Consider the following 57671-nt stretch of genomic DNA (forward strand, 5'->3'; position numbering starts at 1 on the left):
ACGACAAAGACCAGCACAGCGGCAGACTTATCCGCGATTTGCCGCGCATCCTCGACGATGGCCTCAGACTGCACGTACCACAGATGCACAGCCAGCGTCTCGCCCGGTGAAAAGAGGTTGAAGTCCCACATCTCGCCGGAGGTGCTGAGCCCGGCGGTCAGGATAATGACCGCCGACTCCCCGAAGGCGCGGCCGGCCACCAGGCAGACGCCTGTGACGATGGCCGGAAGGGCTACAGGCACAACGACCTTGCGGATGACATGGAATTTCGTCATGCCGAGGGCATAGCCGGCTTCACGGATCTCGCCGGGGACCGCGCGCACCGCTTCCTCCGTGACGCGGGCCAGCATCGGCAGATTCAGCAGCGCCAGGCTGACACCCCCGCCGAGGATCGTTAAGCCAACACCGAAGTATTCGGCGAAGATCGCCAGGCCCAGGAGGCCGAACACGATGGACGGCACCGAGGACAGGGATTCCACGCAGATGCGCAGCGCACCCGTGAAGGCATTATCGGGCGCGTACTCCGCCATATAGATCCCTGCCCCGATCCCGATCGGAACGGAGATCAGGAGGGAGATGAACAGGATATAGAAGGAGTTGAACAGGACGGGACCAATCCCGCCGCCGGGATCGATCTCCTCCGGCTGCTTGAGCAGGAAGTCCAGTCTGAGCGAAGGTAAACCTTTGCTTAGAATGGTGAACAGCAGCCAGAAGATCAGCAGCATGACCAGCACGCCCAGCGTATAGAAGCCGATGGTCGCCAGTTTATTGCGCCGCTGGGCTCTGGCTGTATGGCGTGTGCGCGTGAATCCGTTCATCAGGCATCCCTCCGTTTGCGGCCCAGGAGCCGGATAATCAGAATCAGTACAAACGAGATCAGCAGCAGCAGGAAGGCCATCATATGCAGGGAATAGTTCCAGGTGGAGTCGAACTCCACGTTGGAGATCTGCATCACGATATTACTGGTCAGCACCGAGGTGGGTGCGAACAGGCTTTTCGCCAGCTGCGGCGTATTGCCGATGACCATCACCACCGCCATGGTCTCTCCCACTGCACGGGTCATGCCAAGAATGACCGCCGAGATAATGCCCCGGCTGGCCGCGGGCAGAACGACGCGCATAATGACCTGAAGCCGGGTCGATCCGAGCGCATAGGCAGCGTCACGGTATTTGCGCGGAACAGAGACAATCGCATCATCGCTGATCCGGCAGATGGTGGGCAGCACCATCAATGCCAGCACGAGTGCGGCGGCAAGCAGTCCGTCCCCGAGACCTTCTCCACTGACTCTGCGCAGGAAGGGCAGCAGCACGGTCAAGCCCAGATAGCCGTATACAATAGAAGGAATACCGACCAGCAGATCAAGCACCGGACGGATGAAGCTCTTCAGCCAATTCGGGGCAATCTCCGCACAGAGCACAGCCATCCCGACCGAGATGGGCACGGCAATGACCAGGGTCAGCGCGGTAAGCGACAATGTATTTACGATGAAGGCGGCGGCGCCGAAGGCCTCCTCTTCCGGCGTCCAGTTGAACGAGAAGAAGAAGTCCTGCGGGGAGATGCGGGTGAAGAGCAGCAGCGCCGTTTTGCCAATGAATACAATAACTAGTCCCAGCACAAGACAGAGCGCAAGGATGCTGAATAAAAAATAATAACGGGAGATGCTGTTGCCCAGCAGATGTCTGCGGTGCCGCTTGGTGTTACGTTTAACTTCCTCTAGGCTTGTCTGTGTCTTTGCTGTCAGGCCATGAACCGGTGCCCCCATACTTTCCCTCCTGTAAGAGGCCAACCCCGTATATCCCGGAGCTGGCCGCTGTTACCTATCCATCTATTATGCTTGCTTGTCTTGAGCGTTCTTAGGATTGCATCGCAGAGATTGGAATGAACTTAAGCTTCTTAAGCGAGCCCTGCTGGAACTTCTTGCTCTGTACATATTCGATGAATTCTTTGGTCGCGCCGGTCGGCTGGCCCTTCGTCATGTAGTAGCCGTAAGCCCAGATCTTGTACGAGCCGTTAATTACGTTATCCGTGTTAGCTTCCACACCGTTGAACTTCACAGCCTTGATATCGCCGCCCGTTACATAGACAAGGTCGATGTAGCCGATAGCGTTAGGCGTTGTACCTACAGCTGTTTTCATGTCGCCGCTGGAGCCGGTTTCCTTGTAGTTCTTCTCTTTCTTCACGATATCTCCGCCGCCCAGCGCCTTGGCCTGATAGTTAACGCGGGTCCCGGAGCCGAAGGCACGGGTGATCACTACGATATTCGCATCCGATCCGCCGACCTCTTTCCAGTTGGTGATTTTACCGGCGTAGATGCCTTTGAGCTGCTCTGTAGTCAGGTTGTCTACTCCGACATTCTTATTAACGATGGTTGCAAAAGGAATCACCGCGACCTTATTCGCTACCTGTCCGTCAAAAGCCTTGAAGCCCGGAACATCAATGCTGGCATCCCAGTCGCAGGCTCCGATATCGGCAATCCCCTTCTTCACGGCCTGCGGGCCGGTCACGGAGCCCTTGCCGGAAGCGGCGATCTTCACTTTAGGGTGAAGCTTCTGGAATTCCTTAGCGGCCTGCAGCGTCAGCGGAAGCAGGGCCGTAGAACCGTTAACGGTGATTTTACCCTTGAGGCTGTCCGCTGCTGCGGCTGCCCCTGCAAAGGATGCGGTAACCGCGATCACCGCGGTAAGTGCTGTAACTGTGAATTTTTTGAACATCTTCATGTCTGAATTCTCCTCCCGGCGGTGTGCGCCGATAAATGTTGTAATTAATTAGCAGCTTCCGGTGAGACTGACAATTTCAGCGCTTTGCCGTTCTGAATGACCAGTACCTTGCCGTCGCTGATAATAGCCAGCTTGCTGCCGTCTGCCGATACCGCCACTTCCGATACATCTTCAGCTGTCCGGTACAGTTCAACCGGAGCTGCACTGCCTGCAATAGAGTAAATTACCGTGTTGCCGTCCGCTGTAGTCCCGGAGACAACGAGGCCCGTGCTAACCCCTATGGACCAGTTCGCTTCTGCACCGAGGGCGACATCTGTGCTTTTACCGTCTGCTGCAATCAGCTTCAGCGTGTTAGCAGCATTGCCGTCTGCATCCGCACTCAGGTAGCTCACGCTGCCGCCAGCCAGAAGCTCAGGATACAGCTTGTTGTCAGGCGTAGTAGTCAAGGCTGCCGGCTTAGCACCTTTGGTCGTAAGATCCAGCTTATAGAGCTGTTCTCCAGCCTTGCTGAAGTCTACGGTAAGTGAATCTTCTGTGCTGTCGGCATCATTCTTCGCGGTACCGGTGATGTTGACGATGTATACTGCACTTTTGCCGTCTGCCGATATGCGAAGCTCCGATTTGTTCTCCACTTTATCTTCAAGCAGAGCCTTGATCTCTCCGGTCTCTACTGAAATCTGTGCCAGCTTCTCCTGCTTGTCGCCCTGGACGAAATAGAGCGTCTTGCCGTCACTGGACCACACGATATCTGTCTTCACGCTGGTGTCCTTGCCGAGCGGACTGATTAAGCCGGTGGACAGGTTGATCAGCTTCAGCTGGCCGGTCTCATCGCTGAATGCGCCCCACTGCTGGTCGGCGGAGACTGCGAAATCCACCGCGCCTTCGCTGGAAGAGAACAGATCATAGTTGCCTGGAGTCTGGGTGAATTTATAGAGCAGGGTGGATTCCGCGTCGCTTCTATTCGCAATCAGGCTGCCGTCAGCGCTCCAGTGAAGAGTATCAAATGAACCGGCGGGCCGGGCGAAGCTCAGAATCGTATGGGCATCGGCCTCAAGCTCACCGCCAAGCGCCGTAACCAGCTTCGTCAGCTCCACATACGTTTTGCTGTTACGTACAACCGGGGCCACTGTGAATTCCAGGGTTTCGCCATCCACCTGATAGCTTTTCACGCCAGGCTGGAGCTGCACACTATGTAGACCTTTGCTGTCATTCAGCTGGATTCCGCTGCTGCCGTGCACAAGTCCTGCTCCCAGCTCTGCGGCTAACTGGCTCAATGAATAGAGCTTGTATCCGCCGCTGTTAATTGTGCTGAGTGTAACCGGCGTACCGTTGATGCTCCAGGACATGCTGCCCTCTACGGCTGCTGTGTTCACAGCTGCGGCACTTACTTGGCTGCTTGTGGCCAGAACACTAACAGCTCCCCCTGTTACGAGAAGTGCAGAAGCCAGAGCCGCGCCGATCCATTTACTATTCTTCAATTAGATTCACCCTTTTCCTATAGGTAACTGCTAATGTTATTTTCGTCTACGAGTGTCAATTCTGTTGCGCAGGAATGTTATGGAAATATTAACTGTAAAAATAATTACAAGCCCAAACCAAAGAAGACCCGCCCGGGAACCCTCCCGGACCGGCCTATTGTAAATCCTGTGTTAATTCACAATCCACGTCACGATAATCTCGTTCCCGCCGCGCTCTGATTCCGAGGGACTGCCAATAATAGAATACGAATAAGAGCCGTTCACTTTGCCGTTAATCAGCAGGTTATGGCTGTCGACAATCTCTGTCCCGAGTTCCAGCTCCTTCTCTCTTACATACTTCTGATATGTAGTTCCAAGAGCGGCCATACTCTCCTTCGTCTGATAGACCAGCATGGAGGATTTCTTCCCCTCTGACTGTTCACCTTGGGTAAAAGTAATGCCTGCCCCTTCGGGAATCGGCAGATCCTCCGGCAAATATTGCCTTGCCTCCGTCTTCTCGTCTGCCAAAGTATGAAACCGTCCGCCACTGCCGGACTTGTCCGCATCGCCGCAGCCGCTAAGTCCAGCCGCAGCCAGCAGAGCTGCCAGAGGAAGGAGCAGCTTATGTCCTGCCATAATTCCACCGCCTTTAGTGAATTGGGTTTCAGGATGCCGGTAACCATAGGATGTCCCTTTTATTACCCGGATCAAGAGCAGGAGTAACGGATAATCCTTACAATTTTATTTACTTTTAAGCAGGGAATCATTAGTATAATGAGTGAGCGCTCACTCATTATTATGGCGAATGGAGGAGATTGGTATGGATGAGGGGAAGCCTGTCATTGCGGTTACTCATGTGAACCGGGCTTTTGGTGATAAAACAGTGTTGAAGGATATTACGCTTCAGGTGAATCAGGCAGAGACCTTCGGGATTCTGGGGCCATCCGGCTCCGGCAAAACCACGCTGGTCAAGCTGCTTACGGGCATAGACGAGGTAAGCTCCGGTGAGGTCACCGTGCTGGGGGTGCGGATGCCGAAGCTTGCCATGCTCCAGCAGATCGGATATATGGCCCAGTCGGATGCCTTGTATACGGAGCTTAGCGCCAAGGAGAATCTGGAGTTCTTCGCCGCGCTCTATGGACTGAAGGGCGGCAACCGCACGCGGCGGATCGGGGATGTGATGGAGCTGGTGAATCTGCAGGAGCATCTGCGGAAGCGGGTGGACCAATATTCCGGCGGCATGAAGCGCCGGCTGTCCCTGGCGATTGCCCTGCTGCACGAGCCGCCGCTGCTGCTGCTGGATGAACCGACGGTCGGCATCGATCCGGTGCTGCGCCAGTCTATCTGGAAGGAGCTGAAGGCGCTGAACCGTAAGGGAACGACGATTGTGCTGACCACACATGTGATGGATGAGGCGGAGAAATGTGACCGGCTGGCGATGATCCGGGACGGCGTGCTGCTGGCGGCTGATACTCCGGCCGGACTGCTTCAGGCTACCGGCACCGCCAGCATTGAAGAAGCCTTCCTCTGCTATGGAGGTGTACGCCGATGAGAATCCGGGCCATTACCCTGAGAATTCTGCAGCAATTCATCCATGACCGGAGAACCATGGCGCTGATGTTCATCGCTCCCCTGCTGGTGCTTAGCCTGATGAGCCTGGTGTTCGGCAGCGATGCCTATGAGCCTAGGATCGGTGTCTCCGGCGGCGCGGCAGTGTTCAGTTCAGCGCTGGAAGCCGAGCAGGCTGAGGTTACCAGCTATGCCGATGAAGCATCCGGGCAGGCCGCCCTGAAGGCGGGAGCCATCGATGCTCTCCTTACAATGAAGGGAGACGCTCCTGCTGTTGTCCTTGAAGGCAGCAATCCGGCGGCTAACCGCGCTGTGATCATGGCATTGCAGGAAGCTGCGCAGAGCCTCCGGCAGCAAGCTCCGGGCGGCGGGCAGCTCCAGCCGCAGATCAGCTACCTCTACGGCGCGGAGGATATGAAGACGATCGACCGCTTCGGCCCGATTATGATCGGGGTGTTCGTGTTCTTCTTTGTCTTCCTGATTGCCGGTGTCTCCTTCCTGCGCGAACGGACCACGGGCACACTGGAGCGTCTGCTCTCCACCCCGCTGAAGCGCTGGGAGATCGTCACCGGATATGTGTGCGGCTTCGGCATCTTCACCGTCTTCCAGGCCCTGCTGATCTCCTGGTTCTCCATCCAGGTGCTGGGGATTATGATGACTGGCAGCTTCGGCTACGTGCTGCTGATGACGCTGCTGCTGTCGATGTCGGCGCTGACGCTCGGCACCCTGCTCTCAGCATTCGCCGCCAATGAGCTGCAGATGATCCAGTTCATCCCCCTGGTCATTGTGCCTCAGATCTTCCTGAGCGGATTATTTCCGCTGGATACCCTGCCGCTCTGGCTCCAGCGCATTGGACTTGCCACTCCCATGTACTACGGTTCACAGGCGCTGATGGATATCATGGTGCGCGGCAGAGGCTGGAGTGATATCGCCGGGGATGTGTTCATGCTGATCGGCTTCTCCCTGCTGTTCATGCTGCTGAATGTACTGGCTCTGCGCAAGCACCGCAGAATGTAAAGGGTGAACAGGCTATGGTACACTAGGAGGAACTGCAAGAGTCTGGAGGTTCTATTGATGGAGAATAACCCTGCTGCCGATCAGGGGCAGCTGGAGCAAGACCAGTGGGTCCAGGAGCTGCTGGACCTCAGCGAGAAGGAGCAGGTCACGCCCAAGCAGCTGTCCATTCTGCGGGCGGCGATTGATGTTTTTGCAGAGAAGGGATTCTCGGCGGCCGCCACTAGTGAGATTGCCCAGAAGGCCGGCGTGGCCGAAGGCACGATCTTCCGTTATTACCGGACCAAAAAAGATCTGCTGCTCGCCATCGTTGTGCCCACCATGAGCCGGATGATCGCCCCGTTCGTGCTGCGCAACTTCAGCGGTGTGCTGGATGTGCCGTTCGAGAGCTACGAAGCCTTCCTTAAGGCCTTCATGGTGAACCGGCTGGAGTTCGTCCGCAGAAATCTCAAGATCGTCAAAATTCTCATTCAGGAGATCCCCTTCCAGCCTGCGCTGAAGGAACAGCTGACCGAGAATATCTTCGAGCAGGTTCTGGCGCGTGTCACTGCAATTACCGAGCACTTCAAGGCGGAAGGTGAAGTGATTGATGCGCCCACTCCTGCGATTATCCGCTTTACCATCTCCGCAATTGCCGGATACCTGCTGACCCGGCTGGTGCTAATGCCGGAGCAGGACTGGAATGATGAGGCTGAGATTGAACAGACGATAAGCTTCATTCTGCACGGGATCGGCGGGAATGGATAATCTTTAAGTACGATATCCCCCGTGGGGGTGGCTTAGATAGAAGCAATAAAAGGAAGTGAGTATACGTGGGTTATCAGGTGCCGGAACGGGTAATCAAGCTGCTGTGCGGCAATGCCGCTTTTGACCAGGGAGCGGCTTATTATCATGCCCATAAGGTGGATCTTGTCTATACGGAGCATAACGAGGAAGACGAATATTCCAAATACCGCGCTGAGGTCCATGGGCTGGAGAGCCATGAGATCGCGCTGATTATCGACAGTGACGGGGATGTGCAGGGGGAATGCACCTGCCCGGCTTACTATCACGGCGGCCCCTTCTGCAAGCATATTGCGGCGGCGCTGGTGGCGGTCCTCTACCGCAGCCGGGCGGCCGGAGCTGACCAGGCGGCGGATATTCAGGCGGAGGCGGAGGAGACTTATCCCGCAAGGGACGGCAGTCTGCCGCTCGTGCAAGGCAGCTCTCCCCTCTCCGGGGCGGAGCACAAGGAGCGAAGCGCAGACCGGCTGCTGGTGAACAGCATGCTCGGAATATTCACCGGAGGGCGGCAGCTGCCAAGCGGTGCCGGCACGTATATCGACCTGCGGACTCCGCTCCAGGTCGAGTTCATCTGCCGGCCCTTCAACATCGGCTACAGCAGCACGATGCTTGGAATCGAAGTGAAGCTGGGCCCCAAGCGCCTCTATATCGCGCAGAAGATCAGACCTTTTCTGGAGCAGGTTCGCCGGGGCGAGCCTTTTGAGTTCACAGCGCACTTCAGCTATGATCCCGCCCTGCACAGCTTCTCCAAGGAAGATAATGAGGTCCTGCTGAAGCTGATTGAGATCATGCAGAATGAGAAGGTCTACAACAGCCTCAACAATCCGTATGCTGCCGGCTCCAGCCATCCGGGAAATGACCGGCTGCTGCCGGTGGCCCCTTTTTTCTGGAAGAGTCTGTACCCCCTGCTAGAAGCCGCGCCTGCCGTACGCCTTCAGCATGGACAGCTTCAACTTGACCGCTTGTCGGTCTCGGAGGAGCCGCTGCCGCTCAGCTTCCAGTTCGACCAGGCACAGGAGGAGGGCTACCGGCTGGATGTCCGGGGGCTTGAGCAGCTTACGATTCTGGAGAGCTATGGACTGGTCTTGACCGAAGACAGGCTGCTGAAGCTCCCGGCGCAGGAATGCGGGCGTCTCGCAGAGCTGAAGCGGATGCTCAGCAGCAGCCGGCGGGATAGCCTGGCGATTGCGCCTGAGCAGATGGAGCCCTTCATGGACAGGGTCATACCCGGCCTGAAGAAGCTGGGCAGAGTAAGCATTGCCGACGCCATCGCGGACCGGATCGTCCAGACCCGGCTACACGCCAGACTCTACCTGGACCGGGTAAGGGACCGGCTGCTGGCCGGGCTGGAATTCCAGTACGGCGGAATTGTCATCAATCCGCTGGAGGAGAAGGCGCATGAGCGGAGCAGCGAGGTCATACTGATGCGGGACGGGGAAGCGGAGCGGCGGATTCTGGACCTGATGGCCCATGAGTCCTTCTCGCGGACGGAGAGCGGGTATATCATGCGTGACGAGGACGGGGAATTCGACTTCCTGCACCATACCATCCCGCTCTTGGAACCGCTGCTTCAGGTCTATGCGACCACTGCGGTCAAGGAGCGGGTGCTTACGGAGCATGCAGCGCCCAAGGTCAGCCTGAGCTGGAACGAGAAGACCGACTGGCTGGACTTCAAGTTCGCCATGGAGGGCATCACGGAGAATGACATTACCGCGGTCCTGAAATCTCTCCAGGAAAAACGTAAATATCACCGGCTCAAGGACGGAGCTCTGCTCCCGCTGGATACCGCTGAGTTCCAAGAGATTATCGCGCTGATGAACGAGCTTGGCGTCCGCAGCGTGGATATCCGGAGTACGGAGTTCTCCTTGCCGCTGGTCCGTGCCCTCCATCTCCATGCAGGCACCTTCCAGGGGCAGACCATCGAGACCGGACGCTCCTTCCGGCGGCTGCTTGCTAATATGGCGAGTCCCGAAAATCTGGACTTCCCAGTGCCGGAGAGTCTGGCTCCCGTGCTGCGGGATTACCAGCAGTACGGCTTCCAGTGGATGAGGACGCTGGCCCATTACCGCTTCGGCGGGATTCTGGCGGACGATATGGGCCTTGGCAAAACATTGCAGAGCATCACCTTCCTGCTCTCTGAGCTGGAGGACATCCGGAAGAGCGGCGTACCTGCGCTGGTGGTTGCCCCTGCTTCCCTGGTCTATAACTGGCTCAATGAGCTGAAGCGCTTCGCCCCTGAGATTAAGGCAGTCATTGCTGACGGCAACTCTGGTGAGCGCAGCCGGACCGTGCGGAACACGGCCGGGCATGATGTCATCATCACCTCGTATCCGCTGCTGCGCAGAGATGTGGATGAGTATGCCAAGCAGTCGTTCCATACGCTCATTCTGGATGAAGCGCAGATGATTAAGAATCATGAGACCCAGACTTCGCAGGCGGTCAGATTGCTTCAGGCCCGCTACCGCTTTGCGCTGACCGGTACGCCGGTGGAGAATGCACTGGAGGACCTGTGGTCGATCTTCAGTGTCGTTTTCCCTGGACTGTTCCCCGGAAAGAAGGCGTTCCATGACCTTCCCCGGGAGACGGTCGCCAGACGCGCCCGCCCCTTCCTGCTGCGCCGCCTGAAGAGCGATGTGCTGAAGGAGCTACCGGACAAAATCGAGTCCCTCCAGGCCTCCGAGCTGCTGCCGGAGCAGAAACGGCTCTATGTCGCCTACCTGGCCAGATTGCGCAAAGAAGCGCTTAAGCATCTGGACAGCGACAGCTTCGGGAACGGCCGGCTCAAGGTGCTGGCCGGACTGACCCGGCTGCGCCAGCTGTGCTGCCATCCCGCCCTGTTCGTGGACGGGTACACAGGAGGCTCCGGCAAATTCGAGCAGCTACTGGAGATTATCGACGAATGCCGGAGCTCCGGCAAACGGATGCTGATCTTCTCGCAGTTCACGCAAATGCTCGGCATGATAAGTCGTGAACTGGCGCTGCTGGGGATTACGCATTTCTATCTCGACGGACAGACCCCGGCCTCCCAGCGGGTTGAGCTGTGCAGCCGCTTCAATGAAGGCGAGCGCGACCTGTTCCTGATCTCGCTGAAGGCGGGCGGTACCGGCCTCAACCTGACCGGCGCCGATACGGTCATTCTCTATGACCTGTGGTGGAACCCTGCGGTCGAACAGCAGGCCGCCGACCGCGCCCACCGGATCGGGCAGAAAAAGATCGTACAGGTCATCCGCCTGGTAGCCCAGGGTACGGTGGAGGATAAAATGTACGAGCTGCAGCAGAAAAAGAAAAACCTGATTGACGAGGTGATCCAGCCGGGGCAGGAGGCGTTGTCGAGCCTGAGCGAGCATGATATACGTGAAATCCTCTCGATCTGAGTTGAACAACCTGTTGTAGCCCGTTCTGCTTTATTCGCAATATAAACAGGGACCTTCTGAGCGAGTAGCTCTGAAAGGTCCCTGTTTCATTTTACAACTGGCAAGTCCAGAATAATACCCTAACCCTCTATACGTCTGAGCTTAATTTCTCATGCGTCACTACACGGTGTGCATTCACCAGCTGGCCGGTTGATGTCTTGCCCCACACGGATATTCCAATCTCATCTTCGTCTACTTCTCCAGTGATGAACACAAATTCATAGGCATTCAGATCGGCAAAATAATCCCGGGTTACCACTTGATTCGGAGCAACATCAATCACCTCACTGACATACAGCGTTCTGGTAGCGCCCAGCACATATCCCTGAATACTAATAGAGGCGCTGCCTGGGGCATTCCGCTTCACTATTCTTACCGTCACCGTCTGCGTAGGTCTGACTCCCGAAACGGCATTGTTCTCTATCGGTCCTGTTGACAAAATCGCCATCCTGTCTCGTCCTCCCTTGAAGTTCTAGTGTCAAAGTACGATATATTCATATTCGGACTTTCCTGTAACGGTGTGGACACAGGCCTGAGCCTATTCACCAATGACCGCAGGCACGCATATTCTTGAATAAGGAAAGACCGCCCATGGGCCGCGCTTTCTCCATACGAACGCCGAACGGAAGAAGGGAGTCCCATGCCCCCTCCAGGAAAAGGAAAGAAGCCCGCCGCCAAAAAAACACCGTCCAGCTCCAAAACCCAGACACCTAAGGGGCTTGAATTTGCTGTAGCTGCACTTCTGTTGACCGGCAAGCTGAAAGTAGACTCCATCCAGATGTACACGGACGCATCCATGTTCGTCAGTCTGGTGGGCAAATATAAAACCTTAAGTGATTTGAGCAATGACAATGTCAATAAGCTGGTCAGCTTCCTCGATAACAACAGCAGCCTTACGCTGAACGAGATCATGACCGCTTTGAAAAAGAAAGCCGAAAACACCTGAACACATTCGCAAGTGAAAGTGAGGGACGGGGCTATGGACAGTTTTGACGGAGAAGGATTTGCCAGCGGACTCCTGCTGGTCATTGTAATCATGCTGCTGATTTATGGATCAACGGACATCAAGAATCTGACAGGGGCGCCCAATGACGAGTGATTCTTAACCGGAGGACCCCTGCTGCACAGCAATCTGCTCTTGCTTTCTTTCAGAATTTCGCTATACTGATACAAATCCATATTTAATCGATGACCGGGAGAGTAATGGTCTTATATCTAGTCCCCAGCGAGCCGGGTTAGTGGAAGCCGGTACAGATTAGAACCATGAAGCGCACCCGTGAGATGGACTTCTGAACCCTGAGAGTAGGAAGCCCCGGCTGAGGACCGTTAACCTGTAAGGTGGCTGAACTGTGAGGTTTAGCAACGAGAGTGGTACCGCGAGCGCACAAGCCTCGTCTCTTAGGAGATGAAGGCTTTTTTTGTCGTTATTTTATTCAGGAGGTTGTTATTCATGCCAATGCTAAGTGAGCTAATCCAAGAAAGCCTGAAGCAGTCTGTTCACAAAATCGCGCTAACTCTGAGCGTGCCCGCCATCGCTGAAATGAATGTTGCCCTGGAGCAGCCGGCGAGTGCCGACCACGGGGATTATTCCAGCAATATCGCCATGCAGCTCGCCCGCCCCCTGCGCAAAGCTCCCCTGGCTATCGCCGGGCTGATCGTTGCCGAGCTCGAAGCTTCGGGCTCTGTTCACGGACTGGTGCTGAGAACCGAGGTCGCCGGTCCGGGGTTTATTAATATGTATCTGGATTGGCAGGCCTGGGCACGGTCGAAGGGGAGTTTCACGCTGCCCCAGCATGCAGGAGGGTCGAAAGTGATTGTAGAGCATACCTCGGTCAACCCGAATAAAAGTATGCATATAGGCCACCTGAGAAACTCTTGTATCGGGGACGCACTGGTGAGAGTACTGCGGGCGACCGGCCATACCGTTGAGGTGCACAACTACGTGGATGATCTCGGCAATCAGCTGGCAGACACCGTAGCCGGTCTGCTGAATGTTCCGCTGGCGGGAGCCCATGTCCGGTTCGGGGACTATTGCTGGGACATCTATGCCGAGATTAACAAAACGTACGCGCAGCAGCCCGAGATGGTGCAGAAGCGGACCGAAATTCTTCATGCGCTGGAGGAAGGCCACGGCAACACCGCCTGGATTGGCAACCTCGTCGCCGGGCAGATCGTGAAAGAGCATGTGGAGGAGATGCGGGGGTTCGGTATTGACTACGATCTGCTGGTGTGGGAGAGCAGCATTCTGAAGGAGGGCTTCTGGTCCTCGGCATTCGAGCTGCTGTCGCAGACGGAGATCTTCGTGCAGGAGACGGAAGGCAAGCTGGCAGGCTGCTGGATTCTGAAGCAACCCGCTGAAGACGCTACACCAGACACGCTGGAGGAGCATCAGAAGGATAAGGTGCTGGTGCGCTCGAACGGAATTCTGACCTATACCGCCAAGGACATCGCCTATCATCTGTGGAAGTTCGGACTGCTGGAGAAGGACTTTAGCTACAGCGAATTTCAGAGCGGACTGTGGACGACCGGCTTGAGCGGACAGGCTCTGCCTTTTGGACGGGCGGATCAGGTCGTGAACGTCATCGATTACCGGCAGGAATATCCGCAGCAGATGGTCAAGCAGGCGCTCAAGGCACTGGGATTCGGTGCGCAGGCAGACGCGCTGCATCATGTCAGCTATGGGGTGGTCTCGCTGAGTCCCGCTTCTGCGGCCGGGCTGGGCATTGATACCTCCAGCGGCAAAAGCTCCTACGCCATGTCCGGGCGCCAGGGAATCGGCATTAAGGTAACCGAGCTGGTCCGGCTCATGGAAGACATGATTGAATCCACCCGTTCGGACAAAAACGGCCTGTCCAGCCGGCTCATCGCCACCGCTGCCATCCGTTACTACCTGCTGCGCTTCAATCTGGGCACCGAGATTGTGTTCGACTTCAAGCAGGCAATGGAAATATCCGGCAACACCGGCGTCTACCTGATGTACGCCTATGCCCGGGCGCAGCGCGTGCTTAGTAAGGCCGCTGCGGCGGGTAGCGGGAGCGGTGTTAGCGAGTCCGGCGTTAGCGAGTCCGGTGTGGGCGAGTTCGGTGTGGGCGAGTCTGGCGTTGGCGAGTACGGCGTGGGCGAGTCTGGCGTTGACGAGTCCGGCGTTGACGAGTCTGGCGTTGGCGAGTACGGCGTTGGCGAGTACGGTGTGGGCGAGTCTGGCGTTGGCGAGTCTGGCGTTGGCGAGTCTGGCGTTGGCGAGTACGGTGTGGGCGAGTCTGGCGTTGGCGGGGTACCGCTGTTCCCGGCGCAGCTCGAAGCGGCTGAGCTTGCCCTGCTGAGACAGCTCAGCTTGTGGCAAGACACACTCTATACAGCAAGCCGGGAGCTTACGCCGAATACGATCTGTAACTATGCCTATTCCCTGGCCTCATTGTTCAGTAACTTCTACTCGGCTTGCCCGATTCTTAAGGGCGGGGAAGCCAGCATTGCCTTCCGCCTGTGGCTGACCCGGAGCTTCACCGATACGCTGGGGGAAGCGCTCGACGTACTCGGTCTGCCTAAGCCGGAGCGGATGTAGACACATTGAGTCTTCATCCTCTTAAGAACCAATTACTCTAGCGGATGAATGAGCAGAACCTATGCGGGTCCGTGCAGCTTGCACAGCAACTCTCCCTTCTCCATCCGCCCACTCCTGGAGGCATCCTCTGAATTCAAGAGAATTCAAGTGTACTTATACACTAGGGGCATTAATGCCCCTCATTTCCGCTCGACGCCGACTTCCGGCACATTCTGGGGCACTTGTGCCCCTCATTTCCGCTCGACGCCGACTTCCGGCACATTCTGGGGCACTAATGCCCCTCATTTCCGCTCGACGCTGACTTCCGGCACATTCTGGGGCACTAATGCCCCTCATTTGCTCATTTTCCTCACTATTGGTGAATTCAGGAGCACTTATGTACCTCATTCGCTCATTTGGGCCGCATTCAGTAAATTTAGAGTCAATTGGTCCGTTCTAAATTGAGCGTATTAAGATCGCTCCTTGGGAATGGATGGTTTTTGAGCTTTTTTGGATTGTTATGTATTTTGCACCCCGCTTAAACAGTGGAGCGGACGGAACGATTGTGTAAAAGCGATAGCGGTCGCCTTTGTGTCCGGATTTTCACCGCTAAGGGGAATACATAAAATCTGGACACAACAGCGATTGGAACAACGGTCCGTTTGCGGAGCGTCCACCCAAGTGCCCACGTTGATCCTACTCAAAATAAAAAGGGGGTTCTCATCCTCCGGACGTCAAAACAGCCCTCCCGAAGGAAGGCTGCTGTTTTGACGTCCCGGAAGGGATACAGCCCATTCGGGCTGATTGCGAAGTATTCCTCCCGAAGCTTAGGCTCCAACGTCCCCGGCTGGCGCCAAGGGTTCTCATCCCCGGACGTCAAAACAGCCCTCCCGAAGGAAGGCTGCTGTTTTGACGTCCCGGAAGGGATACAGCCCATTCGGGCTGATTGCGAAGTAATCCTAACGAAGCTTATGCTCCAACGTCCCCGGCTGGCGCCAAGGGTTCTCATCCTCCGGACGTCAAAACAGCCCTCCCGAAGGAAGGCTGCTGTTTTGACGTCCCGGAAGGGATTCGAACCCCCGACCGTGCGCTTAGAAGGCGCATGCTCTATCCAACTGAGCTACCGGGACATGTAGGATAACGTTGTATCACTTGAAGCTTTTGAAGAGATATGTATTAACGCAACGTTATTCATTATACCTGATTCAGCAGAATTAGCAAGACCAAACTCTTCCAGTTAAGAAGCTTCCCGCAACCGCCGTCACGGAAAGCCTCCTGCTCTATGGTCAATCAGGGAAGCTGCCGGAAGTGCTCGCCCAGTTGCCGCTTCAGATCGCCGAAGATCAGCAGCTCGCGCTGGAACTTGGAGCGTTCATCCTCCGGAGTCATCACCGTACTGCCGGTGAAGCCGCTAACCGTAACGTCCTTGAAGGCATCATGCAGATTATTGTCGAACCAGTCGGTGGCCGTATCCGCATCATTCGTCAGAATCCGGACAATTTCATAGCCCTCCTCGCGCTGATCCTCAACAATATACACCAGCAGTGCGGAATCGCCCACAGCTCCAGGCAATACGCCAACCTCTGCGCAAGGCGCGCCGTCATAGTCAGTCATTCTGCGGATTTTGGCGTCTTTAATGTAATACACTTGTCATCATCCCTCCTGGCAAATTTCCCTCTCCCCTAGTGTTCGGATAAGGACATACATTTTATCCCTTCAATCGGCATATATCTGTATTACTTGGCAAAAAAGAAAGGACAGACAACAATCGCACAAAAGAGAGGATGAATCAGACATGTGCGGAATAACCGGATTTGTCCAGTGGCGCGGTGATCTTACCGGGCACTCGCAACTGCTCGTCAGAATGACCGAAACGTTAGCCAACCGCGGACCGGATGCAGCCGGAACCTGGATTTCAGGGCCTATTGCCTTCGGACACCGCCGACTCAGCGTCATCGATCCCGAGAACGGTGCACAGCCGATGATTGCCCGCCATGAGGATAAGTTATACGCTATAGTATATAACGGCGAGCTATATAATGCCCCTGAGCTGAAAAAAGAGTTGAAGCAGCGCGGGCATCATTTTCTCACGGAATGCGATACCGAGGTTCTGCTGCATGCCTACATCGAATGGGGGCCGGATTGCACGGAGAAGCTCAATGGCATCTTCGCCTTCGCCGTCTGGGACAGCTTGCGCGATCAGGTATTCCTGGCCCGCGACCGTCTGGGCGTGAAGCCGCTATTCTACAGCCAAGTCGATGATGTCTTCGTCTTCGGGTCCGAGCCCAAAGCGCTGCTGCAGCATCCCCTCGTCCAGCCGAAGGTCGGGCCGGAGGGTCTGGCCGAGATTTTCATTATTGGTCCGGCACGGACTCCGGGACAAGGGGTATACAAAGATATATTCGAGCTTCGCCCTGGGTCTGCCATGATTTACAGCCGCAGCGGAATCCGCAGCTATGCTTACTGGAAGCTGGAGAGCGTCCAGCATACCGATAACGTGGATGAGACGGCAGCACGGGTGCGCGAATTGCTTCAGGATACGCTGGAGCGCCAGCTGGTCTCCGATGTTCCGGTCTGCTCACTGCTCTCCGGCGGACTCGATTCCAGCGCCCTGACTGCGCTTGCCGTGGATTATTATAAGCGGACCGGCCAGGGCCGGGTCGATACCTTCTCCGTCGATTATGTAGACAACGATAAGCATTTCAAAAGCCATAGCTTCCAGCCCGGAGCCGACGGTCCCTGGATTCAGCGGATGGTCGACGAGCTGGACACGAATCATCACTTTATCGCTTTTGACACCCCGGAGTTGGTAGCCGCACTCGATAACGCTCTGTACTCCCGCGATTTGCCGGGGATGACCGACGTGGATTCCTCACTCTATTTGTTCTGCCAGGAGATCAAAAAGAAGGCTACAGTAGCCATCTCAGGCGAAGCAGCAGACGAAATTTTCGGCGGCTATCCCTGGTTCCACCGCGAGGAGATGTTATCTTCCGGTACCTTCCCCTGGTCAGTGGCCCCCAATATGCGTGCCGGATTATTATCGCCGGAAATCCGGGAGTGGATACGTCCGCTGGAATATTTAGGAGACCGGTACAGCGATGCGGTGGCTGAGGTACCGAAGCTTGACGGCGAGACCAGCAAAGAGGCACAGATGCGCGTGATGTCCTATCTCAACATAACCCGCTTCATGCCGACCCTGCTGGACCGTAAGGACCGGATGAGCATGGGCGTGGGACTGGAGGTACGCGTTCCGTATTGTGACCACCGGCTGGTGCAATATGTTTTTAACATTCCATGGGAGATTAAGATGGTAGGCAACCGGGAAAAAGGCATCCTGCGCAAGGCGCTGGAGGGTGTACTGCCGGACGATGTGCTCTACCGCAAAAAAAGCCCGTACCCCAAAACGCATAACCCTGCCTATCTGAACAAGGTGCGCTCACAGGTACTAAGCATTCTGGACGATCCTTCCTCCCCCATTCTCCCGCTCATTGATCCGGCCAAAATCAGAGAAATCGCCGCCTCGCCAGAGTCCTCCACCAATCTGCCGTGGTTCGGCCAGCTGATGTCCGGCCCGCAATTATTCGCTTATCTGGCCCAGGTCAACCTGTGGCTGAAGACATACAATGTGTCGATCGGCTGATGCCGCTTCAAACCAAAAACAGCGGCTCTCATCAAAGAGAGTCGCTGTTTTTATTTTACATTTTAGCAAGCCGGTCCGCCTTATTTTTCAGCGCAAATCATGAACACCGGCGTTGACCGGTACAAGACTTGCTGTTGCTCATCCAACACCTGGCCGTTCAGATTCTCTTCCGTATAGACAGCGGAGAAGCCAGCCTCTGTGAGTGCGCGCACATCCCACTCCGGCCGCCACTCTCTTGTCAGCGGTAAGGCCAGGCTCAGACGGTCAGTCTCTTCGATGTTCGTATGATGCGGAAGCTCACCATAGCCCTTATCGATATAGGCCTGCTGATCCTCTGCGTGCTTCCGCGCCATCTCTTCATCCCATAGATGACGGTTCCAGTTGGCATCGAAGACCAGCAGCCGTCCCCCGGGCTTGAGTACTCTTGCCCACTCCTTGTAGGCTGACTGCGGATCGGCAAGACTCCAAGTGACATTGCGGCACACGATGAGATCAAAGCTCTCCGCAGCAAAATCCAGCTTATGCGAGTCCATCTTGCGGAACGTTACATCGACTCCTTCCCGGCTGGAGTGCAGACGCGCCTCTTCCAGCATATTGTCTGTACAATCTATGGCCGTAACCAAATGTCCGGCGCTTGAGAGAATGACGGAGAAGAAGCCGGGACCACAGCCAATATCCAGAACATGCAGGCTGTCCTTCTGTGGAGCATGATCAAGGATAAGCTTCAGCCAGGCCTCCCGCTGGAAACCGTTCAGCTCCTTCTGGATTCCTTCACTATACAGCTCTGCTTCGCCTTCCCAATACTGTTCTACCTCTTGTTGTATACTCATTATCATTCACTCCTTCTTGGCAAGTACTGTATCTTATCATTTACTATCCACATCCAGCTGGTTCCAAAAGACAGGTGTAAACGTGGTGTACCCCGGCTTGAATCCGGTCACTCTGTGATTAGCGGCCAATATGTCATCAGGGAAATAAATCGCTGCAAACATCGCCTCCTGATACATTCTGAGGAATATGGAATCATAGGCACTCTGACGTTCCTGAAGATCCATGGCTCCGACTGCGTTATCAATCTGTGCTTCCAGCTCCGCATCAGACCATACCACAGCAGGTGCTTCAGTGGTCCGGTGGAACAGGGACAACAGGAACGAATGCGGATTATAAGCATCATCATAGGTCCGGTACAGGATGAGATCGTAAGCTTTGTTTGTCCATAAGGCATCATAATAAGCATTCGGCTCAAGCACCTGAAGCTTGACGTCAATGCCAATCTCCTTGAGTTCGGATTGAATCAGCTCACTAATGGTCTTCCATTCCGGATATTCCGCCTGCTGCAGCACGAAATTGAACTCAAGCGGGTTTCCGTCCTTCTCGGCAATTCCATCTCCATCCGAATCCTTATAGCCGGCAGTGGCCAGCAGTTGCTTCGCTTCCTCGGGATCGAAGCCGTACCATGTGTTATTGGACTCTGTGACATAGGGAACGGTCAGCGGGAACAAGCCCTTGGCCTCCTGTCCAATACCATTCATAAGATCGTTCACAATGCTTTTTTTGTTCATCGCCAAATTAATCGCTTTGCGGACATTCAGGTCTTGCAGAGCAGATGTATTATAGTTAAAAATCATGAAATGCGAGCTTGTTCCTGGTGATTTTTGCAGAGTTAGTGAGGAATCCGCTTCGATCACGGGTACACTTTCGACTGGAAGCTTTCCCATTTGTCCCCCGGCAATATCTACATCCCCGCTTTGCAGCGCCAGTACTCTGGACTGTGGATCAGGAATGACCTTCATAATAATTTTGGACAGCTTCGGCAGGTCTCCCCAATAATTAGGATTGCTGACCAGTACGGCTTCCTGATCCGTCTTATAGCTCTCTGCCATCCAAGGACCGGTTCCAATCGCCCGGACGAATGTACCGTTAATATCACCTGCTGGCTCCACTGCGGTAGGGCTGATAATCCGTACCGGTCTTGCAAAGGATAGCTCGGTCAGGAAAGGATAATACGCTTTGTTGAATGTCATAGTAATCGTATGCTTGTCTGCGACCTCAAGAGATTCCATGGCGGTAGCTACATTCAGCGAATTGGCCGGATCTTTAACCCACCGTTCGAAGGAGAACTTGACTGCATCCGCATTAAATTCCGTACCGTCCGAGAATTTGACACCCTGACGAAGATGGAAGGTATAGACCTTCCCATCCTCAGAGATGTCCCATGACTCCGCAAGCGAAGGCAGGATTTCGCCCTTCTCGCCGTACTCAACTAATCCGTCGTATATCATCGCATGTACATTCATCGAACCCTCATAGGCCCCGGCATCTAGCCGGTCAAGACCGGTATCAGCCGCTATGGCAACAGTAATCACCTTGTCAGGGGAGTCAGAGGTTTGGGCTGCTCTATCAGAATGACTACAACCTGATACCCCCATTATTATTACAAGAAGCAGGATGAATAGTGATGTTGTTAATACAGTTTTTGACTTTGAGCTGGCTCTCATTCTCTGTACTCCTTTTCTCTATCTTTTCTCCTTAAGCGGGGGTCTTGCACAGGTATCGAGGAGAGCAATTTTCTGGTATACGGATGGTCTGCCTGCTGCATGAGCCCCTCACCTGATTGCTTCTCCACAATTTCCCCTTGAACCATCACAGCCACACTGTCGCAAAAACGGTTCACGACCGACAAGTCATGTGTAATGAACACGTAGGATAATTCCAGCTCACGCTTCAATGCCTGCAACAGATCCATCATCTGCTTACGCAAGGTGACATCGAGACTGGAGAACGGTTCATCACAGATGATCAGCTCCGGACGCAGTGCAATAGCTCTGGCAATTCCGACCCGTTGCTGCTGTCCGCCGCTGAGTTCATGCGGATAACTGTGAATGTGCTTCCGCTCAAGTCCAACAAGCTCAAGCGTGTCAGCTATCAGAACTCTGCGCGCGCCTGCCTTCCTCTCCCCGTAGTTCCGCAGAGGCTCTCCAATAATTTGCTCTACTGTGAACAGTGGATTAAAGGAAGCCAGACTGTTCTGGAACACCATCTGCATCCTGCTGCGGATCTGACGCATCTCGCTGAAGCTCCAGTCTGTATAATCCATACTCCGGTACAGCGTTCTTCCAGAGGACGGTTTCTCCAGTCCCAGCAAGAGTCTGGCTAAGGTACTCTTCCCGCAGCCGCTTTCACCCACCAGTCCCAGGGTTTCTCCGCTCTCCAGACTGAAGGACACATCATTCACAGCTTGTACACTCCTGGCTTCAGATGTGAACCACCCCCTTTTCATTCCATACTTCTTATTCAGGCTTACCGCCTCCAGCAGCTTCATGGATCACCACCTCCCCAGTAGAACATGTAATTCCATAGTTGTTATCTGCAATCCATTAAGTATTTAGTGTAGGGATGCACTGGACGCGAAAAGATGTCAAAGACATTTCCTGATTCCACAATCCTTCCGGATTTCATTACATATACATAATCTGCAAGCTCGGCGACAACACCGAGATCATGCGTAATGAGCAGGATGCCCATATGATTCGCCCGTCTAATCCGGTCCAGCTCCGTAAGTATCTGTGCCTGGATGGTTACATCCAGCGCCGTTGTAGGTTCATCTGCAATAAGTAAGCTTGCCCCGGAAGCCAGCGCGATAGCGATCATCACCCGTTGGCACATCCCGCCGCTAATTTGAAAAGGATATTTATTAAATAGCTGCGCCGGATCGTTAAGGCCCGCTTGCTGCATCTGCTTCATAGCCAGTTGCTTTGCTTCTTGCCCAGTGACTTGCCGGTGCAGGGCGATCGTCTCCATGATCTGCCTTCCAACCGGAAGCACCGGATTCAGCGCGTTCATGGGATCTTGAAAAATAACCGCCATTTCTGTTCCCCGGAGCTTCCTTAGCTGGCGGGCAGAGCACTCCCTGAGGTTGTGGCCGCGAAGCCATATCTCTCCGCTATCAATGACGCCTGGAGGATCTAGCAGTCCCAGAATAGACATCGCCGTAACACTTTTCCCGCTGCCGCTCTCGCCGACCAAAGCAACAATCTGCCCGGACCTCACTTCGAGACTGACATCCTCTACAGCCCTGACTTGCTGACTTCCGGTATGGAAGCTGGTCGATAAGTGACTAACCTTCAGCAGGGTGGATTCATTGTTCATTTACCGGACACTCACCTCCCGGGTATCGTAATCACGCGCTGAGCGGCGCAAGCCTTCCCCCAACAGATTGAAGCCCAGAACTGCCAGCAGGATGGCCATTCCTGGGAAGAGCATGAGCCGCGGCTCAGTCTGAATGTAGGCACGGCTGTCGTTCAGCATCATCCCCCATTCCGGTGTAGGCGGCTGGGCTCCCAGACCAAGGAAGGACAAGCCCGCAATCGAGAGCATAATTGTACCCGTCTCCATAGAAGCCAGAACCAGAATGGGGCGCGCCGCAACCGGCAGGATATGCCTGAGCACAATTTGCAGATGCGAAGTGCCCGATGCTTTGGCTGCGGCGATATATCCGCCTTCCTTAATCTGAAGCACCAGGCTGCGGATCACTCTGGCATATCCCGTCCACCAGACGGCTGCAAAGGCGATTAACAGATTCTTCATACTGGCGCCCAACATGGCTGTAATTGCGAGCGATAGAATTAAGCTGGGAAAAGCAAGTAAGATGTCGATGATCCGCATAATCAATTGATCAATTTTGCCGCCAGCGTAACCAGCCAGTAGACCAACGGGAATGCTAATGGCAAAAACTACAGTCAAAACGGCAAATGAATAGTAAAGCGTAGTTCTTGTCCCATAGATTAAACGGGATAGCACACAGCGCCCCAGATGATCCGTACCCAGCGGATAATCCCAGGAAGGCATACTCAGCTTATGCTCCATGTGAATCTGCAGCGGGTCAGAAGGAGAGAGCCAGGGGGCAAAGAGTCCGGCGCCGATGAACAAAAGGATAATTCCTGTCCCCAGCTTCGCTCCATTATTCTTAAATAAGCTACTTCGAAACATAATACCGTACTCCTTTTACAGCGTCACCGCAGCCTGATTCGCGGGTCCAGCATCAGATGCAGTGAATCTACTGCCAGGTTAATCAGAACAACGACGACAGCCATCCATAATACATAACCCTGAATGACAATATAGTCTTTTGCAAAAATCGCCTCAATCACATACTTTCCAATCCCCGGCCAGGAAAATATAGTCTCTACGACCACAGAGCCGCCGAGAAGCCCTGCTATGTTAACCCCAAGTAAGGTAAGACTCGGAAGAAGTGCATTACGAAGCGCATGTCTGGTGATGACTCTCCATTCCTGCACCCCCTTGGCCCTCGCCGCCTTGATGTAGAGCGTAGCCAGAACGTCCAGCAGACTGGAACGAATCAAACGGATATACACCCCTGCCATGCCAAACCCAAGTGTAAAAGCAGGCAGAATGACACTGGAGACCCCATCCATTCCTGTTACAGGTAATAGCTTCAGCTTCACTGAACCATAATAAATCAGGAGCAGACCCAGCCAGTAGCCTGGCATTGATACGCTAAACAGAGCACATACTCTTCCCAGCCGGTCAAACCATTTTCCCGGATACAGTGCAGAGCCTACCCCCATGGACAGAGCTATAAGAATAGCAGCCAATAAGGAACAGCCGCTCAACAGCGCAGTAGCCGGGAAACGATTCATCAGCTCTGTGAATACCGGACGATTGCTGCTGTAGGATATGCCCAGATCGAGGTGGAGCACACGGTACAACCAATGAACATATTGCATATATACAGGTCCATCCAGACCCAGTGCAATTCTTGCCGCCTCAATGGCTTCATATGTAGGCTTAATACCATCAGCACGCAGCATAATCTCTGCAGGATCACCTGAGGTTAGGTGCATCAGCGCAAAGGTTATGACTGAGATGCCTAGCAGCACAGGAATGAGCTGCAATAAGCGTTGCAATAAAGTTCGTATAATGGCATTCAACTCCATGTCTTTAATCGTAATAATTACGATTATAACATAAAAATTTTAAATGAATAGTCCTAAAAAAAATGCTACACTGCCGCCAAATACAAAAAGCAGCCCCCCTTGAGGAGGCCGCTCTGTGCATCTACAGCTTATAATGCTCTATCTGTCAGCTTAGAAATTGAAATTATCCGGGTCCGGGCCGAAGCGGTGGTTCTGATTCAGCTCCTCGATGGCTTTAACATCCTCATCGCTGAGTGTGAAGTCGAAGAATCCGGCGTTCTCGATGATCCGCTCCTGATGGACCGACTTCGGAATGGTGATGACACCCTGCTGCAGATCCCAGCGCAGAACAATCTGTGCTACCGTCTTGCCGTAACGCTCTGCCAATTCCTTCAGCAGCGGCAGGTCCAGATTCCCCTGCATGAGCGGACTCCAGGCTTCCAGCTGGATATCATGCTCCCGTGCATACTTCAGCAATTCACGCTGGGTCAGCAGCGGATGGAATTCCACCTGGTCCACCACCGGCACCACGCCGCTGTCCTCGATGATATCCTCCAGATGATGCGGCTGGAAGTTGCTCACCCCGATGGATTTGACCAGTCCTTCCTTTTGCAGATGGATCAGCGCTTTCCAGGTTTCTTTATATTTACCGGCCACCGGCCAATGGATCAGATACAAATCTACCTGCTCCAGGCCCAGCTTCTTGCGGCTAACTTCAAAGGCCTTCAGTGTCGATTCATACCCCTGATCCGGGTTGCGGACCTTGGTGGTAATAAACAGCTCTTCCCGGGGGACTCCGCATTCACGGATTGCCTGCCCTACACCCTCTTCATTGTTATAGCCGGCAGCCGTATCAATACTGCGGTACCCCGTCTCCACCGCAGACTTCACCGCACGGATAACCTCCTCACCATCCTTGGTCTGCCATACGCCAAGACCCAGCCACGGCATAGTTACTCCATCGTTCAAGGTAGGCCCGCCTGTAAATGGTGCGTTCTTCTCACTCATATCGATACCCTCCAAGCCTAATTTGAATTCAACAAGCTTCCTTAACCGTATTACCGCTCTCATAATCATCCAATTGCGAAATCTGTTCCCGTTATAGCGAATAGGTTGCCAAATCGTGAAGATTGTATGCCTCTTATGTACAAAAATGGAGCACAGCCCCTTCCCGGCCGTACTCCATTACATAACCCGCTTATTTCTTGTCAATCAGCTTGAAATCGTCAAAATGGAACTCCGGCGATACGATGCAGGAGACGAGCGCCGGCTCTTCGCCGAGCGGGCGGGCGGCCTGCCATACGCCTGGAGGAATCACTACCTGCGGCTGCTGGCCCGCAGCGATATCCAGACCCAGGATAACCTCCGTTACGTTCTCCGGCTCTGCGCCATTGCCTCCCAGACTAAGCACGATCGGGCTGCCGGAATGATACAGCCAGATTTCGGAGGACAATACAGTATGCCAATCCGAACTCTCGTCAGCATGAAGCAGGAAATAGATCGATGAAGCTGATGCGCGCGGGCCCGAATAAGCCTCGCCCAACGTGTCCTGAGGAATCTCAAACGGAGAATTCCACAGTCTCTTGTACCATCCGCCTTCCACGTGGGGCTGTAGCCCCAAGGTTTCTACGAGCGGGGAAATTTCTTTTTGCGTCATGGGTTCTTCTCCTTCAAGTTTTGCACAGCGGCAAAACAGTCTTCATAAGCAAAGGCTTAAGAGGTACAAGCGTACCTGCTAAGCCTCGGCCTGATTGTGCTATTAACTGTAACGGATCCTGCAGCAATTGTAAATTATCTTCCGCTTATTTGCCTTCTTTGCTAGCCTTAAATACTTCGGCAATCGCTCCCAGGCTGCCCAGCGTCTCCACCGCACTGGTCGGCAGGAATATTTTGTTCGCTGGTCCCTTAGACATGTCAGTCAGAGCTTCAAAGGATTGATAGGCCAGTACTTTTTCATCCAGTCCTGCGCTGGCAATCATGGCAATCCGGGCCTTCTCGGCCATCGCCACTGCTTCGATCGCCTTGGCCTGACCGAGAGCTTCCAGCTCCTGCGCCTGACCGAGACCTTCCGCCTGACGGATGCGGGCTTCCTTATCCCCTTCCGCCTTCAGGATCTTACTCTGCTTATCCCCTTCAGCACGAAGGATCATATCCTGCTTGGCGGCTTCCGCCTCCAGGACAATCGCACGCTTGCTGCGTTCTGCCTTCATCTGTTTGTCCATGGCTTCCTGGATATCGAGCGGCGGCTTGATGTCGATAACTTCGACACGCTCAATGCGCACGCCCCACTTCTCTGTCGCTTCATCCAGCGCGAGACGGATGTCGGAGGAGATTTTTTCACGGCCGGACAAGGTTTCATCCAGCTCCAGCTTACCGATAATCTGACGCATGGTGGCTGTGGAGATATTCCGTACCCCATACACATAATCGGAGATTCCGTACGTTGCTTCTTCCGGACCCACTACCTGATAGAAGATAATCGTATCGATCTGCACCTGTACGTTATCCTTCGTGATTACCGTCTGCGGCGGTACATTCGCCTGTTGAATCCGCAAGTCATGATAGACCCGCACCTGATCAATAACCGGAATCAGAATGTTCAGACCTGGTGTGAGCAGGCGATGGAATTTACCCAGACGCTCTACAACTCCAACTCTTTGCTGCGGGACAATCTTGATCGTCATTGCGATAAATACTACGACGACAACAATAATAATTCCGATAATCACCAATTCCATTAGTACATATCCCCCCATCGTTCTACTTCAATAATGGTAGTGCTTCTTCTTACTACAATTACCTGCTGACCCTTGCCCAGTGCTACTGTAGAGGTCGCACTCCATGTATCGCCGCCAATCTTGACCTGCCCGTAACGGCCAGGCTCAATCGGTTCGGTCACCAGACCCTGTCTGCCGATAATCTCGGTCCCGGTATCCTTGAAGCCCCGCGCATTGCGCAGCCGCTCAGACAATGGCTTGGTGAAGAACGTCAGGGCCAGGGCTACCAGCGAACCCACTACAACCTGCAGCAGCCATGCATCCGGCAGCACAAGCGCAACCAGTCCGGCAGCCAAGGCTCCCAGGCTAAGCCATAACAAATAGAATGTAAACGTAAACATCTCTACAACAAACAAGACGCCAGCGGCAATCAACCATAATACCCACATACTCATTGGTGAACACACCACCTTCCGCTATATACTACTATAACGAAATAATCGGCATCACGTTTCACAAATTTTTGGAGGCCGGTACAGCCGCCTGTCTGTTCATTATATTTCAGCCTGTGGAAGCTTATGAACCTTAAGCGGGGTACAGGTCGGCTAAATTGTATTTAAACATAAATATATCCAATCGAAGCGCAAAAAACTCATTACCCACATTTCCGTACCCCGGAATCCTGCTTCCAAAACCTCCAAGGAACGGAATTAGTTATAAATACGGTGCCAGCCACCACGCCTGAACTGGAATGGAGAGGGGCGGATCAAGCAAGTGGATTTAATACATCTAAATAAGAAATATTATGGCACCTACAGAAATTAGTTGGAGAAACAACACTTAATCGGCCCAGATTCCCTTGAATGGGGAGCGTTCGGCAGATTAACTGTACTTTTTCCAACTGTTCGCTCTAAGTAGCGCATTTCGGCACAATTAAGTGCCTCTTTTCCAACTCTGTCAGCTCGCACTCCCCATCTATAAGCAGGATCGCTCGTAGCAACGTATCATTCTAAAAAGCACTTAAAAAAACGGTGCCAGCTTAAAAGCCAGCACCGTTCCTTGTTCTATACTTAGGCATACTCATGCCCTATGGCTGGATTTCCGTGCTGTCCGCTCCGCCTTTAGTTCAGCTTCCAGAGCGCAGGAGTGACATTCGGCTCCCAGCCGGCCAGAGAGGTATGCGCCTGCAGGCAGGTGTAGGATTGCCCGCTGTAAGTTACGATATTGCCGACACTATAAGCGGTGCCCGCTTTCCAGGCAGCAGCGCCTGGGGTAGCCGAAGGGACTGGCGTCACTACAGGAGTAGAGGTTGGCGCTACTGTCGGCGTAGCCGAAGGGCTTACTGTCGGGAGTGGCGTAGCTGTCGGATGCGGAGTAGCGTTACCGCAGGTTCCGGTCACCCGCCACACCCCGAAGGCTCCGCTAAGATCCGGCCGGTCCCCTTGCGTCCACCACTGGGCCTGATAGATCAGCCCTCCATAGGAGACCTGCTGACCCTGCGTGTAGACCGCGGTGGAACTCCAGGCTGCCGTAGAGCATTGCCCCGGCGTGGCCGTCGGTGTTACTGTTGCGGTCGGCGTGGCCGATGGCTTCACCGTTGCGGTTGGTGTCACTGTTGCCGTAGGTGTTGCTGACGGCTTCACTGTCGCGGTCGGCGTGGCCGATGGCTTCACCGTTGCGGTCGGCACCGGCGTAGCCGTTGGTGTCACTACTCCGCCGCCCAGTTCAGCGCTGAGCTTGGTCTGCAGCGTCTTATTGCGGTCCCCGCTGGTCTCCCAGAACATGGCTCCGGCCAGACCCTTGGTTTTCAGGTAGCTGGCTTTGAAGCCGATGGATTCGGCATCATCATAGCTGATGAAGGTTTGATTGGACGGGTTATAGAGATAAGGGACCTTGGAGGTGTTGTTCCAGTAACGGGTGTAGCCGTTCTTATTGATATAATTGGCTTCCAGATCACTGAAATCGTAGTTGCCCTTCTCCCAGGTTCCGGTCTGGGAGATCCCGGCAGATACCTGATACTGCCCGTTCCCCGCAGCAGGGGCCCCGCCCCAGCCCCGGCCGTAGAACGGCATGCCGAGCACCAGCTTATTAGCCGGTACGCCTGCACTCAGATAGCTGGTCACCGCCTTGTCGATATTATAGTTCGCCGGCTCGGTCAGCCCTGACGATGCGGCTGCCGGGTCATAATACAGCGGCGCATTGTGGCCGGTAGTAGGGTTCCAGCTGCCGTTGAAGTCGTAGGTCATAATGTTGATCCAGTCCACCACAGAGGCGATTCCGCTAAGATTGTTATTCTGGATGTAGGTCGGTCCGGCACCGGAAGCGATGGTCAGCAGATACGTTTTGCCGTCGGCAGCTCCTGCGGCATTCAGCTTCTCCCGGATCTTTTGGAGCAGCAGGATGTAGTTCTGCTTATCCTCGGGGCGGTAGCTGTTGCCCGCAAGTCCCCCGCTGACCGGGTATTCCCAGTCCAGATCGACACCGTCCATCTTGTATTTGCGGATGAAATCGACGGAAGAATTGGCGAACACCTCACGGCTTGCCGCCGTGGCAGCCACATCCGAGAAGCGGTTGGACCAGGTCCAGCCCCCGACGGAGATCATCGTTTTCAGATTCGGATTCTTCTCCTTCAGCTTCCAGAGCTGCTTCAGATTCCCCTTGATCGGGTCATCCCATTTATCATCACCGAAGCTTTTCTGGGCATCGATCCAGGGATCGCCCAGCACTACGGTGCCATTGGGAACGCTGATCGCCTGCCCCTGCTCGTTCTGGCAGGACCAGGTGACCGGATTCGGCCCGGTCGGGTCGGGATTGCCGTGTATTCCGTTCCAGCAAATGTCGGCAAAGGCATAGTTGATGACATTCATTTTGCCAGGATCGATATCCGTTACATTATAAGCCCGCCCGTAGGCGGCCCATGAAGCATAGTAGCCGACAATCTTGTAGTCTCCGGCTGCCTGAACAGTTCTGCTGTTTGCACCAAAAGCCGAAAAAAGAGTAAGGAAAAGGACTGCCGCCAAGCCAAGCACAAAGGATTTGCTTTTGATAAAGGCCATTTCGTGATTACCTCCCCGGTTCAATGCGTAACCTGTAAGCCTGCTTCATGGACATCCATGCGTCTTTGCCATCAAGGATATTAAGTGACCGTTCTTCCCTTGCCGCGAATGAGAAAGCTCAGCGTTCACCTCCCGGACCCGATTGGCCTTGACCTTCACCCTGTGAAACTATTAAACTCCTGGCAATCTGACTGGTAGAATAGTGAAATACAGCTCAAAAAAAGCGCAGTTCAGCAGCATACGGATCACTCGCTCCGCTACGGCCTACGTTGTTGTTTGGTACAGGGCAGGGTGGGTGGATTGCGACGATTTGCGGAAGGATGCAGGATCTGCGAAGGGGTGAAGTCAACTCTTATTCTCATACAAAGCCGGAGGATATGCTAGGGATAAATTTCCATAATCAGGGGGGATTATTATCTAAAAAAAACAGAAGCAGCCCCGAGCATATTCTGCTTACGGGCTGCTTCCAAGATTCCAACTCTTCTATTTACCGCCGCTCTGCGCAGCAGCAAGCTTCTCGGTCAGACGCCGCAGCGCCGTCCCGCGGTGGCTGATCGACTGCTTCTCTTCAAGCGTCAGCTCAGCCATCGTCTTCTCGTATTCCGGGAGATAGAACAGCGGGTCATAACCGAAACCGCCGGCACCCGCAGGCTCCGAGGTAATCCAGCCTTCGACCGTACCCTCAGCCGTCCATTCCCGGCCGTCCGCCGGATTATAGAGCGACAGGGCACAGACGAACCGGGCAGGACTCAGCAGCGGCTGTCCGGTATCCTCACCCTGCTTCAGCCGCTCCAGCTCGCTCATCAGCTTCAGATTGTTCGCCTCATCATCCGCCGCCTCGCCGGCATAACGGGCCGAGTATACGCCGGGGCTTCCGTCCAGCGCCTCTACACAGAGACCGGAATCGTCTGCCAGCACCGGCAGTCCAAGAGCGTCCCCTACAGCGCGGGATTTCTTGAAGGCATTCTCGGCAAAAGTGGCCCCGTCCTCGACCACATCCGGCAGATCCGGGTAGTCATACATGCTTTTGACCGTAAGTCCCAAGGGAGCAAAGGCATGCTGGAACTCCCGCACCTTGCCTTTGTTCTTCGTCGCGACAATCAGAATTCCGCTGCCGGACTTCATCCTACACCTCTTGACCGGGCTGGCCGGCAGGGATTTTGAGCGCGATGGCGCCAAGGACTTCTTTTTGCACAGCGATCAGCTCGTAGATCCCCTTCTCTCCGAGACCCAGCAGCTGGTCCAGCTCCTGGCGGGTGAACGGGCGCTCTTCGCCCGTGCCCTGAACCTCAACGAAAGCGCCGCTGCCCGTCATGACCACATTCATATCCACCTTCGCCTTGGAATCCTCTTCATAATTCAGATCGAGCAGCGTCTTGTCGCCAACGACACCCACACTGATGGCTGCCAGGTAGTCTGTAATCGGGAAGACCGTCAGCTTATTCTGGAGGGCAAGCTTGTTCATGGCGAAGGCCATCGCTACAAAAGCACCCGTGATCGAAGCCGTCCGCGTTCCCCCGTCTGCCTGAATTACATCGCAGTCCAGCGTAATACTGCGTTCGCCGAGCGCCTGCAAATTCACCACCGAACGCAGGGCCCGTCCGATCAGGCGCTGGATTTCCATGGTCCGTCCGGTCAGCTTGCCGCGCGCGGCTTCACGCTGGTTGCGGGTCTGGGTCGCGCGGGGAAGCATCGAATATTCGGCGGTTACCCAGCCCTTGCCTTGTCCCTTCAGAAACGGCGGGACCTTCTCATCCACGGTTGCCGTACAGATGACCTTGGTATCTCCCATCTCAATGATGACGGAGCCTTCTGCATATTTGTTGGTCTGGGTCGTTATCGTCAGTGGCCGGAGCTGGTCTTCGTTGCGTCCGTTTGATCTCATCTTTTCTGCCTCCTACATCGTATAGCGCAAAGTTTGTGTATACATTCATCCGTATCTTATACGCAGAAACGGGTGCCGCCCCCTATGGAAGAGAACGGCACCGCTGCTCCTGACCCGTTATTCGGATGAACAATACTTTATTCTATCAAAGAGTAGGCACAAAAGCATCTTTTTAGGCCAGTGGATTCGCTCTAAAGCGGCAGCTCGTTCACATATTCCGGCGCGGAGACCGGCTGGCCGTAATCGACGTTGTTGGTACCCGTAACCGTATCCTTGCCGTTCAGACGGATCTGTACCAGCGAATCATCTGTATTCTGGGCCACCGTCAGCACGACCGACTCCAGCATCTCCTCGGGAATGCTTGTGCTGCCTTCGAACATATCATCGGTCAGCGATACGGTGACTACCCCGTTCTGCCCTGCTTTTACAGAATCAACTACCGTTCCCTGCGTCATGACCATCTCCAGGCCGTTCTCGGACTGCGGTCCGGCAATCAGCTCGCTCAGAGCTGCCTTCACCGTATCCCCGCCAGCGGGTACAAAACGGGTAACCGGAACATAATACTGGTGGCCGCCATCCGGTGAAGCTGCTGCGAAATAGACTGTAACTGCGCTGGAGTTCATCATCAGTGCGTTATGCTTCGGCAGATTAATGCCCATGGTACGGGACAGCGGGCGATCCAGCGGTGTGCCTTGCAGCGGCATTTCAGTCAGCTTTTTGCCATCGACCCAGAGCTGTACTCCCTTGATGTCATCCTGCCCGGTCAGTGTCCAGGTCAGCGCTTCAAGGATTTTGCGTTCATCCGCAGGATCGTAGTCGTTAAACGCCGAGTTGAATTCAACAATTGCGACATGGTCCTGGCCGACAGATACATTGTTCACTTTCGTCCCTGCAGGAAGTACGCCTTGGAAGCCCTTAGGCAGTGCAGACGCGTAATCCCCCTTGCTGACGAGTGCCGTGAGGGAATTTTTCAGCATGACCGTGTCCTCGCTTTTTGGAAAAGACAGAGCCACCGGAGCCAGCAGACCGTTCTGATCCTCCAGATACACAGTAGTCCGCTCCCCGGCTACAGCAGGCGCACCGGTATCCTTCACCCCGGCAGACAGATCAGTCTCATCCATGGAGGCCGGTCCGAATACACCGGTATCCAGCGTATCTTCCCCGCTCACTTGCAGCATTTGCGCTTCTACGGCGGCGGGAGGCGGGTCCACAGCGGCGGATTCTGAACCGAACAGACTGCAGCCGGAGAGCACAAGCGGAACGGCCAGCAGGCAAGCCGCAGACGCCCCGCGGAGGTGTTTCACTGGTTTCATCAATCTTCATTACCCCTTTCTAGCGTTAAGATCAGTTTGTACTGCTATGTATACGAGCCCTGTGTCCAAAAAATAACAACAGCTTATCCTAAATTACAGAAGTTCTGCCGGAACCCCTGCTTGGCTGCGGACACTGCTGTGTTCATCCAAGTTCAGCCTGCTTGCGGGATACAATTCCGGACGTTTCTGGACATCGGTCTGCCGCTTGCGTACAATTTAGTACATACCCAAATCACACCCGACTCACGAATGGAGGACTTCCTATGACTGATGCCAAAATTCCTTACAGCCTCAACAGCAAAGCCGTTGCCGAAGCGACCCGGTACTGGCTGCACAAGCGCGGGGTCACTCTGGAGGAGATTGCCGAGCTTGTCATGATGCTGCAAAAGAAATACTATCCGGGCCTGACCATGGAAGAATGTATTCATAACGTTGAGATGGTCCTCAGCAAGCGTGAGGTGCAGAATGCAGTCTTGACCGGCATCCAGCTGGATGTGCTGGCGGAGGAGGGCAAGCTGTTCTCGCCGCTGCAGGATATGATTGAGAACGATGAAGGATTGTACGGGGTAGACGAGATTCTCGCCTTCTCGATTGTTAATGTATATGGCAGTATCGGGTTCACCAACTATGGTTACGTGGACAAGCTCAAGCCCGGCGTACTGGAGAGGCTGAATGACAAAACCACCGGCCAGATTCATACCTATCTGGATGATATCGTCGGTGCTGTAGCCGCAGCGGCCAGCAGCCGGATCGCCCACCGCAAGCAGGCGGAACGCGAGGAGGAGCTGGGCCTGCCCCATGCCCCGGAGGACGCGGAAGAGGCTGCACGGCGCAGCCGGCTGGAGGAGACGTTGCCGGAATAAAGCGGGACTTAATATGGATCATTGGAAAGGTGCGAGATGTGCATGACCTATTCGTTCGTAGTGGAGCCGCTGGCCGTCCAGGATTTCGAGAGTGAGGATGAGCGGATTGAGCGGTGTAAGGAATGGAATCTTCTGCCCGGTTCAGCCACCCGGGTCAAGACTTATCTGTACAAGCGGCAGGGCCTGACCCTGCCTTGTGAAATTATAGGGTTTGTGGATAATCAGACGGTGGTGGTCCAGTTCGAGAATAAGCAGCAGCATTGTATCCACCCGGCGTACCTCAAAGAAATGCAGACCGCCAGCTTCGGCCAGCGCACGCAAGCGGCGGCGGATGCACGGTCCGAGGACCCGGCAGAAGCTGCCGGAGAAGCCGAGTTGCTGGAGAACCAGCCGGTTGAGGAGGGTCGCGGTGAGGCTGATGTGGAGGGTGCGGGAAGTGCTGGTGCTGCGGTGGGCGATACTGCGGAGCGTTCAGAGAGTGGGATTGCTGCGGAAGGCGTGAGTGCTACGGAGACAGCGGCTCCGGCAGAGAAGCCGCGTAAGCCAGCCGCCTCCAAGAAGAAGCCCGCCCTGCAGCTGCCCGAAGACAAGCTCAAGGTTACAGCGGTTGTCAAAGAATTCACGACCGTTCCCAACCACTTTTCGGATAACGATGATGAAGTGATTATCTATGACAATGTAGCGATAGAAGGGCATGAGCTGGCCATTGACGAAGTCTGGTCAAGCCATAGTGCCACGCTGAAGAAGCTGGAGCTGAAGGAGGGCGACCCTGTTTCTTTTGAAGCGAAGATTGTGGCTAAGAAGCTCTCCCAGCACCCGGTCAAATACAAAATCAACAACCCGTCCAAGATGAAGGTGATCCAGCCGGATTCTTAAGAATGGGGATAATTGCAGACCGCAGGCCACTGGACGGCACCGTCAGATTATTGTCTAGGGCAGAGCGTCCAGCGGCTGCGGTCCCATTTGGTTGCGTTCGAGGAGGATGCTGATATCCTCCATCAGCTTTTTGGCCGAAATAGGCAGTGAGTGTGTAATCCACCATTCCATGACTCCCACGGCAGCCGAAGCCATTAAATGCAGCAGCATCTCCTTGTTCATCCCCCGGTTCACACCCTCCATATCGATCTGCTCCGCCAGTCCCTCCATCAGCATGGCATGCAGACGGCTTCTGAAGGCAGGAATGCCGCTGTTATTAATCAGGGTAATGAAGACGGTAGCATGTTGCTCGACATATTCACCCGTACGCAGCAGCGGACCTGAAGAGGTGAAATCCAAATTCTCCTGGACAGCCATACAGCGGTCACGCAGCTCCGTCATTTCCTTCTCAACACACTGATCCAGCAGATCATATTTGTCCACAAAATGCAGATAGATAGTCCCTCTGCTGACATTAGCCCGCTCCGCAATCTCATGTACCGTAATCTGTTCAGCTCTTCTCTTCCATCAGACTAAGAAACGCCTTAAAAATAGCATCCCGCGTCTTCCCGATCCGCCTGTCCACAGCCATCCCTCTTACCTCTCCTTCCCTTGAGCCCTTAGTTGGGTTCATTATATTTATCAGTTGTCAAAAAATCAACAGGTGTGCAGAATTCAGGAGCACATGTGCTCTTCATTTACGCTCCCCGCCCCTTTCGGCGAATTCAGGGGCATTTGTGCTCCTCAGTCACGCTTCCCGCACACTTTCGCCGAATTCAGGGGCATTTGTGCTCTTCATTCAGACTGCTCAATAGGATTTATCCCTTTGAATCTCATACCTCACCGCTTACAGCCGACTTTGGAGGAGGGATGAGATGAGTAGTGTTGTTTTCAGGCTACAAGTTCTCACCAACGAATTAGCCATTTCTTCCAGGCATTCCAGTTCTCTAGGTTCTCAGAATAATGTGAGGGTAACATCAGGCGAATAAGCGTGTTAGAGTCAACGGGTTGTGTGCAGCGGGGTATCAGCAGCGGGTTGTACCATTGAGTTACGGGTTGTGAGTTACGGGTTGTAAGTTACGGGTTGTGAGCTTAAGAGTTATGAATTGTGAGTTACGTGTTATGAGCTACTTGTGAATTGGCTGAGTGTGATGAGCTACGTGTATGTGTTATGAACTACATGTGATGAGCAGCGGGCTATCGGCAGCAGATTACAGTATGTTGTAATCTGCTGCCAGGAGCACGCACTGCTTCCTCGCACCAGTCTACTCCACAGCCGTGAAAAGCAGGCCGCCGCCTGGCCCGGCCTCCGTCTCGGCCGCCCGCCCCCGGCGCACCAGCTCGGCCAGATGGGCCAGCGCCTCGCTCATGGCGAACCGCATCTGGTGCGCTGTCGCGACCCGGCTGCGGAACAGCCCCTCGCAGACCGCGAACCCGCTCTGCGGTCCGCCTGCGAGCAGCGCGGCTGTAGCATCCAGCCGCTCCTCATGGTGCCGGAGCAGGCTGTCCGCCCGCGCCGTGAACCCCGGGAACGGTTCCCGGTGGCCCGGGAACGCCAGCGTAACCCGCAGGCTGCGCAACTCCCGCAGCCCCTCCAGGAACGTCAGCAGCGGCTGCGGATCGCTGCCCGGCTGCAGGCCGACATTGGGCGAGATCTGCGGCAGCACAGCATCGCCGCAGAGGATCTGCCCGCTGCCGCCGTGGTAGAATGACACATGCCCCGGCGCATGCCCGCCTGTGATAATGGGCTGCCATTTCCGGCTGCCCATCACAAACGGCTCCGCGGCATTGATATAGGTGACCTCCGGCTGCGGGGTCACCTCGGGCAGGAAGCTATCCAGATGCTCACGGATACCCAGAAGCCACTCCTCCGGCATGCCATGCCGCCGGAAAAAGAGCGGCAGCGCTTCATTCAGAATCGCCTCGTCCCCCCAGGCCAGGGCAGCCTCGGCATGCGCCCGCTCGCTCATCCACACCCGCGCTCCGCTGCGGGACTGCATCCAGCCTGCCAGCCCGTAATGGTCGGGATGATGATGGGTCACCACGATATCCCGCACCTGCGTCCAGGTAAGGCTCAGCGCCTCGAGTACCCCCTGCCAGGCATGCTCGGCAGCCGGTGTATGCGGTCCTGGATCAATGACCGTAACCCTGCCGTCCTTGTCCGGCAGAAGATAGCTGTTAACCTGGCGCAGCGGCAGCCCCATTGGTACAGATACCTGAAGAACTCCTTCGTCCCAAGCTTGAATGATCTCCTTGTTCAACCTTCCTTCGCCTCCTCTAAGCCCTCTCCCTGATGCCATCTCTAAGGTCTGCCTCCCATGAAGATCATGCGGGCTGAGGCTTCAGTGTCATATTCCTCTTCATCGTAGCCGCCGTGAACGGTATCCAGCCGCAGCCCGGCAGCGTCAAGCATTCTGCGGAAATCCTCCAGCGTGTAGAGCTTCACCCGTTCCTGGCACCTGCGGGCCGGAGCGCTCCCGGCCTTCGAGGTCAGCAGGATCTCCTTTTTCACATACCCCTCCTCGATCCGGCGGGTCTCGTCAATCGTGATATCTCCATCCTCGCGGACCGAATGGGGCACCAGATGGCGGATGACGTAAGCCGGGTTCAGGAAATCAATGAGGAACCGGCCACCCGGCTTCAGCATCCGGCAGATCTCCTTAAGCACCTTAATCTGCTCCTCATCCTCTTCAAAATACCCAAAAGAAGTGAACAAATTGACCACAGCATCGAAGCCGCCCGTAAGCGGAAGCTCACGCATATCCGAGCGCAGCCAGGTTACCTGCTCCGCACCCGCCTGCGCACGCGCCTCACGCAGCAGCACCTCCGACAGATCCACGCCCGTTACTTCATAGCCAGCCTGCGACAGAGCCAGCGAATGGCGGCCCATGCCGCAGCAGAGGTCCAGCACCTTCGCGCCCCGGGGCAGGCCAAGCCACTGGATCAGGCTCTCCACCTCATGACGCGCACCGCTGAAATCCCTGTGTCTGTATACAATCAGATAGTCCTCGCCAAAACATTGCTCATACCACTCACTCATCTCTCTCCTAACTCCCTCCATACCCCGCTTCACCGCACGGGCTTTCCCTGTCTCTAATAACGCCTATTGTACCGCCTTTTACTATAGAAGCCCAGCGAAGTCACAGACCTGCAACACATAATCATTTATTTATATTTAAAGGAATAGGATCACAGTGCGGGTTAAAAACGTATTACCTCGCGGCGTATATGTATTCAGTTTTCCGCATACATTCGGCCTACTCACCCTCCACGTGCCCATTGTATTCGGTTTTCCGCATACATTCGGCCTACTCGCCCTCCACGTGCCCATTGTATTCGGTTTTCCGCATACATTCGGCCTACTCGCCCTCCATGTGCCCATTGTATTCGGTTTTCCGCATACATTCGGCCCACTCGCCCTCGACGTGCCCATTGTATTCGGTTTTCCGCATACATTCGGCCCACTCGCCCTCCATGTGCCCATTGTATTCGGTTTTCCGCATACATTTTACCTCCTCAACTAGTCCGTCCTGCATACGCTGAAAATTAGTTGCACTCCTCCTGCTGCCCCTCCCCCTGCTCTTCTTCCTGCTCTTTCTCCTGCTCTTCCTCCTGCTCTTTCTCCCGCTCCTTCCTCAGCCCTACCATCCCCACAGAGCAGAAACGATTCATGGAATCGTAATTTCCTGAACAAACACAAACAGCAGCCCCGGTACCGCCGGGGCTGCTGCACATCTGTACGTTTGGTTATGAAGTAAGTTATGGGATCCTGAGTTATAGCTTCACTTCGCTTTAGCAGAGCCCTTATCCAACCGCTTGAGATACACGCGCGCTTCATAAGGGCGGAGCTTCAACTGCTGGAGATCCTCCTCCTGAGCAGGCTCATAATTGGAGATCAGCAGTTCCAGCTTCGCGGCCGGCTGGAATTCCTCCGGCAGCTCGAATACCGGCTCATGCCCGAAGAAATTCAGGATCACGAGCAGGCGCTCGTCCTCCAGCGTCCGGGTATAGGCATAGATTTCGGGATGCTCCTTCAGCAGCAGTCCATATTCGCCGTAGACGATGACCTGATGTTTTTTGCGCAGCTGGATCAGCTTCTTATAATAGTTGTAAATAGAGTCGGGGTCCTTGACGCTGCTGGCTGCGTTGATCTCCCGGGAGTTCGAGTTGACCCTGATCCACGGGACACCTGTGGTGAACCCGCCATCCTCGCCATCATCCCATTGCATCGGAGTCCGGGCATTGTCGCGGCTTTTGGTATGAATAGCAGCCATGATATCGGCTTCGGGAACACCGGCGTTGCGCTTTTCCTCATAATAGTTCAAGGTCTCCACATCCCGGTAATCATCGATCGACTCGAAGGCTACATTGGTCATGCCGATCTCCTCACCCTGATAAATATACGGCGTGCCTTCAAGCATATGAATGAAGGTGGCGAGCATCTTGGCCGACGGAACCCGGTAGTACAGGTCATCGCCGAACCGCGAGACCGAGCGCGGCTGGTCGTGATTACACAGATAGTTGGCGTTCCAGCCCCGGTTATGCAGGACGGTCTGCCAATCGCTGATGATGGTCTTAAGCTCCGTCAGCTTCCAGGGCACCACATCCCATTTTCCGCTGCCCGGCGAGGCGGCATCCAGATTCATATGCTCGAACTGAAAGGTCATATTCAGCTCGCGGCGTCCGTCTCCGACATAATCCAGCGCCTGCTCCGGCCCAAGCCCGGAGGTCTCCCCTACCGTCATGATGTCGTAGTAATAGAGCACCTGATCGTGCAGATTCTGCAGCAGGGTATGCACATGATTCAGGTTCGAGAACATGTCATAGGCGCGGACAGTGGGGGTGCCGCCTGGATTCAGGGCATCCGGGTAGCCTTCCGCCTTCACAATATGGGCAATTGCATCGAAGCGGAAGCCATCCACACCCTTCTTCAGCCACCATTGCACCATCTCGTGCAGCTTGTCGATGACGGCCGGATTCTCCCAGTTGAGATCGGGCTGGAACCTGGAGTACAAGTGCAGATAATATTCATCCGTCCGGGGGTCAAGCTCCCAGACCGAGCCGCTGAAGTAGGATTCCCAGTTGTTCGGGGGGCCGCCGTTTTTGCCTTTGCGCCAGATATAATAGTCCCGTTTGGGATTATCCTTCGAGCTTCTCGATTCCACGAACCACGGGTGCTCATGCGAGGTATGGTTCAGCACCAGATCCATCATCAGCTTCATGCCGCGGGAATGCATCTCGCACAGCAGCAGGTCGAAGTCATCCATCGTGCCGAATTCCTTCATAATGTCGCAGTAGTCGCTGATATCATAGCCATTGTCATGGTTCGGGGATTTATAAATCGGGCAGACCCAGATCACATCCACCCCGAGGTCCTGCAAGTAATCAAGCTTCGATAAGATCCCGCGCAGATCTCCAATGCCGTCACCGTTACTGTCCATGAAGCTAATCGGATAGATCTGGTAGACAACACTCTCTTTCCACCATTTAGGGTTCACTTCAGATACCTCCGCTTCTCTCGATTCCTGTGGTGCTAGACATAATAATATATCTTAACCACACTGGCTGAACTGAATAACAATTTATCTAAAAAGCGTATAACTGCTCCTTAAGTGTCAACCCCAGAACAGCAACTTCAACAACTGCTTATCTACAAGCCTTATAGACCCTTGCCGAAAAAAGAAAGGGCGGAAACCCGATCAGGTCCCCCGCCCTCTAAACAACCCTGCTCTTTATCCTTGCAGTTGATCTGCTAGGCCAGCTGCTTAATCACAATCGAAGCATTGACATTGGCTTGTGTGCCGCCAGCCAGCGTCTGCAGTGTGACGGCGGCAGACGAGCTGTGATTCCGGAGCGTCAGCACATCACCTGAGGATAAAGCGATGATCGCCTGCCCCGTATTCTGCTGAGTGCCTGCGCCCGATCCGTAGACCGTTCCCGGAACCTGTGCCCCATTCACGAATAGGGCGAACTGGCTGGGCTCCACACCGGATACCGAGAAATTAACCTCATAGATTCCGGCATTGGCAACCGAAATTGTAGTTGTCCCAGGGGCATGTGTAATTCCCGGAGTAATCAGCCCATTCGTATCAAAAGACACATCTGCCTCAATCGGCACTACCTGTGCTCCGAGATTATATACATAAGCAAACTGGGCGATTCCTCCAGCCGCTCCTGTGGCCCCGGTTGCACCCGCTGGACCGGCAACTCCTGTTGCCCCTGTGGCTCCAGCTGGCCCTGCTACACCTGTAGCCCCTGTGGCTCCAGCTGGCCCTGCTGCACCTGTAGCGCCTGTGGCCCCGGCGGGTCCGGCTGCTCCATCTGCTCCGGCAGGACCTGCCGGGCCTACAGGGCCTGCCGCTCCGCCCGCTCCTGCGGGACCTGCCGGTCCTACTGCTCCCGCAGGTCCTGCGGGTCCTGGTGCGCCCGCTGGCCCTGCCGGGCCAATCCCTCCCAGCGCTCCGGCTATCCCAGCTGCTCCCGCTGCACCTAACGCACCGGCTGCTCCAGCTGCTCCTGCGGCTCCGAGTGCACCCTGAGCTCCGGCTGCACCCAATGCTCCGGCGGCTCCCGCTGCACCCAGAAGCCCGGCAGCCCCGGCTACTCCACGGGCACCAGCTGCCCCGCCTGCTCCTGCTGCCCCGCCTGCTCCTGCGGCTCCCAGCGCACCAGCCGCTCCCGCGGCTCCAAGTGCACCCGCTGCTCCCGCTGCTCCAACCGCCCCAAGCGCACCGGCCGCTCCTGCGGCTCCGAGCGCACCTGCGGCTCCGGCGGCTCCCAGCGCTCCTGCGGCTCCGGCTGCTCCAGCTGTTCCCAGTGCTTCTACAGCTCCAGCCGCATTCAAGGCTCCTGCGGCTCCGGCTGCACCCAAAGCACCTAATGGAATATTAACGCGGACAATTTGCTTTTTGACGATAATATTTTTCTTGCAGCTGCAATTGTTGTCCTTCCGTTTTCTCACGGGACGTTTCGCTCTCGGCAAAGGGCATCCCATAAGCTCCTCTGTGCAGCTCCGCTTTTTCTTCTTATGTTCCGTACGACCCATATTCGACACCTCCTATAGACTCTATGTATCCTACTCCGTTCACCCAGAAAGGGCATGGACATTCATCCTGTAGGCAAATAATTATTTTATGGAAAAGTGGTTAATTGTACAGGATGGACTAGCTCAATTCACCCCATCAGGCCGGAATTTGTTCTCATACCCGCTCACCACCCGTCCACCAAAAACATATACTATTGCCGGACAAAAAGCTTTCATTGCCCCGTTGATCATATTTGATTGCAATGCAAAAAAGAGTATTCCATTGCATAAACTGCAATCGAATACTCTTCCAGTAAAGCACCATGCTAAATCCGGGAGTAAGAATATCCCCTCAAGAGTTCAATGAAGTGAGACCATAGCAACCGAGTGCTCCTATTTACAGCAGCCCGACCATCTTCAAGCCTTCATAGATCCCGTCCTCGCGGACAGATTTCGTAATGAAGGAGGCGGCCGCCTTTGCTTCCTGCTCACCGTTTCCCATGGCAATGCCATACCCGACATACCCCAGCATCTCCACATCATTCAAGCCATCGCCAAAAGCATAGACCTCTTCCTTCTCCACCCCGATCACCTTCAACATCTCCGCGATCCCGTTCGCTTTGGAGCCGTTGCCGGGCAGCACATCCATACACAGCGGGTGCCAGCGGATGAAACTCAGCTCCGGGTACCGCTCGGCATAGATCTGCTGACTCTCCTGCGGACAGAAGATCATCGCCTGGTAAATGTCATTCTTCAGGAAATATCCGGCGTCATGCGTCGGAAATACCAGCTTCAGCGAACCAACGCTCGTATTGATGTACTCATGATCGGCCACATTCACTCTCATACCCGCCGTATCCGTATACGCAACAGGGTGATCCAGCTTCTCCGCGAACAAGGTCAGCTCCTCCAGCACGCTGGTCGCAATCGGGTTCTTGTACACCGGCTTCCCTTCATAGACTACATACTGCCCGTTCAGCGAGACATATGAGTCAATTCTCAGCTCCCCGCGCAGCCCCTCGAACATATAATCCGCTCTTCCGGTAGCAATTGCTACATGGTGCCCGCGTCTCTTCAGCTCCGCTATCGCTTCTCTGGTGGAAGCCGGAATATTCTTGTCTTCATCATAGATCGTACCGTCAATATCGAAAAAAATCGTTTTCTTCAAAGTGATGCCTTCCCTTCTCCATACGCTCTGCCTATTTACAGCCTGCTCAAATTGTAACAAAATCCTCCGTCAAAGTAGAGTCTATTCTCCCCCCGGCCTGCAAGCCCCGGATATCATCAGCCGTTGTATTCCAAAAAAAGCTGCGCCGCACTCCACATGGAGGACAGCCCAGCTTAAGCATCAGCATATATAAAACGCACTTAGAGTAGAACTCAAAGCTTGGTCGTCACTGCGGTGAACATTTGGACTTCCGGCCGCTGTTGTATTTTGGATTTCCTAATTGCAACCACTCCTCGTGGTAGAAATCCAAACACAAAGGCGGTCGCTATCGCTCCTACAGTTCCAAATTTCCCCTCCGCTTCTTTTTGCTTTTTGTTAAATTCTTTAGTGCGTTGCCTATACCGCATTCTGCGCGCGCTGCTGCTCTTCCATCAGCCACTGCAGCAGCATGACTTCCGGCACAGTGCCCTTGCGGGCCTCCGCGTAGGCACGGACCTTCTCCAGCAGACGGCCGGCCGTCTCGGCGCTGACCGCAAGTCCCTGCTGCTCCAGCACATGGGCCACGCCGCCGCTGCCGGAATGCTTGCCCAGCACATAGCGGTGCGCGCGGCCGACCACCGCCGGATCGAAGAACTGATACGTCTCCTGCTCCTTCATAAGCCCGTCCACATGAATCCCGGATTCATGGGTGAAGGCGAGCTGTCCCACGACCGGCTTCGCATCGCCGACACTGCGGCCGGACGCGGCGATTACCTTGTCGGCGAGGCCCTGGAGCCCCTCCAGCCGGACCGCGCATTCCCCGCCGTACAAATAGCGCCAGGCCATGGCTACTTCCTCCATGGCCGCATTGCCGGTCCTCTCGCCGATCCCGGCCACCGTGGTACTGGCCCACACCGCTCCGGCAGCTATTCCGCTGAGCGTGTTCGCACAGGCCAGCCCGAAGTCATTGTGGCAGTGTACCTCCAGCTCCACATCCTCAGGCACTTCTCCCAGCAGCCGGCTTACCCGCTCTGCCATCTGGCCCGGATGATGGGCCGAGACAGTATCTGCATACCGGAACCGGCGGATGCCTTCCTTGTATAAGGTATTCACCACTTCAATCAGGAAGCTCATATCCGCCCTTGAGGAATCCTCCATGCCTGCCGATACGGTCATGCCCTGCCGCAGCCCGTACTCCACGGTACGCAGCAGCTTGTTCAGACCTTCCCGGGGCGTCAGCCCCAGCTTGCCCTGCAGCTGAATCTCCGACACCGGGATGGAGATATGGCTCCAGTTCACGCCGGTAGCCTTGGCCTTGTCAATATCCCCTGGCACCGAGCGGTTCCATGTCATTAGCTTCATGGGTAATCCCAGCTCAGCAACAGCGGCAATATCCTCCTGCTCCCGCTTGCCCATGGCAGGAATGCCTACCTCTGCCTGCTCTACTCCGCTCTCCGACAGCAACTTTGCGATTTCCAGCTTTTCCGCCCTCGTGAATGATACTCCAGCCGCCTGTTCACCATCCCTGAGTGTCGTGTCACATAGCTTGAGACGTTTCACGGTTTACCTCCCTCTCCGCAGCAAGCGCAATTCGGATTACGGGCAATACGGACGCTATAACAGGCGAAGTCGAGTGAGCTGAAGCGATGCATTACGCCCGCGTAAGTTGTCCCTACCCCTGTAATCCATTTTACGGCCTCCAGCGCTGCCAGACAACCGGCAATCCCGGAGGTGGCGCCCAGAACCGGGAACCCGAGCGGCTCCCACTGCGGCGGCAGTTCCGGATACAGGCACTCGAGGCAAGGCGTAAGTCCGGGAATCACCGTAGTAAGCGATATTTCAAAGCCATACATGGCCGCTTCCACCATAGGTGTATTCGTATCGACACATAGCCGGTTCAGCGCATAACGCTCCGGGAAGTCGTAGCGGGCATCGATCACAAGATCGGCCGATTCCACCCAGGGGCGTGCCTGAGGATATTCAATTCTGGAATTATAGCCTTCAATCTCTACATGCGGATTCAGCTGCTTCAGCCGGGCAATCGCCGTACTCATCCGCTCCTGACCCAGATGCCCGCTGTCCATCAGAATCTGCCGGTTCAGGTCAGGGGCTACAATGACCCCCTCATGGGCCAAAATAAGCCGGCCTACTCCAGCCGCCGCCAAATAGAGGGCAGCCGTTCCGCCAAGCCCGCCGATTCCGGCGACCATAACCGTCGCTTCCTTAAGCGCCTTCTGCCCGTCTTCCCCGACCAGCTTCAGCTGCCGGGTGTACCGTTCCAGCTCCAACCCTCCGGCAAGCTGCTCCATCCCTGACTCCCCCTGTGACTGAATTCATATACTCCCTAGCCCTCCAGGCTAAGCAGGCCGTGCGCTGAAGTCAGCTCCTTATATTTCTCCAGAAAGGCCATTCCTTCTTCAATGCACTCCACCCCGTACGAAATCGTCTTCTCAGCCGAAGTGAACGGGAAGGGGAAGCCGGCCCGCAGGCTCTTAAGCACCACAATGACTCTGCCGCTGTAGAGCAGCCCCCGTCCGAAGCCCTCGCCGTTAATCTCCGCCGTGCTCTGGATCATAAGGCCGGTTCTCTCCTCCATGACACCTGCCATGGCCTGGAACAGCAGCGGCACCTGCTGGCGGACCTTGGGCGACACCGCGCAATTGAATTCCGATTGATCCTTATCCCCGGCAGACGCCAGGAACAGCTTCGCGATCTTCTCCAGCGGAGGAAGGCTGCTGTTACGTCCAAAGAAATCTCCGGCATCCAGAAGATGACACAGACGCCGGATCAGGGCATCTGCGGTCTCCGGATTCAGCTCCTTGCGCGCTCTGGGGCTGCGCAGTCTCGCCGCCGCAGCTCCTGGAATCACTGTACCCTGCAGCGCCGCACTCTCATTAGCCATGGGTTCCATCCGCTTCTCCTCCTTCATTCTCTTCCGCTTCCTCCGCCCGCAGCACCTTGGCCAGCCACATCGGCGGCTTGCCCTGAAGCATCTCGACCAGCCGCTTCAGCTGCTCCTCGATAGGGCTGCCGAACGCCACCTTCACCGGCATGATTTTCCGGCGGGTTACCCGTGCAGCGGCCGATGCGCCGATCTGCATGATGAAGATCAAGGTGCAGTCGCCTACGGAATCCAGGCGGCTTTCGATTTTTCCTGCTTCATCCTGGTGCTGTACGGCAGACAATCTGCGCAGCTCCACCAGTTCGGCTCCGGCTTTCGTTACATTATATACAGCGAACATCGGACTCTGTCCGAAATGCGCATTCACACGGCTTCCATCATCTGTGGCGAACGCTACTTTCACGGTGTTCTGCCTCCCTTTGCATTAACAGATTACCTGCCTTATTGCTCCATTCCATCGCTCCCCGGTACCCCACCGAGACGGACATGTAGGCGCCAAGCTCATTCCAGACCGGGAACCCGGCCGGCATGAAGGCCGCTCCGGTCCGCTGCGCCCCGGCGATCCCGTGGGAATTGCTGATCCAGAGATCTGCTCCCTTACCCAGCACCTCGGCATCATCCAGATCGCCCACCCACACCTCGCGCTCCATTCCGGCAATAAGCGGGGTCTCGAACGAAGTGATCAGCGCCTTCTGCTCTACGCCCAGCTCCTCCAGCCACCCCGAGACCGAATGCAGATGATCCGGTTCCAATGCGGCAACAACCGACATTCCGGCAAATTGAAAATGGGCGTCCAGCATGCTGTCGAGCAGATTCTCCCGCTGCCAGCAATACCGGAGCGGCACCGGCTCCCCGCTGATCTGATGCAGGAAGTGCAGCAGTTCATCGGTTGCTTTAAGCCCCATTGCCCCTTCGAATACCTTATACGGGGTCCCTATCGCATTGTGCAGCCGTCTGGCCGGACGCTCCATGCTGCCGCCGACCGCAATCGTCAGACCGGACTGCAGGCTCTGAAGCATAGAGTCCAGCGGAACCCCGCCGCGCGTCAGCGGCGAGAACCCGGTCAGCAGATGGCCGGACAAGGAGGTCGAGATATCCGGCAGCGCAATCACCTCGAAGCCGAAGGAGGAGATGATCTCCTTCAGCTCCATCACATCGGCCGGGGTTAAGAACGAGCCCGGCAGCAGGGTAATCTGCCGGGTATTTACACTTCTTTGCCCCCGGTGTCCTGCCTGCTGGATCATCTCGTCAATCATAGACTCCACCGTAGAGCTGAAGCCCGATTCCAGCGATCCGCGAAAATCAGGCAGTACCACGGAGAAGGCGAGACCACCGCGCATATTCCGCTCTCTTTTATACGTCTTAAGCATGTTCTGATAATCCACACCGGCTACATCGGTCAATTCCGTCCCAATGATGCCGATGATATCCGGGCGGTGCTTGCTCAGCACCAGATTCAGCGCCTCCTCCAGATTGCGGTTGGCATCGAAGATGACATCCATCTCCTGCAGCGCCGAGGTCTGAACGGCTATCGGTTCCCGGAAATGCCGGGTCAGGAGCGCCTTCGGAAAAGCGGAGCAGCCCTGGGAGCCGTGAATCAGCGGCATGGCCCGGTAACAGCCCTGCAAGGCCAGTACGGCACCCAGCGACTGCCCGATCTTCATCGGGTTGACAGATGCGGGCTTTTTTCTCCGGTTAACGGTCATAGGGCGGTGCCTCCTTATCCCAGGGAGCGGGGCTTGCTGCCAGCTTCCAGATCGGGTTCGCAAGTGAATAGGTCAGCTCTTTGGCCAGTCGCAGCAGCCCTTCATATCCGGCATACGCTTTGTGGCGCTCCTGATTAATATCAATGAAGGGAATCTGCTCTTTCATCGCCACATACATATTGCGGCCGCCGGCAATCATAATATCCGCCTTGCGCTCTCTTACCGTCTTAATAATCCGGCTGGCCCCGCCCTCGGGAATGTATTCTGTATCATCACCCACACGGTCGGCAATCCGCCGCACATCATCCTCCGTGCTTTTGTTCGTCCCTACGCCGACGACCTGAACGCCCAGCTCCTTCAGGGCCGAGATGACGGACCAGCTTTTGACGCCCCCCGTATAGAGTACAGCCCGCTTCCCCCTCAGCAGCTTGCGGTAAGGCCGCAGCTCCTGGCCGAGCCGGGCTTCCTCCCGCTCGGTGAGGCGATCCACACGCCGCTCCATCTCCCGGTCATTCATCAGATAGGCCATCTGGCGCAGCGAATAGGTCGTCTCCTTCGCACCATAGAACGAGCCTTCGAAATACGGGATACCGTATCTCGCCTCCATCTCCTTGGCAAGGCCCAGCAGCGCCCGGCTGCAGACCACCATATTCACTCTCGCCCGGTGTGCCCACGTAATTTCTTTATAGCGGGCATCCCCTGTAATCCGCGAGGTTACGGCGATCCCGGCGCTGTTCATCAGCTTCTCAATATCCCACATCTCACCGGCAATATTGTACTCCCCGATCAGGTTGACCCCCAGGGCCGTCTCCGGGTCCGGCTCTCCCGTCCCGATGACATACTGCAGCAGCGCATCCCCCGCCAGCCGGTTCCCGAGATTCTTGCTGCCGACAAAGCCAGGGCTGTTCACCGGGATAACAGGAATCCCGATCCGGTCCCCCGCCTCCTTGCAGACCGCATCCATATCTTCGCCGATCAGCGCGGTCACGCAGGTTGAATATACAAATATTGCCGGAGGCGCAAAGCGCCCGGCAATATAATCAATGCTGTCCTTCAATTTCTTCTCGCCGCCAAAAATAATATCAGAATCCGTAAGATCCGTAGCGAAGCCGTATTGGGACAGGGAGGGGCCGCTGGATAACGCGCCTCTGCTCTCCCAGCTGTTTCCGGCGCAGGCAATCGGTCCGTGAACCAGATGCGCAGCATCCATAATCGGCAGCAGCGTGATCTGGGCTCCGTCGAAGGAGCAGCCTCCAGCAGCTTCGCCCGGCTTGGGCCTTGGACAGGGCTTCGCCTTAGGCGCTATACTCCCGCAAGCCTGGGAATCAAAATCATCTTGCCGTAAAGGGTCCATCGGCTCTTCATCTCCTTCGCTTAAGAGGCTTGTGTTCCACACGAATCTTGCGCACTTCTATCTTATTAATGGCTAAAGACAAACGGCTCTAGCGCACCAGCTCAAAATTAAAGCCGGAGTTATGATCATCAAGCTGCTGCAAAATCGTGTTCACGATCAGGCTGAGCAGGTTGAGTGTTCCCTGATACCCGATAATCGGATAACGGTGCATATGATGGCGGTCGAAGATCGGGAAGCCGACCCGCACCAGCGGCACCTCCGCATCCTTGGCGGCAAACTTCAGATGGGAGCTGCCAATCGCCAGATCCACCTTGTCATTCAGCAGCAGCGAGCGCATATGCCACAGGTCTTTGCCGACATGCACAGTAGCTTCGGTGCCATACGGGCTTGCTGCTAGCAGCGATTCAGCTTCGTCCTTGAACTTCACTTCATTGAAATCCACATCACCGTTCGAGCAGATAATGTGCACCGGCTCCATCCCGGTCTCCAGGCAGAACCCGATCAGGCCGATGAGCAGGTCCGGGTCGCCTACCAGCGCTACCCGCTTGCCATGCAGGTAAGGGTGACTGTCCATCAGCGCATCCACGACACGGCCGCGTTCTTCCGTGAGTATTGCTGGAATCGGGAGACCGGTCAGTTCGCTGATCGTATCCAGCAGCGTATCTGTGCCCTTAATGCCCAGCGGCGTGGATAACGCTGCCAGCTGCTGGTTCCAGGTAACGCTGATATATTCCTGGGTCTTTTTCAGTGTATACTTTTGCAGGGACAGGGTGGCAAGCGCATTGGCTGCCTGCGGAACATCCGCAAGCTTCGTGCCGCCGTAGTAGTATTCATACTCTCCGGTTGCCGGTGAATCGTAGTTTCCGCTGTGGTCTCCAAGTATGGTGTACTTGGTATCGAAGGCTCCCAGAATCTTGCGCAGCTCCGCGAAGTTCCCGGTGTATGGCTCAAAGCCCAGCATCACATTCAGCTTCTCTCCGCTCTCCGCGCCGCTTCCCGGCTTACTCTCTATACCCGAACGGGTATAGAGGTAGCTGAGGATGCCCTTGATCATGGCGTCGTAGCCAGTGATATGTGAGCCGACGAAGCTCGGCGTGTTGCAGTAGGCTACCGGATATTCCTCACTGATCACCCCTTTAATGCGGGCATTGCCGATAAAAGAGTTCAGGTCATCCCCGATGACCTCAGCCATACAGGTGGTACAGATCGCAACCATCTCCGGTTTGTACAAGGCGACACTGTTCTCTAGACCGTCAATCAGGTTATTCATCCCGCCGAATACAGCGGCATCCTCTGTCATGGACGTGGACACGGACGGCGTAGGCTCCTTGAAGTGGCGGCTGAGATGGCTGCGGAAGTAGGCGTTACAGCCCTGCGACCCGTGTACGAACGGCAGTGTCTTCTCGAATCCGAGCGCGGCCATGACCGAACCCAGCGGCTGGCACGCTTTATGCGGATTGATCACCACATTCTGGCGGTTGAAATTCTTCTCCATATATTCGGCGGACTTGGAGTACGCGAGTGCTTCGGCGGTCTCCTGCTCGCTGCAGGGCGCTTCGAACTGCTTCTTGTTCTCCCGCTGCTGCACATAACGCTCTTCCTTGAACAAGCTGGTATTATCTTTAATGTTCAGTTCATCCCTGCTCATACGCCCGCCTCCTTCGGCTCCATTGTTCCTTGTCTGCTCACCAGATCCCATACCGGGCTGTTCACGGTCATATCCATATCCTTAGCGAACACCTTAAAGCCGTCGAAGCCGTGATACGGGCCGCTGTAATCCCAGGAATGCATCTGACGGAACGGCACGCCCATCTTGTGATAGACATATTTCTCCTTCACGCCTGAGCCCACCAGATCAATGTTCATCTTCTTCGTGAGCTCTTCCAGCTCATAAGCTGTAGGATCATCCATGACAATGGTTCCCTCGGCAAGCATCGGGAGCATCTTCTCATAGTCATCCTTATGGGCGAATTCATAACCGGAGGCTACGATATCCATCCCCAGATCTTCATAAGCACCGATGGTATGGCGGGAACGCAGGCCCCCGATCATCAGCATGACGGTCTTATTTTCCAGACGAGGTCTGTATTTGCGGATCACTGCATCCATGACCGGCTTGTATCTGGCAATCATCTGCTCGCAATTCTCTTGAATTGTCTCATCGAACAAGGCTGCAATCGCCCGCAGGCTCTCATACGTCTTCGTAGGCCCGAAGAAATTGTATTCCAGATAAGGGATACCGTAGGTTTTCTCCATATGGTCTACCATATAGTTCATGGAGCGATGGCAGTGGATCAGGTTCAGCTTCGCCTTGTGGGCTACCTCCAGCTCGTTCAGAGAGCCGTCACCGGACCACTGGGCAATAACGCGCAGGCCCATCTCTTCCAGGAGGATACGGGAGGCCCAGGCGTCGCCGCCAATGTTATAGTCGCCGATGATATTCACATCGTAGGGACCGGTCTCTGCCAGCTCGGCACGGCCCATCACGAAGTCACGGATCGCATCGTTCGCAATATGATGGCCCAGCGACTGGCTGACTCCGCGGAAGCCTTCGCAGCGTACCGGAACAACCGGCATTTCCAGCTCCTTGGACATCTTCTTCGACACCGCTTCGATATCATCACCGATCAGGCCGACCGGACATTCCGACTGGACAGAGATCCCCTTAGCCAGCGGGAACATCTCGGTAATCTCACGCATAATGACGGCCAGCTTCTTATCCCCGCCGAACACAATATCCGTCTCCTGAAAATCACTGGTAATCTGCATCGCCGTAAAGTTATCGATGCCAAGCGTCCCATTCGCAAAGTTACGGCGTGAGCCCCAGCTATACTGTCCGCAGCCCACCGGCCCGTGACTGATATGGACCATATCCTTGATCGGACCCCAGACCACCCCTTTGGAGCCGGCATAGGCGCAGCCGCGCGGGGTCATGACACCCGGACGGGATTTGATATTGGACTTTACCGCACAGGTGCTGCAATCAATGGCCTTTTCATCCGCCACCTGAAAATGCTTCTCACGGTCCTTCCGCGCCTTTTTGGGATAGGCTTCCAGAATCTCTTCAACCAGCTTCTGATTCTCTTCAATATTGAGTCCCATGGTTTGACCCTCCTTTTCTTAATGGCTTACCTATGAGTTGAACTTAAAGCGTGGTCGTCACTGCGGTGAACATTCGGACTTCCAGCCGCTGTTGTCTCCAGATGTTTTTTATTATTCCGCTTAGCGGATAACATCCGGAGACAAAGGCGGACGCTACCGCTCCTCCAGTTCCAAATTTCCCCTCCGCTTCTTTACGCTTTTTGTTAAGTTCTTCAGTAAGCCTTATTGCCCGGAAGCCGCCAGCTTCTTGATCGCAGCTTCTTCATCTTCAATGATGCCGAATTCCATCAGCAGCTCTTCCAGCTCTTCCATCGAGATCGGGGTAGGGATCGTCAGCATTTTGTTATTGAGGATTTTCTCGGCCAGTATTTCATATTCTTTCGCCTGCTGGTGCTCAGGATTATATTGGGCTACGGTCATTCTGCGCAGCTCAGCATGCTGAACGATGTTGTCGCGGGGAACAAAGTGAATCATCTGTGTGTTCAGGCGGCGGGCCAGCTCCATGATCAGCTCATCCTCACGGTCTGTATTCCGGCTGTTGCAGATCAGGCCGCCGAGTCTTACGCCGCCGCTAGTGGCATATTTCAGGATACCTCGGGCGATATTGTTCGCTGCGTACATCGCCATCATCTCGCCGGAGCAGACGATATAGATCTCCTGGGCCTTGCCCTCACGGATCGGCATGGCGAACCCGCCGCATACTACGTCACCCAGTACGTCATAGGAGACGAAATCCAGATCCTGATAGGCGCCCTCCTGCTCCAGGAAGTTAATTGCAGTGATAATCCCGCGTCCTGCGCAGCCTACCCCCGGCTCCGGTCCGCCGCACTCTACGTTAATAATGTCGCCGAAGCCTGTCTGCAGCACATCCTCAAGCTCCAGGTCCTCTACGGAGCCAAGCTCAGCCGCCAGCTCCAGCACGGAGTTCTGGGCTTTGGTATTCAGGATCAGACGGGTGGAATCCGCCTTCGGGTCGCAGCCTACGATCATGACTCTTTGTTGGAATTTGGTTGCCAGCTGAGCCAGGGTGTTTTGTGAAGTTGTCGATTTACCGATACCGCCTTTACCGTAGAACGCGATTTGTCTCATTGTTCATCATCCCTTCGAAATGTTTAGTTTTTCAAAATAAGAGCTGTACTTCACGCTTTCGAGAATGGCTTCCTGAATGCCGCCTTTGCGGACAAGAGGCAGGACACCGATTGCGTTCAGGCTGGCCCTTGGGGCCTCGCCGATGCCGGAGCAGAGAAGAATACGGCAGTCACTTAGAATTGATATAATTTCTTGCAGCGTAGCTGCTTTGTCACCGTTACAATCGGCCTTGCCATGGCAATAGGCTTGGATCTTGCGGACACCCAGGAGCTGTACATCCGTTCCGTCGGTGTCGTAGACCAGGAACTCAGTGGCATGACCGAAATGCTGATTCACCTTGTCGCCGCCTCTGGTGGCAACCGCGACCCGTGTCTTCGGCCCGCCGGCCTGAATGCGTCTGGCCTGTCTGGCCAAGACGCGCTCGCGGATCTTGGTGTCCAGCTCACGCTGGAACATCGCCCGGGCTTCTTCATTAATGACTGGCTCAGCCTCCATCGCTTCGAGCGGAAAATCGGGATTGCGGTCCTGGCCCAGCAGCCCGATCGCATCGGCCCGGCACTGCCGGCAATGGCGCATAACCTTCATTCCCCCGCGGCCCAGCTGCTCCTGCAAATTAAGCAATTCCTTCGGACGGGGTGCCTTGCGGCCATCCGCTTCATACTGGCTGCCCGGTGCGATAATAAGCGGTGTTACATTGTGCAGCGTGGCTCCGAGCTCTTTTACCCGCGCTGACACTGCAGTCAGATGATGATCGTTAACCCCCGGAATCATAATGGAATTCACTTTGACCAGAATCCCCAGCTTCGCCAGCATCTCAAGTCCCAGTAATTGACGGCGGATCAGCAGCTCGGCTGCCTCTCTGCCTTCGTACCGTACGCCTTCATCGAACACCCAGGGATAAATCGCCTGGCCGACCTCAGGGTCAATGGCGTTGATGGTGATCGTGACATGGCGAATGCCCAGCTCCATAATCTCATCCACATGCCGGTACAGCGTGAGTCCGTTAGTGCTGAGACAGAGGGAGACATCAGGCACATGCTTCCTGACCCGGGCGAAGGTATCGAAGGTCTGCTCCGGGTTCGCCAGCGGATCTCCGGGTCCGGCTACACCCACGACCGAGAGCTGCATCAGCCCAGCGGCAACTCCCCGCACCTTGCGTTCCGCCTGCTCCGGAGTAAGCACCTCACTGACCACGCCCGGCCTGCTCTCATTCACACAGTCGAACTTGCGGTTACAGTAATTGCACTGGATGTTACAGGCGGGAGCAACCGGGATGTGCATCCGGGCATAGAAACGGTGGGCCTCCTCGCTGTAGCAAGGGTGGCGGCTAATCTCCTCTTCCGCTTCACTTGATAGACATGACGGCTGCATCATTTCCCACCTCCTAAAAGTTTTACGGAGCATTTACTCCTTGAAACCACTTCGCAGTAAAACTCGCTTCGAAAGCATACGCTAAGTTTTGTAAGCTAGGCTTCTCTGCGCATTCTGCGTACAAAACTCGCTTCGGAAGCACTAACTTAAGTTTATGGTTCAAATAGCCTTTGTTTTGGTTAATGTTATTTTATCTAACATTAAATTCACTTGGCCGCTTTAATTAGTTTCATCATATTTTCATTACCGGGGATCGTCAATTAGTCCAACGTTCGTTTTGCCCTTTATTTCCTTTTGTTTGCAGTTTCGCCATATAACATGTCAACTTACATGACCCATACTTATCATGTTTCCGTTTTCAGGCCTGTCATTTCTATTGATAGTTGTTCTCACAAAAACATTGACAACACCTCTTAACTCGGATATGATACTTTTAGCCAGAAACGAATCACCTAAAATTTCATATAATCCCGTAAAGGGGAGTAGCTGTTAGATAAAATCGTCAATACGAGAATATGAGGATATTCTCCGGTTTTATCGGCAATAGATTATTGTTAGCGAGACCTTTACCAACCAGGTTACCTTTATTCCAAAGGCTAATCTGTTTGGTAAAGGTCTTTTTTATATATATTTTTGGTTAAACTAATGGTATCACCGTTAGTTTCTCAAAAAAGCAGCTAAACCCACTTGAGGAGGAAACAGCAATGGATTGGGGATTATTATTAGAGTACGGATGGGTATTGCTCGTTCTCGTAGCACTGGAAGGGCTGCTTGCCGCAGACAACGCACTTGTACTCGCAATTATGGTTAAGCATCTTCCTGATGAGGAACGTAAGAAGGCATTGTTCTACGGATTGGCTGGAGCGTTTGTGTTCCGGTTCGGATCGCTGTTCGTCATCTCCTATCTGGTAGACATCTGGCAGGTACAAGCCATCGGTGCGCTATATCTGTTATTTATCGCGGGGAATCACATCTTCCGAAAAGTGTTATTCGCTAAGCCGGTCACGGAAGACGCCGCTGAAAGCGGAAGCCCTGGAGCTGTAAATAAGAAGAAAGCCAGCTTCTGGTTCACCGTACTTAAGGTCGAGGTAGCAGATATTGCCTTTGCCGTAGACTCCATCCTCGCAGCCGTAGCCCTGGCCGTTGCTCTTCCGGCAAGTGGTATCCGCAACATCGGCGGCCTCGACGGCGGACAGTTCCTTGTAATCTTCGCGGGCGGGTTCATTGGTCTCGTTATTATGCGGTTCGCAGCTTCCTTCTTCGTTAAGCTGCTTCACACCCGTCCGGGTCTTGAGGTTGCTGCCTTCTTCATCGTCGGCTGGGTAGGGGTTAAGCTCGCAGTCATCACGCTGGCCCATCCTGCTCTGGGTGTATTGTCCGAAGACTTCGCACACAGCACCTGGTGGAAACTGACCTTCTATGTAGTTCTGATCATCATTGCAGCTACAGGCTGGTTCATGAGCAGTGTCAAGACCGAAGAGAATGTCGGCGAGAATCCTGTCAAGGAAGTCGATAAGCAGCTCGGTAAATAATCTATATTAGAAAGAAAAGCTCTATAAGATGCCCTTAAGATTAGAACTCAAAGCTTGGTCGTCGCTGCGGTGAACATTTGGACTTCCGGCCGCTATTGTATTTGAATTTCCTGATTGAAACCGCTGCTCGCGGTAGATATCCAAATACAGCTTTTGCTTACGATGCGAGCTTTCCTTCGGAAAGCTTTCAGGCGGTCGCTTCCGCTCCTACAGTTCCAAATTTCCCCTCCGTTTCTTTTTGCTTTTTGTTAATTCTTTAGTGCGTCTTATATAGTCCATAAAAAAGAAATCGCCCCTTTGGGATGGATGGTCGATCTTCCATCTTACCAAAAGGGCGATTTCTTTTTGAGTTTTTGAAACTTAGATGTATTGTATACCGCTTAAACAGCGGAGAGGACGGAACGATTGTGTAGAAGCGGCAGCGGTCGCCTTGGTCTCCGGATTTTCACCACATAGGGGAATAAAAAAAATCTGGAGACCACAGCGACCCAAACAACGGTCCGTTCGCGCAGCGTCCACCCAAGTGCTCACGTTGCTCCCACTCAAGCACTATCTCCGCCACTTCATGAATCTGTAATCCAGCACATCCACCAGCAGGAACAGCACGAATCCCACCAGACTGAACAGCATAATTCCGGCATACATCTCAGGGTAGTCCAGCCGCAGCCAGGCATCCATGATAAAGAAGCCCATGCCATGCTCCGTGCCGTAGATTTCGGTGAAAAAGAGTACGGAAATCGCTGTACCCAGCGAAATGCGAATCGTACTGAGGATCACCGATAAAGCGCCGGGAAGCGTCACATTCCAGAATTTCTGCATCGTGCTGGCACCAATACTCGTCAGCACATCATAAGTACTCTCGGGGATGGCCTTCACACCATCACGTACCGAGATAATGACCTGGAACAGCAGGATCAGCATAATCATCAGCACCTTGGAGGTTTCTCCGAGTCCGAAGAAGAGCATGACCACCGGCAACAGCGCAATTTTGGGAATCGGATAGGTCAGATAGACGACCGGGTCCAGTACCCGGTTCCAGAAGGGAGAGCGGCCCATCAGCAGACCGGCCAGCAGACCGAGCAGCAGAGCCAGCAGCACACCTTCAGTGATGCGCATCAGACTGTAGCCGACATTCAGCGCCACATCATGGGCCCCAAGCTGAAACATTGCCTTATAGACCGCGCCGGGGCTGGGCAGAATCGCGTGATTCATGAGCAGATAAGCGACATACCAGAGCGCATTCATTCCGGCAAAAACAAGCAGCAGGCGCAGCAGGTGAATAAAATGCCGTCGTTTTACCATTTTTCCATCATTACCTTTCGGATTCTCTTCGTCTGCTCGAAGTATTCATCGCTCTCCCGCTTCTGGGAATGTTTCATGGCAAATACAGCAGCGTTATCGAGAATCTCTGGCGGCTCCTGCTGGCCCGGCAGCATGATGATAATCTTCTGTCCCAAGAGAATCGCCTCCTCCACATCGTGGGTCACGAATAGCGTGGTCGCCGGATGCGCCTGCCAGTTGTCGATAAAAATCTGCTGCAGCCCTTCCCGCGTAATGGCATCCAGCGCCGAGAACGGCTCATCCAGCAACAGAAGCGTTGGCAGTATGGCAAAGGCGCGGGCAAT

General features: G+C 54.8%; 50 protein-coding genes, 1 tRNA gene, 3 pseudogenes and 1 other annotated feature (2 of these 55 running past the window's edge). Of the genes and pseudogenes, 11 read left to right on the forward strand and 43 right to left on the reverse strand.

The window, feature by feature from the left end; genetic code table 11:
• The 5 genes from pstA to NST26_RS25765 all read right to left on the reverse strand — a co-directional run.
• On the reverse strand, positions 1-818 hold the 5' portion of the coding sequence (gene pstA, locus NST26_RS25745; protein WP_076086486.1) for a phosphate ABC transporter permease PstA. It extends 64 nt beyond the left edge of the window; 818 of the gene's 882 nt are visible here — the first part of the coding sequence; the start codon lies at positions 816-818; the stop codon falls past the left edge of the window.
• Positions 818-1762: a phosphate ABC transporter permease subunit PstC gene (gene pstC / locus NST26_RS25750; RefSeq protein WP_340980151.1), complete on the reverse strand. Its 945-nt coding sequence runs from the start codon at positions 1760-1762 to the stop codon at positions 818-820. Before pstC ends, pstA begins: the two co-directional genes overlap by 1 nt.
• Positions 1763-1853: 91 nt before the next feature.
• Entirely contained in the window at positions 1854-2717 is an 864-nt protein-coding gene (locus NST26_RS25755) for a phosphate ABC transporter substrate-binding protein (RefSeq protein ID WP_036726036.1), read from the reverse strand.
• A 44-nt stretch (positions 2718-2761) separates the two neighbouring features.
• Positions 2762-4195: a stalk domain-containing protein gene (locus tag NST26_RS25760; protein WP_340980152.1), complete on the reverse strand. Its 1434-nt coding sequence runs from the start codon at positions 4193-4195 to the stop codon at positions 2762-2764.
• A 171-nt stretch (positions 4196-4366) separates the two neighbouring features.
• Complete coding sequence (locus NST26_RS25765; RefSeq protein ID WP_339250679.1) at positions 4367-4810, reverse strand: hypothetical protein; 444 nt, start codon at positions 4808-4810, stop codon at positions 4367-4369.
• 184 nt (positions 4811-4994) lie between these two features.
• On the opposite strand from NST26_RS25765, the gene NST26_RS25770 reads away from it, so the two are divergent.
• From NST26_RS25770 to NST26_RS25785, 4 genes are all read left to right on the forward strand, one after another.
• Entirely contained in the window at positions 4995-5726 is a 732-nt protein-coding gene (locus NST26_RS25770) for an ABC transporter ATP-binding protein (RefSeq protein WP_339250681.1), read from the forward strand.
• Complete coding sequence (locus NST26_RS25775; RefSeq protein WP_340980153.1) at positions 5723-6760, forward strand: ABC transporter permease; 1038 nt, start codon at positions 5723-5725, stop codon at positions 6758-6760. The genes NST26_RS25770 and NST26_RS25775 overlap by 4 nt, the downstream gene beginning before the upstream one ends.
• 57 nt (positions 6761-6817) lie before the next feature.
• Positions 6818-7504, forward strand: coding sequence for a TetR/AcrR family transcriptional regulator (locus NST26_RS25780; RefSeq protein ID WP_051478062.1), 687 nt, complete (start codon positions 6818-6820; stop codon positions 7502-7504).
• Positions 7505-7569: 65 nt separating this feature from the next.
• Positions 7570-10914, forward strand: coding sequence for a DEAD/DEAH box helicase (locus NST26_RS25785; RefSeq protein ID WP_340980154.1), 3345 nt, complete (start codon positions 7570-7572; stop codon positions 10912-10914).
• Between the two features lie 127 nt (positions 10915-11041).
• On the opposite strand, the gene NST26_RS25790 is transcribed toward NST26_RS25785, so the two are convergent.
• Complete coding sequence (locus NST26_RS25790; protein WP_339250689.1) at positions 11042-11401, reverse strand: hypothetical protein; 360 nt, start codon at positions 11399-11401, stop codon at positions 11042-11044.
• 192 nt (positions 11402-11593) lie between these two features.
• Between NST26_RS25790 and NST26_RS25795 the strand changes: the two genes are divergently transcribed.
• Both NST26_RS25795 and argS read left to right on the forward strand, forming a co-directional pair.
• Complete coding sequence (locus NST26_RS25795; RefSeq protein WP_340980155.1) at positions 11594-11899, forward strand: hypothetical protein; 306 nt, start codon at positions 11594-11596, stop codon at positions 11897-11899.
• A gap of 233 nt (positions 11900-12132) precedes the next feature.
• Positions 12133-12355 (forward strand) — a binding site (T-box leader).
• Positions 12356-12409: 54 nt separating this feature from the next.
• Positions 12410-13393: pseudogene (gene argS, locus NST26_RS34100) on the forward strand (arginine--tRNA ligase domain-containing protein); the annotation flags it as partial.
• A 735-nt stretch (positions 13394-14128) separates the two neighbouring features.
• On the opposite strand, the pseudogene NST26_RS34105 reads toward argS, so the two are convergent.
• Positions 14129-14248, reverse strand: a pseudogene (locus NST26_RS34105) (hypothetical protein); the annotation flags it as partial.
• Between NST26_RS34105 and NST26_RS34110 the strand changes: the two are divergent.
• Positions 14204-14515: a DALR anticodon-binding domain-containing protein gene (locus NST26_RS34110; protein WP_445323382.1), complete on the forward strand. Its 312-nt coding sequence runs from the start codon at positions 14204-14206 to the stop codon at positions 14513-14515. The pseudogene NST26_RS34105 and the gene NST26_RS34110 overlap by 45 nt on opposite strands.
• Positions 14516-15550: 1035 nt before the next feature.
• Here the strand turns inward: NST26_RS34110 and NST26_RS25805 are convergent.
• A tRNA-Arg gene (locus NST26_RS25805) sits at positions 15551-15624 on the reverse strand.
• Positions 15625-15784: 160 nt separating this feature from the next.
• Positions 15785-16141, reverse strand: coding sequence for a hypothetical protein (locus tag NST26_RS25810; protein WP_036726047.1), 357 nt, complete (start codon positions 16139-16141; stop codon positions 15785-15787).
• 148 nt (positions 16142-16289) lie between these two features.
• Here NST26_RS25810 and asnB point away from each other — a divergent pair, with 148 nt between their 5' ends.
• Positions 16290-18134: an asparagine synthase (glutamine-hydrolyzing) gene (gene asnB / locus NST26_RS25815; protein WP_340980156.1), complete on the forward strand. Its 1845-nt coding sequence runs from the start codon at positions 16290-16292 to the stop codon at positions 18132-18134.
• Positions 18135-18214: 80 nt separating this feature from the next.
• Here the strand turns inward: asnB and NST26_RS25820 are convergent, their stop codons facing one another.
• From NST26_RS25820 to NST26_RS25885, 14 genes are all read right to left on the reverse strand, one after another.
• The gene (locus tag NST26_RS25820; RefSeq protein WP_339311361.1) at positions 18215-18964 is read right to left on the reverse strand and encodes a class I SAM-dependent methyltransferase; all 750 of its coding nucleotides are present in this window, start codon (positions 18962-18964) and stop codon (positions 18215-18217) included.
• 36 nt (positions 18965-19000) lie between these two features.
• Positions 19001-20431: a nickel ABC transporter substrate-binding protein gene (locus tag NST26_RS25825; protein ID WP_340980157.1), complete on the reverse strand. Its 1431-nt coding sequence runs from the start codon at positions 20429-20431 to the stop codon at positions 19001-19003.
• 197 nt (positions 20432-20628) lie between these two features.
• Complete coding sequence (locus tag NST26_RS25830) at positions 20629-21456, reverse strand: ATP-binding cassette domain-containing protein (protein WP_340980158.1); 828 nt, start codon at positions 21454-21456, stop codon at positions 20629-20631.
• Between the two features lie 41 nt (positions 21457-21497).
• The gene (locus NST26_RS25835) at positions 21498-22283 is read right to left on the reverse strand and encodes an ABC transporter ATP-binding protein (protein ID WP_340980159.1); all 786 of its coding nucleotides are present in this window, start codon (positions 22281-22283) and stop codon (positions 21498-21500) included.
• Positions 22284-23123, reverse strand: coding sequence for a nickel transporter permease (nikC, locus tag NST26_RS25840; RefSeq protein WP_340980160.1), 840 nt, complete (start codon positions 23121-23123; stop codon positions 22284-22286). It abuts the gene before it with no gap.
• Positions 23124-23146: 23 nt separating this feature from the next.
• Positions 23147-24091, reverse strand: a complete 945-nt coding sequence (gene nikB / locus NST26_RS25845) for a nickel ABC transporter permease (protein ID WP_340980161.1) — start codon at positions 24089-24091, stop codon at positions 23147-23149.
• A gap of 150 nt (positions 24092-24241) precedes the next feature.
• Complete coding sequence (locus tag NST26_RS25850) at positions 24242-25078, reverse strand: aldo/keto reductase (RefSeq protein ID WP_209876846.1); 837 nt, start codon at positions 25076-25078, stop codon at positions 24242-24244.
• Positions 25079-25268: 190 nt separating this feature from the next.
• Complete coding sequence (locus NST26_RS25855; protein WP_076083140.1) at positions 25269-25727, reverse strand: cupin domain-containing protein; 459 nt, start codon at positions 25725-25727, stop codon at positions 25269-25271.
• A gap of 145 nt (positions 25728-25872) precedes the next feature.
• The gene (locus tag NST26_RS25860) at positions 25873-26808 is read right to left on the reverse strand and encodes an SPFH domain-containing protein (protein WP_081751185.1); all 936 of its coding nucleotides are present in this window, start codon (positions 26806-26808) and stop codon (positions 25873-25875) included.
• Entirely contained in the window at positions 26808-27242 is a 435-nt protein-coding gene (locus NST26_RS25865; RefSeq protein WP_209876844.1) for an NfeD family protein, read from the reverse strand. Before NST26_RS25865 ends, NST26_RS25860 begins: the two co-directional genes overlap by 1 nt.
• A 666-nt stretch (positions 27243-27908) precedes the next feature.
• On the reverse strand, positions 27909-29843 hold the full coding sequence (locus NST26_RS25870) for a glycosyl hydrolase family 18 protein (RefSeq protein ID WP_340980163.1): 1935 nt from the start codon (positions 29841-29843) through the stop codon (positions 27909-27911).
• A gap of 483 nt (positions 29844-30326) precedes the next feature.
• The gene (locus tag NST26_RS25875; RefSeq protein ID WP_340980164.1) at positions 30327-30968 is read right to left on the reverse strand and encodes an XTP/dITP diphosphatase; all 642 of its coding nucleotides are present in this window, start codon (positions 30966-30968) and stop codon (positions 30327-30329) included.
• A 1-nt stretch (position 30969) separates the two neighbouring features.
• Positions 30970-31728, reverse strand: coding sequence for a ribonuclease PH (rph, locus tag NST26_RS25880; RefSeq protein WP_076083128.1), 759 nt, complete (start codon positions 31726-31728; stop codon positions 30970-30972).
• A gap of 191 nt (positions 31729-31919) precedes the next feature.
• Positions 31920-33041: a GerMN domain-containing protein gene (locus NST26_RS25885; protein ID WP_036726066.1), complete on the reverse strand. Its 1122-nt coding sequence runs from the start codon at positions 33039-33041 to the stop codon at positions 31920-31922.
• A 263-nt stretch (positions 33042-33304) separates the two neighbouring features.
• Between NST26_RS25885 and NST26_RS25890 the strand changes: the two genes are divergently transcribed.
• Positions 33305-33904, forward strand: coding sequence for a phosphatidylglycerophosphatase A family protein (locus NST26_RS25890; protein ID WP_339250719.1), 600 nt, complete (start codon positions 33305-33307; stop codon positions 33902-33904).
• Between the two features lie 42 nt (positions 33905-33946).
• Positions 33947-34780, forward strand: coding sequence for a hypothetical protein (locus tag NST26_RS25895; RefSeq protein ID WP_340950545.1), 834 nt, complete (start codon positions 33947-33949; stop codon positions 34778-34780).
• A 54-nt stretch (positions 34781-34834) separates the two neighbouring features.
• Here the strand turns inward: NST26_RS25895 and NST26_RS25900 are convergent, their stop codons facing one another.
• From NST26_RS25900 to nifB, 18 genes and pseudogenes are all read right to left on the reverse strand, one after another.
• Positions 34835-35221 carry a TetR-like C-terminal domain-containing protein gene (locus tag NST26_RS25900; protein WP_340980165.1) on the reverse strand — a complete coding sequence of 129 codons (387 nt, stop codon included), beginning with the start codon at positions 35219-35221 and terminating at the stop codon, positions 34835-34837.
• A 57-nt stretch (positions 35222-35278) separates the two neighbouring features.
• Positions 35279-35326: pseudogene (locus tag NST26_RS34115) on the reverse strand (hypothetical protein); the annotation flags it as partial.
• 758 nt (positions 35327-36084) lie between these two features.
• The gene (locus NST26_RS25905) at positions 36085-37080 is read right to left on the reverse strand and encodes an MBL fold metallo-hydrolase (RefSeq protein ID WP_340980166.1); all 996 of its coding nucleotides are present in this window, start codon (positions 37078-37080) and stop codon (positions 36085-36087) included.
• A 41-nt stretch (positions 37081-37121) separates the two neighbouring features.
• The gene (locus NST26_RS25910; protein WP_340980167.1) at positions 37122-37859 is read right to left on the reverse strand and encodes a class I SAM-dependent methyltransferase; all 738 of its coding nucleotides are present in this window, start codon (positions 37857-37859) and stop codon (positions 37122-37124) included.
• Between the two features lie 506 nt (positions 37860-38365).
• Complete coding sequence (locus NST26_RS25915; protein WP_268748450.1) at positions 38366-38491, reverse strand: hypothetical protein; 126 nt, start codon at positions 38489-38491, stop codon at positions 38366-38368.
• A gap of 110 nt (positions 38492-38601) precedes the next feature.
• Positions 38602-40317, reverse strand: a complete 1716-nt coding sequence (locus NST26_RS25920; protein ID WP_340980168.1) for a glycoside hydrolase family 13 protein — start codon at positions 40315-40317, stop codon at positions 38602-38604.
• 254 nt (positions 40318-40571) lie between these two features.
• The gene (locus NST26_RS25925; RefSeq protein WP_340980170.1) at positions 40572-41864 is read right to left on the reverse strand and encodes a BclA C-terminal domain-containing protein; all 1293 of its coding nucleotides are present in this window, start codon (positions 41862-41864) and stop codon (positions 40572-40574) included.
• Positions 41865-42240: 376 nt separating this feature from the next.
• Positions 42241-43017, reverse strand: coding sequence for a Cof-type HAD-IIB family hydrolase (locus tag NST26_RS25930; RefSeq protein WP_340980873.1), 777 nt, complete (start codon positions 43015-43017; stop codon positions 42241-42243).
• Positions 43018-43407: 390 nt separating this feature from the next.
• Positions 43408-44550 carry a homocitrate synthase/isopropylmalate synthase family protein gene (locus NST26_RS25935; protein WP_036723473.1) on the reverse strand — a complete coding sequence of 381 codons (1143 nt, stop codon included), beginning with the start codon at positions 44548-44550 and terminating at the stop codon, positions 43408-43410.
• Entirely contained in the window at positions 44547-45299 is a 753-nt protein-coding gene (locus NST26_RS25940) for a HesA/MoeB/ThiF family protein (RefSeq protein ID WP_340950530.1), read from the reverse strand. The genes NST26_RS25935 and NST26_RS25940 overlap by 4 nt, the downstream gene beginning before the upstream one ends.
• A gap of 35 nt (positions 45300-45334) precedes the next feature.
• Positions 45335-45901 (reverse strand): DUF269 domain-containing protein, encoded by a 567-nt coding sequence (locus tag NST26_RS25945; RefSeq protein WP_036723476.1) that lies wholly within the window; start codon positions 45899-45901, stop codon positions 45335-45337.
• Positions 45885-46295, reverse strand: coding sequence for a nitrogen fixation protein NifX (gene nifX / locus NST26_RS25950; protein WP_036723478.1), 411 nt, complete (start codon positions 46293-46295; stop codon positions 45885-45887). The genes NST26_RS25945 and nifX overlap by 17 nt, the downstream gene beginning before the upstream one ends.
• Entirely contained in the window at positions 46270-47598 is a 1329-nt protein-coding gene (nifN, locus tag NST26_RS25955) for a nitrogenase iron-molybdenum cofactor biosynthesis protein NifN (RefSeq protein WP_036723479.1), read from the reverse strand. The genes nifX and nifN overlap by 26 nt, the downstream gene beginning before the upstream one ends.
• Positions 47588-48952, reverse strand: coding sequence for a nitrogenase iron-molybdenum cofactor biosynthesis protein NifE (nifE, locus tag NST26_RS25960; RefSeq protein WP_036723480.1), 1365 nt, complete (start codon positions 48950-48952; stop codon positions 47588-47590). The genes nifN and nifE overlap by 11 nt, the downstream gene beginning before the upstream one ends.
• Before the next feature lie 88 nt (positions 48953-49040).
• Entirely contained in the window at positions 49041-50600 is a 1560-nt protein-coding gene (nifK, locus tag NST26_RS25965; RefSeq protein WP_340980172.1) for a nitrogenase molybdenum-iron protein subunit beta, read from the reverse strand.
• Positions 50597-52054: a nitrogenase molybdenum-iron protein alpha chain gene (gene nifD, locus NST26_RS25970; protein ID WP_036723484.1), complete on the reverse strand. Its 1458-nt coding sequence runs from the start codon at positions 52052-52054 to the stop codon at positions 50597-50599. The genes nifK and nifD overlap by 4 nt, the downstream gene beginning before the upstream one ends.
• A 222-nt stretch (positions 52055-52276) precedes the next feature.
• A complete protein-coding gene (gene nifH / locus NST26_RS25975) occupies positions 52277-53143 on the reverse strand; it encodes a nitrogenase iron protein (protein ID WP_339250748.1) in 867 nt (288 codons plus the stop codon).
• A 6-nt stretch (positions 53144-53149) separates the two neighbouring features.
• A complete protein-coding gene (nifB, locus tag NST26_RS25980; RefSeq protein ID WP_340950520.1) occupies positions 53150-54517 on the reverse strand; it encodes a nitrogenase cofactor biosynthesis protein NifB in 1368 nt (455 codons plus the stop codon).
• Positions 54518-55218: 701 nt separating this feature from the next.
• Between nifB and NST26_RS25985 the strand changes: the two genes are divergently transcribed.
• The gene (locus tag NST26_RS25985) at positions 55219-56046 is read left to right on the forward strand and encodes a TerC family protein (protein ID WP_076083072.1); all 828 of its coding nucleotides are present in this window, start codon (positions 55219-55221) and stop codon (positions 56044-56046) included.
• 549 nt (positions 56047-56595) lie between these two features.
• On the opposite strand, the gene NST26_RS25990 is transcribed toward NST26_RS25985, so the two are convergent.
• Positions 56596-57348, reverse strand: a complete 753-nt coding sequence (locus NST26_RS25990; RefSeq protein WP_339250752.1) for an ABC transporter permease — start codon at positions 57346-57348, stop codon at positions 56596-56598.
• Positions 57342-57671 carry the end of an ABC transporter ATP-binding protein gene (locus NST26_RS25995; RefSeq protein ID WP_339250754.1) on the reverse strand. It continues 453 nt past the right edge of the window, so 330 of the gene's 783 nt are visible here — the last part of the coding sequence; its start codon lies off the right edge, out of view — the gene reads right to left on this strand; it ends in the stop codon at positions 57342-57344. The genes NST26_RS25990 and NST26_RS25995 overlap by 7 nt, the downstream gene beginning before the upstream one ends.

It is taken from the genome of Paenibacillus sp. FSL R7-0128, from assembly GCF_038002245.1.
In the GTDB taxonomy this organism is placed as follows: domain Bacteria; phylum Bacillota; class Bacilli; order Paenibacillales; family Paenibacillaceae; genus Paenibacillus_AQ; species Paenibacillus_AQ silagei.

Excerpts from the sequence above, each read along its gene's own strand:
- pstC (WP_340980151.1), bottom strand. The coding sequence starts at position 1,762 with ATGGGGGCACCGGTTCATGGCCTGACAGCAAAGACACAGACAAGCCTA.
- NST26_RS25925 (WP_340980170.1), bottom strand. The coding sequence starts at position 41,864 with ATGGGTCGTACGGAACATAAGAAGAAAAAGCGGAGCTGCACAGAGGAG.
- NST26_RS25755 (WP_036726036.1), bottom strand. The coding sequence starts at position 2,717 with ATGAAGATGTTCAAAAAATTCACAGTTACAGCACTTACCGCGGTGATC.
- nifH (WP_339250748.1), bottom strand. The coding sequence starts at position 53,143 with ATGAGACAAATCGCGTTCTACGGTAAAGGCGGTATCGGTAAATCGACA.
- asnB (WP_340980156.1), top strand. The coding sequence starts at position 16,290 with ATGTGCGGAATAACCGGATTTGTCCAGTGGCGCGGTGATCTTACCGGG.
- NST26_RS25990 (WP_339250752.1), bottom strand. The coding sequence starts at position 57,348 with ATGGTAAAACGACGGCATTTTATTCACCTGCTGCGCCTGCTGCTTGTT.
- nifB (WP_340950520.1), bottom strand. The coding sequence starts at position 54,517 with ATGATGCAGCCGTCATGTCTATCAAGTGAAGCGGAAGAGGAGATTAGC.
- NST26_RS25795 (WP_340980155.1), top strand. The coding sequence starts at position 11,594 with ATGCCCCCTCCAGGAAAAGGAAAGAAGCCCGCCGCCAAAAAAACACCG.
- NST26_RS25985 (WP_076083072.1), top strand. The coding sequence starts at position 55,219 with ATGGATTGGGGATTATTATTAGAGTACGGATGGGTATTGCTCGTTCTC.
- rph (WP_076083128.1), bottom strand. The coding sequence starts at position 31,728 with ATGAGATCAAACGGACGCAACGAAGACCAGCTCCGGCCACTGACGATA.
- NST26_RS25895 (WP_340950545.1), top strand. The coding sequence starts at position 33,947 with ATGACCTATTCGTTCGTAGTGGAGCCGCTGGCCGTCCAGGATTTCGAG.
- NST26_RS25790 (WP_339250689.1), bottom strand. The coding sequence starts at position 11,401 with ATGGCGATTTTGTCAACAGGACCGATAGAGAACAATGCCGTTTCGGGA.
- nifD (WP_036723484.1), bottom strand. The coding sequence starts at position 52,054 with ATGGGACTCAATATTGAAGAGAATCAGAAGCTGGTTGAAGAGATTCTG.
- nikC (WP_340980160.1), bottom strand. The coding sequence starts at position 23,123 with ATGTTTCGAAGTAGCTTATTTAAGAATAATGGAGCGAAGCTGGGGACA.
- NST26_RS25820 (WP_339311361.1), bottom strand. The coding sequence starts at position 18,964 with ATGAGTATACAACAAGAGGTAGAACAGTATTGGGAAGGCGAAGCAGAG.
- NST26_RS25835 (WP_340980159.1), bottom strand. The coding sequence starts at position 22,283 with ATGAACAATGAATCCACCCTGCTGAAGGTTAGTCACTTATCGACCAGC.
- NST26_RS25910 (WP_340980167.1), bottom strand. The coding sequence starts at position 37,859 with ATGAGTGAGTGGTATGAGCAATGTTTTGGCGAGGACTATCTGATTGTA.
- NST26_RS25860 (WP_081751185.1), bottom strand. The coding sequence starts at position 26,808 with ATGGAATTGGTGATTATCGGAATTATTATTGTTGTCGTCGTAGTATTT.
- NST26_RS25865 (WP_209876844.1), bottom strand. The coding sequence starts at position 27,242 with ATGAGTATGTGGGTATTATGGTTGATTGCCGCTGGCGTCTTGTTTGTT.
- NST26_RS25870 (WP_340980163.1), bottom strand. The coding sequence starts at position 29,843 with ATGGCCTTTATCAAAAGCAAATCCTTTGTGCTTGGCTTGGCGGCAGTC.
- nifN (WP_036723479.1), bottom strand. The coding sequence starts at position 47,598 with ATGACCGTTAACCGGAGAAAAAAGCCCGCATCTGTCAACCCGATGAAG.
- NST26_RS25915 (WP_268748450.1), bottom strand. The coding sequence starts at position 38,491 with ATGAATCGTTTCTGCTCTGTGGGGATGGTAGGGCTGAGGAAGGAGCGG.
- NST26_RS25780 (WP_051478062.1), top strand. The coding sequence starts at position 6,818 with ATGGAGAATAACCCTGCTGCCGATCAGGGGCAGCTGGAGCAAGACCAG.
- NST26_RS25775 (WP_340980153.1), top strand. The coding sequence starts at position 5,723 with ATGAGAATCCGGGCCATTACCCTGAGAATTCTGCAGCAATTCATCCAT.
- NST26_RS25900 (WP_340980165.1), bottom strand. The coding sequence starts at position 35,221 with ATGACGGAGCTGCGTGACCGCTGTATGGCTGTCCAGGAGAATTTGGAT.
- NST26_RS25945 (WP_036723476.1), bottom strand. The coding sequence starts at position 45,901 with ATGGAACCCATGGCTAATGAGAGTGCGGCGCTGCAGGGTACAGTGATT.
- NST26_RS25765 (WP_339250679.1), bottom strand. The coding sequence starts at position 4,810 with ATGGCAGGACATAAGCTGCTCCTTCCTCTGGCAGCTCTGCTGGCTGCG.
- NST26_RS25940 (WP_340950530.1), bottom strand. The coding sequence starts at position 45,299 with ATGGAGCAGCTTGCCGGAGGGTTGGAGCTGGAACGGTACACCCGGCAG.
- NST26_RS25830 (WP_340980158.1), bottom strand. The coding sequence starts at position 21,456 with ATGAAGCTGCTGGAGGCGGTAAGCCTGAATAAGAAGTATGGAATGAAA.
- nikB (WP_340980161.1), bottom strand. The coding sequence starts at position 24,091 with ATGGAGTTGAATGCCATTATACGAACTTTATTGCAACGCTTATTGCAG.
- nifK (WP_340980172.1), bottom strand. The coding sequence starts at position 50,600 with ATGAGCAGGGATGAACTGAACATTAAAGATAATACCAGCTTGTTCAAG.
- NST26_RS25770 (WP_339250681.1), top strand. The coding sequence starts at position 4,995 with ATGGATGAGGGGAAGCCTGTCATTGCGGTTACTCATGTGAACCGGGCT.
- NST26_RS25855 (WP_076083140.1), bottom strand. The coding sequence starts at position 25,727 with ATGACGCAAAAAGAAATTTCCCCGCTCGTAGAAACCTTGGGGCTACAG.
- NST26_RS25890 (WP_339250719.1), top strand. The coding sequence starts at position 33,305 with ATGACTGATGCCAAAATTCCTTACAGCCTCAACAGCAAAGCCGTTGCC.
- nifE (WP_036723480.1), bottom strand. The coding sequence starts at position 48,952 with ATGGACCCTTTACGGCAAGATGATTTTGATTCCCAGGCTTGCGGGAGT.
- NST26_RS25850 (WP_209876846.1), bottom strand. The coding sequence starts at position 25,078 with ATGAGTGAGAAGAACGCACCATTTACAGGCGGGCCTACCTTGAACGAT.
- NST26_RS25825 (WP_340980157.1), bottom strand. The coding sequence starts at position 20,431 with ATGAATGTACATGCGATGATATACGACGGATTAGTTGAGTACGGCGAG.
- NST26_RS25875 (WP_340980164.1), bottom strand. The coding sequence starts at position 30,968 with ATGAAGTCCGGCAGCGGAATTCTGATTGTCGCGACGAAGAACAAAGGC.
- NST26_RS25885 (WP_036726066.1), bottom strand. The coding sequence starts at position 33,041 with ATGAAACCAGTGAAACACCTCCGCGGGGCGTCTGCGGCTTGCCTGCTG.